This is a genomic window from Shimia litoralis (genome assembly GCF_005518135.1).
Taxonomy (GTDB): Bacteria; Pseudomonadota; Alphaproteobacteria; order Rhodobacterales; family Rhodobacteraceae; genus Shimia_E; species Shimia_E litoralis.
This window is the reverse complement of record NZ_SULI01000003.1, coordinates 56600-114270: the sequence shown is the minus strand read 5'-3', so window position 1 is coordinate 114270 and position 57671 is coordinate 56600. Positions and strand designations below refer to the sequence as shown.

The 57671-nt window shown below is 54.9% G+C and carries 53 protein-coding genes (2 of these 53 running past the window's edge); 32 read left to right on the top strand and 21 right to left on the bottom strand.

Features of this window, described 5'->3' with window-relative positions:
• Positions 1-1645, bottom strand: partial view of a cobaltochelatase subunit CobT gene (gene cobT, locus FAP39_RS04020; RefSeq protein ID WP_138015099.1) — the 5' portion only. 230 nt of this gene lie to the left of the window's left edge; 1645 of the gene's 1875 nt are visible here — the first part of the coding sequence; the start codon lies at positions 1643-1645; its stop codon lies beyond the left edge, outside the window.
• A 152-nt stretch (positions 1646-1797) separates the two neighbouring features.
• On the bottom strand, positions 1798-2784 hold the full coding sequence (gene cobS / locus FAP39_RS04015) for a cobaltochelatase subunit CobS (RefSeq protein WP_138015098.1): 987 nt from the start codon (positions 2782-2784) through the stop codon (positions 1798-1800).
• A gap of 198 nt (positions 2785-2982) precedes the next feature.
• On the opposite strand from cobS, the gene msrB reads away from it, so the two are divergent.
• Both msrB and FAP39_RS04005 read left to right on the top strand, forming a co-directional pair.
• Positions 2983-3459 (top strand): peptide-methionine (R)-S-oxide reductase MsrB, encoded by a 477-nt coding sequence (gene msrB, locus FAP39_RS04010; protein WP_138015097.1) that lies wholly within the window; start codon positions 2983-2985, stop codon positions 3457-3459.
• Between the two features lie 79 nt (positions 3460-3538).
• Entirely contained in the window at positions 3539-5221 is a 1683-nt protein-coding gene (locus tag FAP39_RS04005) for a COG3904 family protein (protein WP_138015096.1), read from the top strand.
• A gap of 56 nt (positions 5222-5277) precedes the next feature.
• Here FAP39_RS04005 and FAP39_RS04000 read toward each other — a convergent pair whose 3' ends face one another.
• Positions 5278-5901: a DnaJ domain-containing protein gene (locus FAP39_RS04000; protein WP_138015095.1), complete on the bottom strand. Its 624-nt coding sequence runs from the start codon at positions 5899-5901 to the stop codon at positions 5278-5280.
• 73 nt (positions 5902-5974) lie between these two features.
• On the opposite strand from FAP39_RS04000, the gene FAP39_RS03995 reads away from it, so the two are divergent.
• Positions 5975-6232: a BolA family protein gene (locus FAP39_RS03995; RefSeq protein WP_138015094.1), complete on the top strand. Its 258-nt coding sequence runs from the start codon at positions 5975-5977 to the stop codon at positions 6230-6232.
• A 1-nt stretch (position 6233) separates the two neighbouring features.
• On the opposite strand, the gene FAP39_RS03990 is transcribed toward FAP39_RS03995, so the two are convergent.
• From FAP39_RS03990 to pepN, 5 genes are all read right to left on the bottom strand, one after another.
• Positions 6234-6752 carry a DUF4177 domain-containing protein gene (locus FAP39_RS03990; RefSeq protein ID WP_138015093.1) on the bottom strand — a complete coding sequence of 173 codons (519 nt, stop codon included), beginning with the start codon at positions 6750-6752 and terminating at the stop codon, positions 6234-6236.
• Between the two features lie 80 nt (positions 6753-6832).
• Positions 6833-7318, bottom strand: a complete 486-nt coding sequence (locus tag FAP39_RS03985; protein WP_138015092.1) for a thioesterase family protein — start codon at positions 7316-7318, stop codon at positions 6833-6835.
• 149 nt (positions 7319-7467) lie between these two features.
• A complete protein-coding gene (gene gatB, locus FAP39_RS03980; protein ID WP_138015091.1) occupies positions 7468-8979 on the bottom strand; it encodes an Asp-tRNA(Asn)/Glu-tRNA(Gln) amidotransferase subunit GatB in 1512 nt (503 codons plus the stop codon).
• A 74-nt stretch (positions 8980-9053) separates the two neighbouring features.
• The gene (locus tag FAP39_RS03975) at positions 9054-10361 is read right to left on the bottom strand and encodes a hypothetical protein (protein WP_138015090.1); all 1308 of its coding nucleotides are present in this window, start codon (positions 10359-10361) and stop codon (positions 9054-9056) included.
• 231 nt (positions 10362-10592) lie between these two features.
• On the bottom strand, positions 10593-13169 hold the full coding sequence (gene pepN, locus FAP39_RS03970) for an aminopeptidase N (RefSeq protein ID WP_138015089.1): 2577 nt from the start codon (positions 13167-13169) through the stop codon (positions 10593-10595).
• A gap of 224 nt (positions 13170-13393) precedes the next feature.
• Here pepN and FAP39_RS03965 point away from each other — a divergent pair, with 224 nt between their 5' ends.
• From FAP39_RS03965 to FAP39_RS03945, 5 genes are all read left to right on the top strand, one after another.
• The gene (locus FAP39_RS03965; protein ID WP_138015088.1) at positions 13394-15526 is read left to right on the top strand and encodes a malate synthase G; all 2133 of its coding nucleotides are present in this window, start codon (positions 13394-13396) and stop codon (positions 15524-15526) included.
• Positions 15527-15607: 81 nt separating this feature from the next.
• Positions 15608-16036 carry a GlcG/HbpS family heme-binding protein gene (locus FAP39_RS03960; protein ID WP_138015087.1) on the top strand — a complete coding sequence of 143 codons (429 nt, stop codon included), beginning with the start codon at positions 15608-15610 and terminating at the stop codon, positions 16034-16036.
• A 62-nt stretch (positions 16037-16098) separates the two neighbouring features.
• Positions 16099-16878 (top strand): gamma-glutamyl-gamma-aminobutyrate hydrolase family protein, encoded by a 780-nt coding sequence (locus FAP39_RS03955; RefSeq protein ID WP_138015086.1) that lies wholly within the window; start codon positions 16099-16101, stop codon positions 16876-16878.
• Between the two features lie 188 nt (positions 16879-17066).
• Positions 17067-17717 (top strand): acrylate utilization transcriptional regulator AcuR, encoded by a 651-nt coding sequence (acuR, locus tag FAP39_RS03950; protein ID WP_138015085.1) that lies wholly within the window; start codon positions 17067-17069, stop codon positions 17715-17717.
• 62 nt (positions 17718-17779) lie between these two features.
• Positions 17780-18352 (top strand): peroxidase-related enzyme, encoded by a 573-nt coding sequence (locus FAP39_RS03945; protein WP_138015084.1) that lies wholly within the window; start codon positions 17780-17782, stop codon positions 18350-18352.
• A gap of 69 nt (positions 18353-18421) precedes the next feature.
• Here the strand turns inward: FAP39_RS03945 and FAP39_RS03940 are convergent, their stop codons facing one another.
• Both FAP39_RS03940 and FAP39_RS03935 read right to left on the bottom strand, forming a co-directional pair.
• The gene (locus FAP39_RS03940; protein ID WP_138015083.1) at positions 18422-18799 is read right to left on the bottom strand and encodes an MmcQ/YjbR family DNA-binding protein; all 378 of its coding nucleotides are present in this window, start codon (positions 18797-18799) and stop codon (positions 18422-18424) included.
• A gap of 5 nt (positions 18800-18804) precedes the next feature.
• Entirely contained in the window at positions 18805-19557 is a 753-nt protein-coding gene (locus FAP39_RS03935; RefSeq protein WP_138015082.1) for an SDR family NAD(P)-dependent oxidoreductase, read from the bottom strand.
• Positions 19558-19694: 137 nt separating this feature from the next.
• Between FAP39_RS03935 and FAP39_RS03930 the strand changes: the two genes are divergently transcribed.
• The 6 genes from FAP39_RS03930 (at position 19695) to FAP39_RS03905 (ending at position 26391) form a co-directional block, all read left to right on the top strand.
• Positions 19695-20648, top strand: a complete 954-nt coding sequence (locus tag FAP39_RS03930) for an MBL fold metallo-hydrolase (protein ID WP_138015081.1) — start codon at positions 19695-19697, stop codon at positions 20646-20648.
• A 190-nt stretch (positions 20649-20838) separates the two neighbouring features.
• Entirely contained in the window at positions 20839-21258 is a 420-nt protein-coding gene (locus tag FAP39_RS03925) for a rhodanese-like domain-containing protein (protein WP_138015080.1), read from the top strand.
• Positions 21255-21707, top strand: a complete 453-nt coding sequence (locus FAP39_RS03920) for a methyltransferase family protein (protein WP_138015079.1) — start codon at positions 21255-21257, stop codon at positions 21705-21707. Before FAP39_RS03925 ends, FAP39_RS03920 begins: the two co-directional genes overlap by 4 nt.
• 131 nt (positions 21708-21838) lie before the next feature.
• Entirely contained in the window at positions 21839-23410 is a 1572-nt protein-coding gene (locus FAP39_RS03915) for a Re/Si-specific NAD(P)(+) transhydrogenase subunit alpha (protein ID WP_138015078.1), read from the top strand.
• A 13-nt stretch (positions 23411-23423) separates the two neighbouring features.
• Positions 23424-24857: an NAD(P)(+) transhydrogenase (Re/Si-specific) subunit beta gene (locus tag FAP39_RS03910; RefSeq protein ID WP_138015077.1), complete on the top strand. Its 1434-nt coding sequence runs from the start codon at positions 23424-23426 to the stop codon at positions 24855-24857.
• Positions 24858-25110: 253 nt separating this feature from the next.
• Entirely contained in the window at positions 25111-26391 is a 1281-nt protein-coding gene (locus FAP39_RS03905; protein ID WP_138015076.1) for a DUF3422 family protein, read from the top strand.
• Here the strand turns inward: FAP39_RS03905 and FAP39_RS03900 are convergent.
• The 4 genes from FAP39_RS03900 to FAP39_RS03885 form a co-directional block, all read right to left on the bottom strand.
• Entirely contained in the window at positions 26327-27388 is a 1062-nt protein-coding gene (locus tag FAP39_RS03900) for a YeeE/YedE family protein (protein ID WP_138015075.1), read from the bottom strand. The two genes, FAP39_RS03905 and FAP39_RS03900, sit on opposite strands and share 65 nt — an antisense overlap.
• A 197-nt stretch (positions 27389-27585) precedes the next feature.
• A complete protein-coding gene (locus FAP39_RS03895; protein ID WP_246058922.1) occupies positions 27586-28536 on the bottom strand; it encodes an ABC transporter permease in 951 nt (316 codons plus the stop codon).
• On the bottom strand, positions 28529-29536 hold the full coding sequence (locus FAP39_RS03890) for an ABC transporter permease (RefSeq protein WP_138015073.1): 1008 nt from the start codon (positions 29534-29536) through the stop codon (positions 28529-28531). The genes FAP39_RS03895 and FAP39_RS03890 overlap by 8 nt, the downstream gene beginning before the upstream one ends.
• Before the next feature lie 72 nt (positions 29537-29608).
• Positions 29609-31309 (bottom strand): peptide ABC transporter substrate-binding protein, encoded by a 1701-nt coding sequence (locus tag FAP39_RS03885; RefSeq protein WP_138015072.1) that lies wholly within the window; start codon positions 31307-31309, stop codon positions 29609-29611.
• Between the two features lie 271 nt (positions 31310-31580).
• Between FAP39_RS03885 and FAP39_RS03880 the strand changes: the two genes are divergently transcribed.
• Together FAP39_RS03880 and argE are read left to right on the top strand one after the other, a co-directional pair.
• Positions 31581-33416, top strand: coding sequence for an ABC transporter ATP-binding protein (locus FAP39_RS03880; RefSeq protein WP_138015071.1), 1836 nt, complete (start codon positions 31581-31583; stop codon positions 33414-33416).
• Positions 33417-33609: 193 nt separating this feature from the next.
• A complete protein-coding gene (gene argE, locus FAP39_RS03875; protein ID WP_138015070.1) occupies positions 33610-34791 on the top strand; it encodes an acetylornithine deacetylase in 1182 nt (393 codons plus the stop codon).
• On the opposite strand, the gene FAP39_RS03870 is transcribed toward argE, so the two are convergent.
• The gene (locus FAP39_RS03870; RefSeq protein WP_138015069.1) at positions 34788-36077 is read right to left on the bottom strand and encodes a 3-deoxy-D-manno-octulosonic acid transferase; all 1290 of its coding nucleotides are present in this window, start codon (positions 36075-36077) and stop codon (positions 34788-34790) included. The genes argE and FAP39_RS03870 overlap by 4 nt on opposite strands.
• Complete coding sequence (gene moaA, locus FAP39_RS03865; protein WP_138015279.1) at positions 36077-37081, bottom strand: GTP 3',8-cyclase MoaA; 1005 nt, start codon at positions 37079-37081, stop codon at positions 36077-36079. Before moaA ends, FAP39_RS03870 begins: the two co-directional genes overlap by 1 nt.
• 54 nt (positions 37082-37135) lie before the next feature.
• Here moaA and FAP39_RS03860 point away from each other — a divergent pair, with 54 nt between their 5' ends.
• Positions 37136-37570 carry a hypothetical protein gene (locus FAP39_RS03860; protein WP_138015068.1) on the top strand — a complete coding sequence of 145 codons (435 nt, stop codon included), beginning with the start codon at positions 37136-37138 and terminating at the stop codon, positions 37568-37570.
• Here FAP39_RS03860 and FAP39_RS03855 read toward each other — a convergent pair.
• The 3 genes from FAP39_RS03855 to glmU are packed head-to-tail and all read right to left on the bottom strand — an operon-like array spanning position 37567 to position 41428.
• On the bottom strand, positions 37567-38253 hold the full coding sequence (locus FAP39_RS03855; RefSeq protein ID WP_138015067.1) for a DNA alkylation repair protein: 687 nt from the start codon (positions 38251-38253) through the stop codon (positions 37567-37569). The two genes, FAP39_RS03860 and FAP39_RS03855, sit on opposite strands and share 4 nt — an antisense overlap.
• A complete protein-coding gene (glmS, locus tag FAP39_RS03850) occupies positions 38250-40073 on the bottom strand; it encodes a glutamine--fructose-6-phosphate transaminase (isomerizing) (protein ID WP_138015066.1) in 1824 nt (607 codons plus the stop codon). Before glmS ends, FAP39_RS03855 begins: the two co-directional genes overlap by 4 nt.
• Positions 40073-41428 (bottom strand): bifunctional UDP-N-acetylglucosamine diphosphorylase/glucosamine-1-phosphate N-acetyltransferase GlmU, encoded by a 1356-nt coding sequence (glmU, locus tag FAP39_RS03845; RefSeq protein ID WP_138015065.1) that lies wholly within the window; start codon positions 41426-41428, stop codon positions 40073-40075. The genes glmS and glmU overlap by 1 nt, the downstream gene beginning before the upstream one ends.
• 178 nt (positions 41429-41606) lie before the next feature.
• Here glmU and FAP39_RS03840 point away from each other — a divergent pair, with 178 nt between their 5' ends.
• Together FAP39_RS03840 and FAP39_RS03835 are read left to right on the top strand one after the other, a co-directional pair.
• Positions 41607-42278 (top strand): HAD-IA family hydrolase, encoded by a 672-nt coding sequence (locus FAP39_RS03840; RefSeq protein ID WP_138015064.1) that lies wholly within the window; start codon positions 41607-41609, stop codon positions 42276-42278.
• A gap of 61 nt (positions 42279-42339) precedes the next feature.
• Positions 42340-43533: a DegT/DnrJ/EryC1/StrS family aminotransferase gene (locus FAP39_RS03835; RefSeq protein ID WP_138015278.1), complete on the top strand. Its 1194-nt coding sequence runs from the start codon at positions 42340-42342 to the stop codon at positions 43531-43533.
• 17 nt (positions 43534-43550) lie between these two features.
• Here the strand turns inward: FAP39_RS03835 and FAP39_RS03830 are convergent, their stop codons facing one another.
• Positions 43551-44840, bottom strand: a complete 1290-nt coding sequence (locus FAP39_RS03830) for an APC family permease (protein WP_138015063.1) — start codon at positions 44838-44840, stop codon at positions 43551-43553.
• A gap of 103 nt (positions 44841-44943) precedes the next feature.
• Between FAP39_RS03830 and FAP39_RS03825 the strand changes: the two genes are divergently transcribed.
• Positions 44944-46107: an isovaleryl-CoA dehydrogenase gene (locus tag FAP39_RS03825; protein ID WP_138015062.1), complete on the top strand. Its 1164-nt coding sequence runs from the start codon at positions 44944-44946 to the stop codon at positions 46105-46107.
• Positions 46108-46193: 86 nt separating this feature from the next.
• Here the strand turns inward: FAP39_RS03825 and FAP39_RS03820 are convergent, their stop codons facing one another.
• A complete protein-coding gene (locus tag FAP39_RS03820) occupies positions 46194-46796 on the bottom strand; it encodes an OmpW/AlkL family protein (RefSeq protein ID WP_138015061.1) in 603 nt (200 codons plus the stop codon).
• Positions 46797-46930: 134 nt separating this feature from the next.
• On the opposite strand from FAP39_RS03820, the gene FAP39_RS03815 reads away from it, so the two are divergent.
• The 12 genes from FAP39_RS03815 to FAP39_RS03760 all read left to right on the top strand — a co-directional run.
• Entirely contained in the window at positions 46931-47440 is a 510-nt protein-coding gene (locus tag FAP39_RS03815; RefSeq protein ID WP_138015060.1) for a lysozyme inhibitor LprI family protein, read from the top strand.
• A gap of 20 nt (positions 47441-47460) precedes the next feature.
• On the top strand, positions 47461-49068 hold the full coding sequence (locus tag FAP39_RS03810; protein ID WP_138015059.1) for a carboxyl transferase domain-containing protein: 1608 nt from the start codon (positions 47461-47463) through the stop codon (positions 49066-49068).
• A gap of 32 nt (positions 49069-49100) precedes the next feature.
• The gene (locus FAP39_RS03805) at positions 49101-49706 is read left to right on the top strand and encodes a hypothetical protein (protein ID WP_138015058.1); all 606 of its coding nucleotides are present in this window, start codon (positions 49101-49103) and stop codon (positions 49704-49706) included.
• Entirely contained in the window at positions 49699-51654 is a 1956-nt protein-coding gene (locus FAP39_RS03800; protein WP_138015057.1) for an acetyl-CoA carboxylase biotin carboxylase subunit, read from the top strand. Before FAP39_RS03805 ends, FAP39_RS03800 begins: the two co-directional genes overlap by 8 nt.
• Complete coding sequence (locus tag FAP39_RS03795; RefSeq protein WP_138015056.1) at positions 51651-52310, top strand: glutathione S-transferase family protein; 660 nt, start codon at positions 51651-51653, stop codon at positions 52308-52310. The genes FAP39_RS03800 and FAP39_RS03795 overlap by 4 nt, the downstream gene beginning before the upstream one ends.
• Positions 52311-52319: 9 nt before the next feature.
• Entirely contained in the window at positions 52320-52985 is a 666-nt protein-coding gene (locus FAP39_RS03790; RefSeq protein WP_138015055.1) for a glutathione S-transferase family protein, read from the top strand.
• Positions 52978-53835 carry a hydroxymethylglutaryl-CoA lyase gene (locus FAP39_RS03785; protein ID WP_138015054.1) on the top strand — a complete coding sequence of 286 codons (858 nt, stop codon included), beginning with the start codon at positions 52978-52980 and terminating at the stop codon, positions 53833-53835. The genes FAP39_RS03790 and FAP39_RS03785 overlap by 8 nt, the downstream gene beginning before the upstream one ends.
• On the top strand, positions 53835-54614 hold the full coding sequence (locus tag FAP39_RS03780; RefSeq protein WP_138015053.1) for a crotonase/enoyl-CoA hydratase family protein: 780 nt from the start codon (positions 53835-53837) through the stop codon (positions 54612-54614). Before FAP39_RS03785 ends, FAP39_RS03780 begins: the two co-directional genes overlap by 1 nt.
• A 440-nt stretch (positions 54615-55054) precedes the next feature.
• Entirely contained in the window at positions 55055-55420 is a 366-nt protein-coding gene (locus FAP39_RS03775) for an NADH-quinone oxidoreductase subunit A (RefSeq protein ID WP_138015052.1), read from the top strand.
• On the top strand, positions 55420-55944 hold the full coding sequence (locus FAP39_RS03770; protein ID WP_138015051.1) for a NuoB/complex I 20 kDa subunit family protein: 525 nt from the start codon (positions 55420-55422) through the stop codon (positions 55942-55944). The genes FAP39_RS03775 and FAP39_RS03770 overlap by 1 nt, the downstream gene beginning before the upstream one ends.
• The gene (locus FAP39_RS03765; protein ID WP_138015050.1) at positions 55941-56546 is read left to right on the top strand and encodes an NADH-quinone oxidoreductase subunit C; all 606 of its coding nucleotides are present in this window, start codon (positions 55941-55943) and stop codon (positions 56544-56546) included. Before FAP39_RS03770 ends, FAP39_RS03765 begins: the two co-directional genes overlap by 4 nt.
• On the top strand, positions 56546-57671 hold the 5' portion of the coding sequence (locus FAP39_RS03760; protein WP_138015277.1) for an NADH-quinone oxidoreductase subunit D. 89 nt of this gene lie beyond the right edge of the window; only the first 1126 of its 1215 coding nucleotides appear in the window; its start codon is at positions 56546-56548; its stop codon lies beyond the right edge, outside the window. The genes FAP39_RS03765 and FAP39_RS03760 overlap by 1 nt, the downstream gene beginning before the upstream one ends.

The window sequence follows — 57671 nt, the reverse complement described above, 5'->3', positions numbered from 1 at the left end:
TGGCCGGATTGACCGACAGTGTCGAGTCATCCACAGGCGCGCCGTCTGAAATCACCATCAAAATTTTGCGGGCTTCGGGGCGGCCAGCCATACGGCGGTGTGCCCACTCAAGCGCCTCACCGTCGATGTTTTCCTTGAGCAGCCCTTCTTTCATCATCAATCCCAGATTTGGGCGCGCCCGCCGCCACGGGGCGTCTGCTGATTTGTAGATGATATGGCGCAGGTCATTCAAACGTCCCGGTGTTTGCGGCCGTCCGTCATTGAGCCATTTCTCACGACTTTGGCCACCTTTCCACGCGCGCGTGGTGAAACCGAGAATTTCGACTTTGACGTTACAGCGCTCAAGGGTGCGTGCCAAAACATCGGCACAAATCGCTGCAATCGAAATGGGACGTCCGCGCATGGACCCCGAATTGTCCAGCAACAATGTCACCACTGTGTCGCGGAACTCGGTGTCTTTTTCCATCTTGAACGACAGGGGGGTGGTCGGGTTGGCAACCACGCGCGCCAAGCGTCCGGCATCCAGAATGCCTTCTTCTAGGTCAAACTCCCAAGACCGGTTTTGCTGGGCCTGCAAGCGACGCTGCAATTTGTTGGCAAGACGGCTTACGGCGCCCTTAAGTGGCTCGAGCTGTTGATCCAGATAGGCGCGCAACCGCTCCAGTTCGACCGGCTCAGCAAGGTCTTCGGCACGAATTTCTTCGTCATGTTCAGCGTTAAACACGACATAGTTCGGGTCCGCATCCGAAATCGGCTGTGGGGCAGGGGGCTCGAGAGGCGCTTCGCCTTCGGGCATTTCCACATCTTCGCCCATCTCGTCGTCGGCCATTTCGTCCATCGAGACCTGAGCCTCGGACATGTCCTGTTGCTGGTCTTGGGCCTGTTCGGGATTGGCTTCGGCCTCGTCGTCCTGACTGTCATCCTGACCACTGCTATCTGGATCGGGCTGTTCTTCGGCGCTGTCGTCTACATCATCTTCTTGATCGTCGGTCTGATCAGGGTCGTCGCCCAGTTGATCGCCATAGCCAAGATCCTTGATGATCTGGCGGGCAAATTTGGCAAACCCCTGCTGGTCAGACAGCATGTCTTGCAAGTCATCCAGCGTGCCACCAGCGTTTTTTTCGATGTGGTCACGCCAGAGTTCCATGACGTTTTGCGCCCCCGCAGGCAAATCCCGTCCGGTGGCGAGGTGGCGGATCAGATATCCCGCCGCCACAGGCAGCGGCGCATCTGCAGGCGTGGTCAGCTTGTCATAGCCGCGCCCGGCGGCCTCGTGCCCGATTTTGGCATCAATATTGCCCGCAGTGCCGGGCATATCACGCGCGCCCATCGCCTCGCAGCGGGCGGTTTCCAAGGCTTCATAAAGGTCGCGAGCCATCCCGTCGCTGGGGGCATAGCGTGCGTGTGTCTCGCCGTTGTGGTACTTGCGATGCAACGCCAGCGCGTCCGCCGTACCGCGTGCCAAAAGCACCTCGTCGCGGGTCATGCGACGGCTGACTTGGGGCAGACGCATCTGTTCGCCCGAAACGCCGGATGGATCAACGGTATAGGTCACCGACAGATCAGGGTCGTTGGCCATCACTTTTGTGGCTTCGGCCAGCGCCTTTTTGAACGGATCGGCGGGGTTGTCAGATCGTTTGCTCATGAGATTATTCTAGTATCCAAAAGGCGACAAAATCCATAGAGAACTACACCGCAATTTTCCGTTGGCTTCCCCTTCTACGAGGTATTGGCCGAATCTCGACCCGTCCCCGATTTGTGCCCCATCCAACACGAATATTGGACAGGGTGGGAAACTTAACCCAAGCTTACGCTTGCCGCACTTTCGGGCAGTTCTTCGTCGAACAGGCGCTGATAGAATTCGGCCACGGTCTGGCGTTCGAGCTCGTCACATTTGTTCAGGAAGGTCAGGCGGAAGGCATAGCCCACGTCGCGGAAGATTTCCGCATTTTCTGCCCATGTGATGACGGTCCGTGGGGACATGACGGTCGACAGATCGCCGTTCATGAACGCAGTCCGTGTCAGATCGGCGACGGTGACCATCTGTTTGACGGTCTTGCGGCCTGCTTCGGTGTTGTAATGCGGGCTTTTGGACAGAACGATATTGGTTTCTGCATCAATCGAAAGATAGTTCAGCGTGGCCACCAAAGACCAACGGTCCATCTGGGCTTGGTTGATTTGCTGGGTGCCGTGATACAAGCCGGTAGTGTCGCCCAAGCCCACAGTGTTTGCAGTGGCAAACAGACGGAAATAGGGATGCGGTTTGATGATTTCGTTTTGATCCAACAGGGTCAGCTTGCCGTCTGTTTCCAGAACGCGCTGAATGACAAACATCACGTCTGCACGGCCCGCATCATATTCGTCGAACACAATGGCCACAGGGTTGCGCAAGGCCCACGGCAGAATGCCTTCGTGGAATTCGGTGACCTGTTTGCCATCCTTGAGCTTGATGGCGTCTTTGCCGATCAGATCGATCCGGCTGATGTGGCTATCAAGGTTCACACGCACAGCGGGCCAGTTCAGGCGGGCGGCAACCTGTTCGATGTGGGTTGATTTCCCTGTGCCGTGGTACCCTTGAATCATCACGCGGCGATTGCGCGAAAATCCTGCCAGAATGGCCATCGTGGTATCCGGATCAAACTTATAGGTCGGGTCCAATTCTGGCACGCGATCCGTATGATCCGCAAAGCCTTTGACCGTCATGTCTGTGTCGATACCGAACACTTCACGTACCGAAATATCCTCGGTTGGTTTCGCCGTGATATCAATCAAACTGTCAGCCATCTGTCCTGTTCCTCTCGTGCCGGGCGCGATCCCGGGGCAATATTCTCAAAATATGTGCTGCACCATATCGCCATCCGCCGCAAGGGAAAGGGTGAAAATCGACGTGGCGTTGTCACAATTCTCGCGACCTCGTGCGTAGGCGTTAATTGCATTGTGTCCAGTGGATTGTAACATTCTATTTCAAACAGGGAGAAGACAATGCAAAGACGAATGGTCTTGGGCGGTGCAGTAGCCGCGATAGGCGTGGCGATGTGGTCTGGCCGTGCGGTCCGCGCGGCTGAAGAAATGTTTGAAGTGACGCACACAGAGGCGCAATGGCGATCCATGTTGACGCCGCTCCAGTACAAGGTCATGCGCCAAGAAGGGACAGAGCGGGCTGGCAGCTCGCCTTTGGACAAGGTTTATGACAAAGGGACCTATCATTGTCGCGGGTGCGATTTACCGTTGTATTCAAGCAAGCATAAATACGACAGCGGCACAGGTTGGCCGAGTTTTTACAAATCCAAACGCAATGCCATTGGGACCAAAGAAGACAACAGGCTGTTTTCGGTCCGCACAGAATGTCATTGCCGCCGGTGCGGCAGTCATCTTGGACATATTTTTGATGATGGCCCTAAACCGACCGGAAAACGCCATTGCCTGAACGGGGTGTCGCTGGTGTTCCATCCGGCCTGAGGCACGTGTTGATTGGTTTCTGATCCTGCGCATAATGACCCTATTCATATTGAAAGGTCATTGTGCGATGCAGAGGGCTATGAACCGATACGTCATTGCAGCTATTGGGCTGGCCGTTGTTTTGATTCTGAATGCGCCTTTGGTTAAGGCTGCAGATATTACACTTCAGGCACGAAATGACGTACGCAACGAATGTATGTTTGAGCGTTACAAGCCCTGGAGCCTGAATGCTCTGGATTTCTACGGCAAGGACCGATGGGAGTATATCGGGGGACAGTGGACGGGGGATGCCTGCAAGGCAGGGACGGCCAAGGCCCATTCTGGCGACACCCAGCCGCTTAGGACAGAGAGGTTTTACGAGTCTCCTGAATACTATTTTTGGCGTGGGGACCGATCCGGCGGAGAACGCATTCTCTCGATTGATGTAGAGCGGTCTCTGCGCCTTAACCATGATGATGCGGCGTTTTATTCTGTTTCGTTTGGGCGCGTCATCGAAATTTCCGGCATGATCAAAAAGGGCGACGCAGATCGTTTGGCGCAGTTCGTGCAATCCCGTGGATTGTTGAATTGTCTTGAGGCAGGATATTGCCCGGTCAACAACGTGATTTCGCTCAACAGTCCCGGCGGCAACCTCAGTGAGGCACTTAAGATCGCCAAGTATATCCAGAAAAATCAGTTTATTACCCTTCTAGACAAGGATGCCACTTGCGAGTCGGCCTGTAGTTTTATCTTTTTCGCTGGGTTCTCTGAATACGAGGGATATTTTCATTCGCGACGCTTTGCGCATGACACGGCAAAACTGGGGGTGCATCGGCCTGCGGTCACACTTCCTAAAGATACATTTTCCAGCGATCGCGTAGAGCAGATCATCAAGCTGGTTGATGATGTGAAGGTCGAAGCGGTGCGCCAGTTTATTGCTGCAAAGGTCGATCTGACGATTCTGGAACAGATGTATGCCACGTTGTCGAGCGAGATGTACCATCTGTCGGTGCCCGAACTACAGTTGATTGCGACCGTGTTCGAAAGCCCGCCGTCTCGGGCCAAGTCCCTGAACCGCTCAGGGGTGCTTGCGTTATGTTCAGGTCTGTATCGGCAAGAATATGGCAACCCAAACGCCCAGATACTTCAGACGTTGGATGTCCGGTCGGACAGCTTTGTGGCCTATGACCCGCACGGAGAGTTCGTATGCTATGGTGCAAAAACCTCTTTTGGTGAATGGGTGTATGACTCTTGCGGAGAGACACGGAATATTGGCGATTGTGCGATGCATTTTCTTGGGTGTCGTCCGTCTGCAAGGGCCAAAGAATTTTGGAGTATATATGAACCCTCGGGTGCGAACTGCTCAAAAGAAGAAACTGACTATACAGATATTTTCGCCGAAGACGTCGCACGGGGAAACTTGGGCGAGGCGTTGGATTTTATGCGCGGGGCGGACCGTCAAAAGGCGGCCAGAAACGCACTCTCGGGTGACACCGGGTGGATGTTGCCAACTTGGGTAGATGCAGCCGTGCCACCTACGGCGTTTTGCGGCGCGATCGATTTTCGTGACCCAATGGTCGCGCGATCCTTACAATCGCTTTTGGACCGTGGCGGATTTGACCCCGGAGGCATTGACGGGATGCTTGGCGCGGGCAGCTTTGAGGCAATCGCACGCGCCAATCGTGCGTTGTTGAATTCGCAGTCGGACGCGCCAAGCAGAAACTTGTTGATTGCCTTGGGTATGACAGCTCAACAGGTGGATACATTGGTGTTGTGTCAATGAAATCGGGCAGAAGGGTGCCCCTTCTGCCCGTCAATCTCACGTGTTCGAAACCGCGCTTATCTAAAGCTTTTGCTGTCCTTAAGCTGATCCCAAGCCCAGACAACTTCTTGAAGCTGTTCTTCTTGGCTTCGGTCGCCACCATTCATGTCGGGGTGCAATACTTTGATAAGCTTTTTATAGGACTTGCGGATTTCCGCCTTGGCCCAGTGATCTTTGGCTTCCAAAATTTCGATTGCACGGCGTTCGGTTGGTGGCAAACGACGACCGCCGCCGCCGCCTTTGCCGGGGTTCTGAGTGGCATTAGCGCCCAGAACCTGATGCGGGTCTTCAATGCCCAAGCGCGCCCAAGCCCGTTTTTCGGGATCGCCCATAGGCTTGGTTTCGCGTTCCCAAACTTTGTCTTTGGATTGCTGTGCGTTCATCTCTGCTTCGGTGGTGCCATCAAAGAAGTTCCACTTGAGATTATATTCACGCACGTGTTCTTGGCAGAACCATTTGAATTCGTCCAAGACATCTGGGGCCTTGGGGGCGCGGAACTTGCCGGCCTCTTGGCAACCTTCGTGTTCGCACTGGCGCGTGGATGTCTGGGATTCCCCTGACATGCCGCGACGGCCACGTGGATTTTTCTTTTTTGCCGTTGAAACGGACATATCAAAACCGAAGGGATCTGGTTTGGGCATGGTCTTACCTTTCCGACTCGAGGCGGAGAGTTTAGTCTATATGTCAGCAGATAGAAGAGGCTGGAGCCAAAAAATGTCAGTGACACAAGAAATTCATGAACGGCTGACCACAGCCTTTGCCCCAACGGCCCTTGATGTGGTGGATGATAGCGAAAGTCATCGCGGTCATGCAGGGCATTCCGGCAGTGGCGAGAGTCATTTTAACGTGATGATCCGCGCAAAATCTTTTGAGGGCCTGACCCGTGTTGCGCGTCATCGTGCGGTTCACAAAGCACTTGGCGCAGATCTTGTCGGACGCATTCATGCGCTGGCGCTGGATATCGACACCTAACTTATTCGGCGGCAATATCTGGCCCGTCGGCGTCCAAAGCCTCTGCCCGTCGGCGCAGGGCAATGGGCAGGTGCTCGCCGATATTTTGACCCTCTGGGTCGACAAAGAAGTCATCCTCTGCCCGGCTTTCAGGTCCCAAGGTTAGCGGTGGCGCCTTGTCTGGCTCGGCGCGGGTGCTGGGCGGGCTGTGATCCGCCGCGGGTGTCTCTGGGGCTTGGCTAGAGGCCGCAATGCGCGCCAACGACGGTCGCTCAAGTTGACGTGGTTGAAAGGCGCTTAGGTCAGTCAGGCGTGGCTTGCGAAAGACCATCACATTGCGAAAGGCGGTGTGTTGAGCCGACAGACCGGACCGCTCTTGGCATGGCAATGTCTCGGTACGCTGGAACTCCCATCCGTCCTGGGCCATCTCGTTCATGATGGTTTCAATCGCATAGGCGAACTTTTGATCTGACCCACGAATGCCGCGCGCCTTGCGGCCTTTGGTTGGCGCGGGAACGACCTTGTAATCATATACTGTCATAATAATCACTGCACTTGCTCAATACACCAAGTATATCAAGGTTTGGCGCGTTCGTCTGCATATGATTTTGGCGTGCGGGCCTAGGTGGCCTTGCGTGGAATGCCCATCGTTCGACCTACACGGTCGGGTTTGGGCAGGTGCGCATGGGCTTTGCCCAACGCGATGACGTTTTGAAAGATGTCATCCGGCATGGCAGCAACACGGGGACCTTTGGTATCAATGTGCAGGCCGAGCCCTTCTCCGGTGGCGGCAACCCATCCGTCTTCGTGGCGCAATTCCTGGTAAAAGTGAAAGCGCTTTTCGTCAAAGTCCAACAGTTGAAACGAGGCGCGCACCTGACTGCCCAAATGCAGCTCGCGGATATAACAGACATGAAATTCCGCCGAGAAGGTCGTGAAACCGCGCTCGGCGATATAGTCTGGTCCAAATCCCATTTTCTTCCAGAGATGGTCAACGCCAGTGTCAAACAATACGTTGTAATATGCCATGTTCAGATGACCGTTATAGTCGATCCAATCTGGGTTAATTTCCATCGGGTCTGACAAAAAAGGGGCAGCAAACTGCATGGTGTATCCTCTGGAAAATGCGGCTGATTTGGGCATCTTATCGCAGCGGGTGCGCAAGGCGAGGGGGCGAGCGTGACAACGCCACGTCAATGTATCGGAAAAATTGGGGTTTCAAGAGCACCGCATGATGCTCTTGAAAGGAGCGGGATCTATTGTGCCAGCTTTTGCGCAACCAATTGGTTCACGGCCTTTGGATTGGCTTTGCCGCCAGTGGCTTTCATGACCTGACCAACAAACCACCCCGCAAGCTTGGGGTTTTGTTTGGCTTTTTCGACTTGAGCAGGGTTGGCCGCGATGATTTCGTCCAACGCCGCTTCGATCGGGCCCATGTCTGTGACTTGTTTCATACCGCGTGAGTCGACGATCTCTGCCGGGTCACCGCCCTCGGTGTACACAATTTCAAAAAGATCCTTGGCGATCTTGCCCGAAATGGCGTCCGACGAGATCAGATCAATGATGCCGCCCAATTGGGTTGGAGAAACCGGCGATTGTGAAATGTCGTGATCTTCTTTCTTGAGGCGCCCAAACAGTTCATTGATGACCCAGTTCGCAGCGAGTTTTCCATTCCGGCCGTCGGCAACGGCTTCAAAGTACTCTGCATTTTCTGCATCCGCCGTCAAAACGCTGGCATCATACTCAGACAGGCCAAAGTCTTTGATGAAGCGGGCCTTTTTCTCATCTGGAAGCTCGGGCAAAGACGCGGCGATGGCATCGACCCATGATTGTTCGATTTCAAGTGGCAGCAAATCCGGATCGGGGAAATACCGATAATCATGCGCTTCTTCTTTCGAGCGCATGCTGCGGGTTTCGTTTTTGTCCGGATCATACAGGCGCGTTTCCTGTGTGACCTCTCCACCGCCCTCGACAATTGCGATCTGGCGACGGGCTTCGACGTCGATGGCGGCCTGAATAAAGCGCATCGAGTTCATGTTCTTGATTTCGCAGCGCGTGCCCAGATGCGAAAAGTCCTGTGTTTCTTGGTATTTTTCGTATTGTCCGGGACGACAAATCGATACGTTTACGTCAGCACGCAGGTTTCCGTTTTGCATGTTGCCATCACAGGTCCCCAGATACCGAAGGATCTGGCGCAGCTTGGTGACATAGGCCGCGGCCTCTTCTGGTCCACGAATGTCAGGGCGGCTCACAATTTCCATCAGCGCCACGCCGGTCCGGTTCAAGTCGACGAAAGACATGTTGGGGTCCATGTCGTGGATGGATTTGCCTGCGTCTTGTTCCATGTGGATACGTTCGACACGCACCAGACGCGCCACGCCGGGGCCCATATCGACCAGAATTTCACCTTCGCCTACGATGGGGTGGTACAGTTGCGAAATCTGATAGCCTTGGGGAAGGTCTGGATAGAAATAGTTTTTGCGATCAAAGGCGGACCAGAGGTTGATCTCTGCCTTGAGGCCCAAACCCGTACGCACGGCTTGTTCTACGCAATATTCGTTGATCACAGGCAACATGCCGGGCATGGCGGCGTCGACAAAGGCTACGTTGCTGTTTGGCTCGGCCCCGAACTTGGTTGAGGCGCCTGAAAACAGTTTCGCATTGGAGCTGACCTGCGCGTGCACCTCGAGCCCGATGACCAATTCCCAGTCATGCTTGGCGCCCGCAATGATTTTGGGCTTTGGGGTTTCATATGTCAGGTCAAGCATCTGCAGGACTCCTTTGAACGCAACTGGATCGGGTTCTAAGACAGTGCCGTTGCAGGAGCAAGGGGGCAGGGGGACTATGGGTTGATTTGGGTGATGCCGTCGCGTTCAAAACGGACGGTTTGACCGGTTTGCAGGCTGTTGAGAAACGGGATTGCCACCGCATACAAGGCGGTTTCACGCCCCTTTTGCGCCAAACGATCCGGCGAGATAATGCGGGCGGTATTTTCAAATCCGATTTCCGCATGACCCCACACCAAGGGGTGCACCTCTCGCAGGTGGTCCCGCACTACCATCTCAAACCCGTGTTTCAGGGTTGCGGCAAGCTCTGGCTGGGTGCCGGATTCATGATATCGCTGCCGTGCTGTTTGCCAGCTTTGGAACAGATGCGCGGCAAGCAAGTTGGCCGTATGCTGGTCCTTGCGCAGCCGCAGGATGTCATAAACACCTTCCAGAAAATACTCGGCTTCGATCATGCCAAACCCATTGGGGTCAACCAACAACGCGTCGAACCAAACCCATGTATAGGCCCCAGCGCCCCAATTTTCATAGGTACGCGCAGCAATACGGCGGGCATGCAGGTCAAGTTGCGCATAATCGCCATACCAACGTGGCAAAAGATAGTTCCCCAACGATCGCATGTGGCGCGGGTTCATCGGGTCCAGATCAATCAGGCCCTCAAATTCTCGCACCAACTGGCTTGCTGGGTGGGAGTGCCCGGGGAGCAACGCACAGCGTGCCGCACACAACGCCGGAGATTGAAGGCCAGTCGCGCAAAAGTCGCGCAAGATGTCTGCTGCACGTGTGAAATGGGCGTCAAATGCTTCGCGATTTATGTCGCTGATATCGGTGTTGGCCCGTGCCCCACGCCACGCCCAACCGATGTCGATGTGCATATGAGCGACAATCAACGCCAAGGCGTAATTCTCTGGGTCTTCCATCAAGACGCCCTCAAAGGCCTCAACACCCGAGAAAAAGTCCGAATCTTTGGCGGGCCGCCCATGCAGCAGCGAGTGTTCTGCAGCGCGCACCACATCTGCACGCGCCCCGAACAACAGCAAATCTGCCATCGGCATGCCTGTCGCCGTCGCTGCGCGCGCCGTGTCATAAGACCGGATTGCTTCGCTCAGTTCGTCCCAGCGCTCTTGGCGGGCCAGAAAAAGGCCACGATCTTGGACTTCGTCGCATTTCTCTTGCTCGGGTGTATTGTCGGCGATCGGGATATGCAGCCGATCTAGGTGACTGTGAAATCGAAGAGGAGATTGATCCGCGTCGTCGTCAGCGGGATCTTTTTTTCGAGACAAAGGCATCTTTTGCGCAAAAGAGTGAAGCGACGGCGCAAAGCGTTCCGTGAACTTCGAGGTTTTGTCTGAAAAACGAGTCATTGGTTACATCGGCTCCTGTGAATGTCGCCAATATGCAGGCGTATTCGGGCCGAAACGTGGCACCTTATTGGAATAATCCAGACGGTTTTGGTGTTTATTTGCGATGAGCCGATACCCGCCATCGTGAGCAAAGGCGACAGAACAGGCTGGTTGTGATCCCAGATATTGCAGATTGCGAGCATGGCGAAGTGGTCGCCATGCTCGCGATGTTTTTGTTGGGTGGCTGTTTGGTTACCCCAAGATGCGCGTGATCATTTCGGACGTGTCACGGCTTAGATTAGGTGTTGCCACTAGGCGTTCAAGTTGCGCGCGCAACAGGGCCTGACGTCCGGCATCATATCTGGTCCAGGTTTGGAATGCGCTGCACATGCGGGCTGTGGTTTGCGGGTTGAGCGGGTCGAGCTTGATCAGCCAATCGGTCAACAACGTATAGGCCGCGCCCCCGTCATGGTGGAACCCGGCGTGATGCATCGACAAAGCCCCCATGACAGCACGGAACCGGTTGGGGTTTTTCATGTCAAAGTCTGCATGGAGTGTCAGGCGGCGGGTGGTGTCCGCGACGTCTTCGGGTTTGGCTTGCATGATCTGCAAGCTGAACCATTTGTCCATCACAAGGCGGTCGTGCGACCATTGCGCCTCGAATGCCGCAAGATGGTCATCGCCCGCCCCGACATCCAGCAATGCGGCAAGGGCGGCAAGCTGCTGTGTCATGTTGTCGGAGTTCTGATATTGCAGCGCCGCAGTGGCACCGCCATCCTGACGCGACAACAGGGCCAGCGCGGCATTGGCCAAGGCGCGTTTGCCGACGGCCTCGGCGTCTGGTGAAAACGGACCTGTTACCTGATTTTGCGCATAAAGATCCGGCAGCATATCGGCCAGAGTTTCGGCCTTGGCGGCGCGCAGGGTTTCGCTTGCGTCGTGAATGGCCTGCGGGTCAGGCGCGGTGCTGGATTCATGCAGAATCCCCGCGAGCTCTGACTGGGTGGGTTGGCCAAACATCAATGCGCGGTACGCGGGGTCCAATGTCGTGTCAGACAGGACCGCGACAAGCCCACTTAGATAGTCGGGATTAGGGGCGGAACCCGTGGTGATGCTGTCAACCAGAGAGGCCCGCGCAAGCATGCGGCCAGCTTCCCAACGATTGAACGGATCGGTGTCATGCGCCAACAAGAACGCTCGGCGTGAATTGCCGCCTTCTTGGGTCAGCATCACGGGCGCAGAGAAATTGCGCAAGATCGATGGCGTCGGGCGTGCAGACATCCCAGAAAAGGAAAAGCTCTTTTCGTCTTGGTCAAGTTCCAGAACTTGCGTGGGCAGTATTTCGTTGCCCGCGTCGTCAAGCAGCCCGACCGCGACCGGAATGACCTGTGGCAGTTTGTTGGGCTGTTCGGTCGATGGGGCAGTGGATTGTGACATATGCAAGGTGAAGGTGTCACCATCATAGTCTTCGCGCACGGTGACCTGTGGCGTGCCTGATTGTGAATACCAGCGCTTGAATTGGCTCAGGTCCCGGCCGGTGCTGTCTTGGAAGACCTTTAACCAGTCTTCGATTGTGGCCGCGTCGCCGTCGTGTCTGTCAAAATAGAGATCCAGCGCCTTGGCATAGGCGGCATCCCCGACAAGCGTTTTGAGCATGCCAATGACTTCGGCACCTTTTTCGTACACGGTGGCGGTGTAAAAGTTGTTGATCTCCTGAAAGCTTTCGGGGCGGACAGGATGCGACAGGGGCCCTTGATCTTCGGGGAACTGACGGGCGCGCAAGGCCAGAACATTGTCGATACGTGCGACAGGGGCGCTGCGCTCATCTGCTGTGAACTGATGATCGCGAAAAACGGTCAGACCTTCCTTAAGGCAAAGCTGGAACCAGTCACGGCAGGTAATGCGGTTGCCTGTCCAGTTATGGAAATACTCGTGTGCAATGATGGCTTCGATCCGCTCGAAATTGGCATCGGTGCTGGTTTCCGCGCTGGCCAGAACACAGGACGAATTGAAGATGTTGAGCCCTTTGTTTTCCATAGCGCCCATGTTGAAGTCATCGACCGCAACGATATTGAATTCGTCGAGATCATATTCGCGGCCATACACGTCTTCGTCCCAGCGCATGGACTTCTTAAGCGCATCCATCCCAAAGCTGCATTTGTTTTCATCCCCCGGGCGCACCCAGATCGCAAGCTGAACGGTTTTGCCAGACATGGTGACGATGCTGTCTTGATGCGCGACAAGATCTCCCGCAACCAAGGCAAACAAATAGGCCGGCTTCGGCCACGGGTCATGCCAGACCGCAAACTGTGCATCTGAATTCGAAAGCGCCCCTGTTTCGACCTTGTTGCCGTTCGACAAAAGCTGGGGGGTGGTGTCTGTGTTGCCTTCAATACGGACAGTGAATACCGACATGACATCGGGGCGGTCAGGATAATAGGTGATTTTGCGAAAACCTTGGGCCTCGCATTGGGTGCAATACATGCCATTCGACATATAGAGCCCTTCTAGCGCGGTATTGGCCTGCGGGTTTATTTCGACCTCGGTTTCCCACACGAACGGGGCGTTGGGAACATCTGCTTCAAGACCACCTTCGATCAGACGCGGTGCAATATCTTGGCCGTCGATTTTGGCAGAAATCAACTTGAGATCTTCGCCATGCAGGAAAAAGCATGGGTCGCTGGCCTCGGGGTTTGGGCGCAATGAGAGCCGGCTGATGACGCGCGTGGCTGTCGGGTCCAGCCGAAACGTGAGATCGACAGCATCGATAATATACCCAAAGGGCGTGTAATCCTTAAGATAGATCGTCTGGGGGCTGGCGTCGCGCATGGCGGTCTCCTGTATCATCATTGGGTCAAGATGTAGCGCATCACGAGCCATGCGCAAGGTGGCATGCCCGATCAAGCGCCTGTCAAAATCTGTTTTGCCAGTTTCAGGAAAATCTTGAAGAACCCTTAGGGATTCTGAGGATGTCAACTTTGTTGCCTATAGGAAACTTCTGATTTATCGAATACGGTATGCCGTTGTGTACGGGTGGGTTTGGAGCGAAGAAAATGACAACACGGATTGAAAAAAGCGGACTGCAAGTTGACCCCGTATTGGTGGATTTCATCGAGGCGCAAGCCCTTGCTGGAACCGGTGTGTCGGCAGATGCATTCTGGGCGGGCCTAAGTGACCTTGCGCATGACCTTGGTCCCAAAAATCGTGCGTTGTTGGCAGTTCGCGAAGACATGCAGCAAAAGGTTGATGCATGGCATATGTCCCGCAAAGTGCAGGCTCATGATGCGGATGCATATGAGGCGTTCTTGCGTGAAATCGGATATTTGTTACCCGAAGGTACAGATTTTGACATTCAGACCGCCAATGTGGACCCCGAAATTGCTTTGGTTCCCGGGCCACAGCTTGTTGTGCCGATCACCAATGCCCGCTTTGCGTTGAATGCGGCCAATGCGCGGTGGGGGTCATTATATGATGCCCTATATGGTACGGATGCCATGGGGGATCTTCCTGTTGGCAAGGGATACGATGCGGCACGCGGCGCACGTGTCATTGCGTGGGGACGCACGTTTTTGGATCAGGCCGCGCCGTTGGCGACCGGATCGTGGGCCGACGTGGGCCCGATGTCTGTGATTGATGGCGCGCTCTCAGTGCCGCTTGCGGACAAGGCTCAATTTGTCGGCTATGCAGGTGTTGCCAGCGCGCCCGACCGTATCTTGCTTAAGAATAACGGGTTGCACGTCGTGCTTGAGGTGAACAGTCAGGGGAATATCGGCAAAACTGATACCGCGGGTATCGATGATATTACGCTTGAGTCCGCTCTGTCGACGATCATGGATTGCGAAGATTCCGTGGCCTGTGTGGATGCCGAAGACAAGGTTCTGGCGTACGGAAACTGGCTTGGGTTGATGCGCGGGGATTTGGCTGAAACAGTTGAAAAGGCCGGACAGGTGTTTGATCGGACACTCAAGGCAGATGTCACCTATTGCACACCTGATGGTGCCAACGCGTCTCTTAAGGGACGGTCTTTGATGCTGGTGCGCAACGTGGGTCATTTGATGACCAATCCCGCGGTTTTGGATCGTGACGGTCTGGAAATTGGCGAAGGTCTGATGGATGCGCTGACCACCGTGATGATTGCGATGCATGACCTGCAGCGCGACAGCGGAAATTCGGTGCATGGCTCGGTGTATGTGGTCAAGCCCAAGATGCACGGGCCCCAAGAGGTCGCGTTTACCGATGAAATCTTTGACAAAGTCGAAGACATCCTTGGTTTGCCGCGCCATACGGTGAAAATCGGCATCATGGATGAAGAGCGTCGGACCTCGGTGAACCTCAAGGAATGTATTCGGGCCGCCCAGCATCGTGTGGCCTTTATCAACACCGGATTTTTGGATCGGACGGGCGATGAAATCCATACCTCGATCGAGGCGGGGGCCTTCTTGCGCAAAGGCGAGATGAAAACGACGCCTTGGATTTTGTCTTACGAAGACCGTAATGTCGACATCGGCTTGGCCTGCGGCTTGCAAGGCAAAGCGCAGATCGGCAAAGGGATGTGGGCCATGCCCGATTTGATGGGGGCCATGCTTGAAGCCAAGAGCGGGCACCCGATGTCTGGTGCAAATTGCGCGTGGGTGCCTTCCCCGACCGCAGCAACCCTGCACGCCACACATTATCACAAGATTGATGTTCTGGCCCGACAGGACACGCTTAAGGCCCACGGGGCACGCGGAACGCTGGCAGATTTGCTGACCATTCCGGTGATGGCAGGTGAAAACCTGTCTGACGCCGAAATTGCCGAAGAAATCGAAAACAATGCGCAAGGTATTCTTGGATATGTGGTGCGTTGGATCGACCAAGGCGTTGGATGTTCCAAAGTGCCCGATATCCATGATGTGGGATTGATGGAAGATCGTGCCACCTGCCGGATTTCAAGTCAGGCGCTTGCGAATTGGCTGCACCATGGGGTGGTCAGCGAGGCCCGCGTCATGACCGCAATGCAAAAAATGGCCGCTGTGGTTGATCGTCAAAACAGCGGTGATCCGCTGTATCGGCCTATGGCCCCTGACTTTGACGGCATTGCGTTCCAAGCGGCCTGTGATCTGGTGTTTCGCGGGCGTGTCCAGCCTTCTGGATATACAGAACCGGTTTTGCATGCGCGGCGTCTGGAACTAAAGGCGTCTTTGTGATCTGAAGGACAAGGCAGGGCGTATCACCTGATGGGGGTGGGCCTTGCCGTATGATCCTTTGGCAACATGAAAGACACTCCAATGGCTGATATTTCCCTTCGCAAGGCGCGTACAATCATTCGTAAGGCATTTGAAAAGGGCCGCGAGATGCAGCTTCGGCCGCTGTCAGTGGTTGTTCTGGATGCTGGCGGACATGTGCAAGCCTTTGAACGCGAAGATGGCGCAGCTCCGGGGCGTTTCCCAATCGCGCACGGCAAGGCCTATGGCGCGGTTATGTTGGGGATGTCGGGATCGGCACAAATGGCGCGTGCAGAACAGCAACCTTACTTTATGGCGGCGGTCAATGGCGTGTATGGCGGCCAAGTGATCCCTGTGCCCGGCGGTGTACTGGTGCGCGACAAAAAGGGCGTGGTGATTGGTGCCGTTGGATTGACTGGCGATACCTCTGACAATGACGCAATTGCTGCGATGGCGGGGATTGACGCTGCGGGATTGATTGGCGAGGCCTGATACCCGTTTGCGCATACCGAAAGCCGTGCCTATGTTGGTGCCAAAATCCAGATGAGGTATCTATGGCACGGCCAGTTGTTGGAATTATCGGCAATCAGTATTTGCTAAATGATCAATATCCTGCCCACGCAGGAGGTACCATGAACTCCGAGGCGGTGTCGGGTGTGTCTGGATGTATGCCATTGTTGATCCCTGCCGACCCACGGTTTGTGTCTGTTGAGGAACTGCTAGAGCGCTGCGATGGCTTTTTATTGACAGGGGGGCGCCCAAACGTTCACCCCGAGAACTATGGCGAAGCCGCCACCGAGGCGCATGGCGACTTTGATCGTGCACGCGATGCGATCGTGCTCCCGCTTGTGCGGGCCTGTGTCGAAAGCGGCCAGCCGTTTCTAGGCATTTGCCGCGGGTTCCAAGAAGTGAACGTTGCGATGGGCGGGTCACTGTATCCCGAAATTCGCGACTTGCCCGGACGTGACAATCACCGCATGCCACCTGACGGCACTTTGGAAGAAAAATTTGCGCTGCGCCATTGTGTCGAGTTCACCGAAGGTGGTGTGTTTCATGATCTGATGGGCGCACCAAAGGTCATGACCAATTCACTGCACGGGCAGGGCATAAAAACCGCAGGCACGCGTGTCGTTATTGAAGGGTATGCGCCAGATGGCACGCCCGAGGCGACCTATATCAAAGATGCGCCAGGGTTTACATTGGCCGTGCAATGGCATCCGGAATGGGATGCGGCGAATGATCCCGTATCGCGTCCATTGTTCCAAGCTTTTGGTGACGCGGTGCGCATCTGGGCAGCCACACGCGACGCACGTTTGGACCGCTGTCCAGCCTAGCGCCTGTTCCCAGATTCGGTTGGTGACATTGCCTTGTGCGCGCGGTGGAATTTTCAACAGTCGTTGACATAGGGCTAGGTGCGAAGTCTGAGCGCGCTTTATGTGTTGAATTCACAGAATTTATTCTACGATAATTTAAACATATTCAGATGGTTGATTTTTATAGACGACCGGTCTAAAAGATCATCATGCAGCACCACGTACAAGACACCCAAAAAGCAAATGCGCCGCGTCGGGGGCGCCCTAAAAAGGCAGGCACCGAGCGGCTTGAGACCCGAGAACGTCTGGTGCGTTGCGGGATCGAATTTCTAACCGAACAAGGCTATGCGCAAACCGGCATAAACGATGTGCTCAGGAAGGTCGGCGTGCCCAAAGGGTCGTTTTACCATTATTTTTCGAGCAAAGATGATTTCTGCCGCGCGGTCATTGATGGCTATGCGCTGTATTTTGCCAAAAAACTGGACCGCTGGTTGCTGGTCGAGACCCGCGCGCCGTTGGATCGATTGCGTGATTTTGTCGAGGACGGCAAGCGTGGGCTAGAGCGGTTTTCGTACCGCCGTGGGTGTTTGATTGGCAACCTTGGTCAGGAACTTGGCGCTACGCAAGATCAGTTCCGTACTCCGCTCGAAGCGGTGTTCCAAGATTGGCAACGTCGCGTTCAGACCTGTCTGCAGCTGGCTCAGGACGCGGGTGACATCTCACCTGATGCAGATTGTGCCAGATTGGCTGCATTTTTCTGGATTGGGTGGGAGGGGGCCATCTTGCGCGCAAAGCTGGTGCAAAGTTCCGAGCCTGTCGATCTGTTTGCAGAGACGTTTTTCAACACTCTGCCCCGATAATACGCGTTTTCCACTGCGGTGGTGGGCGCTTTGAAAATATTGCTTTTGAAAAGGATACTGCCATGACCGACGCTCCAATCAGCCGATTTCCAATTCCCGACATCAACGACATGCCCGAAGATATCAAAACGCTGTTGTTGACGGTTCAGGAAAAGCTTGGGTTCATCCCAAATGTATTTTTGACATTGGCGCACCGACCAGATGAATTCCGTGCATTTGTGGCGTATCATGATGCGCTCATGGAGCGTGACAGCGGCGTGACCAAAGCCGAACGCGAAATGATTGTGGTCGTCACATCCAGCGACAACAATTGTCAGTATTGCGTTGTGGCGCATGGGGCAATTTTGCGTATTCGCGCCAAAGATCCGCTGATTGCGGATCAGGTTGCCGCCAACTATCGCAAAGCGGATATCACGCCACGCCAGATGGCCATGCTGGATTTTGCAATGAAAGTGTCAAACGATGCACGCGCGATTTGTGACGAAGACTTTGATCTGCTTCGGGGGCACGGGTTCTCGGACGAAGATGTCTGGGACATCGCTGGCGTGACAGCCTTTTTCGGGTTGTCCAACCGCATGGCCAACTTTACGTCCATGCGCCCGAACGATGAATTTTACATGATGGGCCGCAAATAGCGGTAGCCCAAGAAAACCTGTCATGCCCACGGTTTATTGTGAGGGCATGACAGGGTGTTTAGCTGATCCCTAGAGCGCCTCGGGTGGGGTTAGCGGTATCCCCAGCTCAAGGCGTTTCTTTTTGGAAAGACCGGTCGACACAATCCAATAGGACAGAGCAATGTGACGACACAGCTCTTCATCGCCAAGCCCAGGGGCGCAGTAGTGCTGTAACCATTTCATTCCTCGCGATGCGAGGTAAGGCGCTGGGCGAATTCCAGGCGTGCTTTGCAAGACTTCAAAGGCAATATCCGAGACCTTGAACGTAAAGGCGTCTTGGCCATCGCTCCAGCCACAGATTGCAAAGACCTTGTCCGCGACCTTCCACACGTCCGCATTCCCCCATTGGACAACATGCGATGTTGCCGGAAAGGTGGCGCAAAAGGTGTTGAACTCGTCGCGGGTCATCAGGGTTACATTTCACCGCCGGAAATTTGAATGGTTTGTCCGTTGACGCTACCAGAGTTGGGCGCACACAGGAACAGTGCGGCCTCGGCAACTTCTTCGGGGGTGATTAACCGCCCATGCGGATTGACGCCAACCATAAGTTTGCGGGCCTCTGCTTCGGACATGCCTGTACGTTCCATGATTTTCTGGGTGTTGTCCGTGACGATGTCAGTATCCACATAGGCCGGACATAACGCATTAAATGTATAGGGCTTGGTCGCGAAGTCTGCAGACAGAGCCTTGATCATGCCAATGACCGCGTGCTTTGACGTCGAATAACACGGAGCGCCCTTGAGACCGCGCAAACCGGCAATTGATGAGACTGCAATGACCCGCCCCCAATCTGTCGTCACCATAGATTTCAGGCATTCGCGAATGGTCAGATAACATCCATCGACGTTGATCCCCATCATGTGCCGCCAAAACGCCATATCCGTATTATGAAGTGCGCGACCTTCGGCGATGCCAGCGTTGGGTACACAAATCTGGATGGGGCCGCGCGCGGCGACGGCAGCGGCCACGCCTTCGACAACTGACGCCTCGTCGGCAACATCCATTTGGATGGCGTGCAAACCGTTGTTTGCGTGCTCTTCAAGCACATTGAGGCGTCGGCCCGTGATGGTGACTTGGGCGCCTTGATCTGCCAAGGCCCGCGCGATGGCCAGTCCAATTCCTGTTCCGCCGCCGGTCACCAGTGCGTGTTTTCCTGTTAGGGTCATGTTGTCCTCCTTGTTTGGTTCACCTTACGAGGGCAGGGGGCTGTGACAAGACGCGCCGTTCCGTCACTTTATTATTCATTCACATTTGTGAATTTGTGCATTATTGCTAAATTCAGCTATCAACAGGAGACACGCTGATGACCCGATTGACAGGAATTGCCACGGCTCTGTCCGTTTTTGCGACCATGGTTTTTGCAAGCGAAGACATCCCGGATCAGTATCCTCAGTCGGAGTTGTACTCAAAACCTGTTGAGGTCATTCCACATGTGTTTTCCGCCATCGGAGCCACAGCGCCACCGACTTATGAAAACTCTGGCCACAATAACAACTTGTCCTTTGTTGTCACAAGCGAAGGTGTGGTTGTCGTGAATGGCGGTGCCTCTGTGCGTCTTGCCAAGGCGCTGCATGATGAAATTAAACAAATCACCGATCAACCCGTCGTGCTTGTCGTGAATGAAAACGGTCAGGGGCATGCCATGTTGGGCAATGCATACTGGATGGATCAAGGGGTCGACATTTTGGCCCATGTGGACGCCATCGAAGCCTTTACTTCAGAGGCCGATTTCATTTTGCAGGGTATGGAGCGGTATAACCGCGACAAGGCCGAAGGGACACGCACGGTTGTTCCCAACCTGAGCTTTACAGACACCTATGATCTCGAACTGGGGGGCGTGAAGTTCGAAATCATGCACCTTGGTTCAGCGCATGACCCGGGCGATACCCAAGTCTGGATTCCACAATGGGGCATGATGATTGCCGGCGATATCGCGTTTCACGAGCGGATGTTGCCAATTTTCGAAGGTATCTGCACGAGCTGCTGGATCGAGACATGGGAAAATGGGCTTGAACCCTTGGCACCGACATATCTGATTCCTGGTCACGGGCACCCAACGAACCTTGCTCAGGTCCGCCGCTTTACACGTGATTATCTGGTCGATCTGCGCACAAAAATCGGCGCCCACATCGAAGATGGTGGGGATTTGTCCACGGCCTATTATGTGGACCAAGAGCGTTGGAAAACTCTGGACACCTTCGAAGAACTTGCCACAAAAAATGCCGGACGTGTTTTTGAAGAAATGGAATGGGAATAGGCAGAGCTGTCGCTTGACCCATTCGCCATCTGGATTGGTCAAGCAAGCGCACCTTTGGCGGGGCCTTGGTTGATGTAAGGCGCCTAAAAGATTTCCATAATTGTATGCACACACAGTAAGTTGTTCTTTTATCCTGTTGCTTGGTGGGTTTCCCTTTGAAAGATGTGTGCAAGAGACTAGGAATACCCATATGAAACTGTTGCATTTTCTTATCGGATTTATCATGTGCGTGACGCCGGTCTGGGCCAGTGATGCCGACGTCTTCGAGGCCGTGGTTGATTACATGGACTTTGCGACATACGAATCCGGGATCATTCTACCGGCCCAATTGGATCAAGACGTGTTTGACGCAGCTGTCTTTGTTGATACCCGCGACGCCGAGCAGTTTGCTGCGGGTCATATCGCCGGAGCGGTCAATATTGAATGGCGCGACATTCCCTCACGGTTAAGCGAACTGCCGGAAACTGGTCTGGTGGTTCTGTATTGCAATACTGGCACACTGTCTTCGCAGGCTACGTTTGCCGCCCGTCTGTTAGGGCGCGAAAATGTGGTTGTCTTGCAGACAGGCATGCGTGGCTGGTCAGAAACGGCGGTCTATAAACCCGAATGAAAAACTGGATCGATATTCCTCCGGTATGGCTTGTGGCCATGCTGGTCTTGGCTTGGGTTCAATCGACCCAATACACTTTGGGCCTTAGCTTTGGCGGCGCGTGGGCCGACTTTGCAGGGGGCATCCTTGTCGGTGGCGGATTTGTCCTGATGCTTTTGGCGTTTACAGAAATGCGCAAGCAAAAGACGACTCTTGTGCCGCACCGCGATGCCGATCGCTTGGTCACATCGGGTATTTTTAAACGTAGCCGCAACCCCATCTATATCGGGGACGCACTGATTCTGGCGGGTTTTATCTTGCGATGGGATGCGGTTTTGGCGCTGCCATTGGTGCCTGTATTTGTTTGGATTATTGAAAAACGGTTTGTCATTCCAGAAGAAAACCGGTTGCGCCGAAAGTTCAGAATGGATTTCGCGCGCTACTGCGAAAAAACCCGGCGGTGGGTCTAGTGACGCAACGGCCAAGCAAGTGGGGGGTTCACGCGCTTGTGCCACAAACCATAACACGTTAAAACATTTCGCAAGTGCAGCATGGTCTGCTTGAAATAATCTTGCTCAACGATCTAAGGGGGATAGGAAAAGTGAAAATAGGTACACCAAAAGAGGTGTTTGAAGGGGAAGCCCGCGTGGCAATGACCCCGGACTCCGCTTTGCAGTTGCAGAAACTGGGTTACGAATGCGCCATTGAAAGCGGCGCTGGCGCATCTGCGGGGTTCTCGGACGCCTTGTACGAAGCCGCCGGAGTTGAAGTGCTTAAGACGGCCGCCGCATTGTGGAAAGCCGTGGACATTGTCGCCAAGGTACGTCAACCCGATGCCACAGAACTTAAACGTCTGACCAAAGACAAAACTTTGATTTCATTCTTTAATCCGGCAGGAAACGAAGATGGAATGGAAGCCGCCAAATCCAAGGGCGCAAATGTGATCGCCATGGAAATGGTGCCGCGTATTTCGCGTGCCCAGAAAATGGACGCATTGTCGTCGATGGCCAACATCGCGGGTTATCGGGCTGTCATCGAGGCAGGCAATAATTTCGGTCGTTTCTTTACGGGTCAAATTACCGCTGCGGGTAAAGTGCCGCCAGCCAAGATTTTGGTTGTGGGTGCAGGCGTTGCGGGTCTGGCCGCGATTGGAACCGCGACCAGCCTTGGCGCGATCACTTACGCATTTGATGTGCGCCCCGAAGTGGCCGAGCAAGTCGAATCGATGGGTGCCGAGTTCGTCTATCTGGACTTTGAAGAAGAGCAACAGGATGGCGCGGCCACTGGCGGGTACGCTTCGGTCTCGAGCCCCGAATTCCGCGAAGCCCAGTTGGCCAAGTTCCGCGAACTTGCCCCTGAAGTGGACATCGTGATCACCACGGCGTTGATCCCGAACCGCGAAGCCCCCGAGCTTTGGACCGAAGACATGGTTGCAGCCATGAAACCCGGTTCGGTTATTGTGGACCTTGCTGCGGAAAAAGGCGGCAACTGTAAGCTGACCGTGATGGACGAGAAAATCGTGACCGAGAACGGCGTGACGATTGTTGGGTATACCGACTTCCCGTCTCGTATGGCCTCGCAGGCATCAACCCTTTATGCGACCAACATTCGCCACATGATGACGGATTTGACCCCTGAAAAAGACGGTCAGATCAATCACGACATGGAAGACGATGTGATCCGTGGTGCGACGGTGACCTTTCAAGGCGACATTACGTTCCCGCCGCCCCCTCCCAAGGTGCAGGCCATTGCGGCCAAACCAAAAGAAGTGGTGCCAGAGCTGACGCCAGAAGAAAAGCGCGCCGCCGAAGTGGCTGCGTTTAAGGCGCAAACCAAACAGCAAGTGACCTTGCTGGCTGTGGGCGGTGCTTTGCTCTTGGGCGTAGGTCTTGTCGCTCCGGCAAGCTTTATGCAGCACTTTATCGTGTTCGTGTTGTCGGTCTTTATCGGGTTCCAGGTGATCTGGAATGTGGCGCATTCGCTGCACACGCCTCTTATGGCGGTGACCAATGCGATCTCGTCGATCATCATTCTGGGCGCTTTGATGCAAATCGGATCAAGCAGCTTCTTGGTGATCCTCCTTGCCGCGCTTTCGGTCTTTATGGCTGGGATCAACATCTTTGGTGGCTTCCTCGTAACACGGCGCATGCTTGCCATGTTCCAGAAATCGTAAGGAGTAGGGACACATGGAATTCGGATTTACAACAGCGGCCTATGTGGTCGCAGCGGTTCTCTTTATCCTGTCTCTGGGCGGTTTGAGCGGACAAGAAAGCGCAAAGCGCGCGGTATGGTATGGCATCGTTGGCATGGCGCTGGCGGTTGCGGCGACGCTGATTGGCCCCGGTGCCGGTCTTTGGTTGCTGTCGATTGTTCTGATCGCCTGTGGTGGCGCCATTGGGTATGTCGTGGCGACACGTGTTCAGATGACCGAGATGCCCCAGTTGGTTGCAGCGATGCACTCTCTGGTGGGTTTGGCAGCGGTATTTGTGGGCTTTATCGCACATATCGAACTGGGCAACGTGCTGGCAATGAGCCCTGAAGCACGCGAAGGTCTGGATGGGTTTGCGGGCCTTCTGGCGCATAAATCACATGTCGAGATCAATATCCTGCGCGTTGAAGTGTTCCTTGGCATCTTTATCGGGGCGGTGACCTTTACCGGCTCTGTGGTGGCCTATGGCAAGCTGGCTGGCAAATTGACGTCTTCGGCGACAAAACTGCCGGGCGGTCACATGCTGAATGCAACTGCAGCAGGTATCTCGCTGATTTCGCTGATCTGGTACTTTAACACGGGTGGCTTTCTGCCGCTGGCGTTGATGACACTGATGGCGCTGTTTATCGGCTATCACCTGATTATGGGTATCGGCGGTGCGGACATGCCGGTGGTTGTGTCGATGCTGAACTCGTATTCGGGTTGGGCTGCGGCGGCGATCGGCTTTAGCCTTGGCAACGATCTGTTGATTGTTGTGGGCGCGCTTGTCGGTTCGTCTGGTGCGATCCTGTCTTACATCATGTGTAAGGCGATGAACCGGTCGTTCATCAGCGTGATCCTTGGCGGCTTTGGCGGTACAACAGGTCCTGCAATGGAAGTCGAAGGCGAACAGATCGCGATTGATGCGGATGGTGTGGCGACTGCTTTGGAAGAAGCGGACAGTGTCATTATCATTCCGGGCTATGGCATGGCTGTGGCGCAAGCCCAGCAAAACGTCGCAGAGCTGACACGTCGTTTGCGCGCGAAAGGCAAAGAGGTGCGTTTTGCTATTCACCCCGTTGCTGGTCGTTTGCCGGGTCACATGAACGTGCTCTTGGCGGAAGCCAAAGTGCCATATGACATCGTGATGGAGATGGACGAGATCAATGACGACTTCCCCACAACGGACGTTGCGATTGTGATCGGGTCCAACGACATCGTGAACCCAGCCGCCCAAGAAGACCCAAACAGCCCCATCGCTGGCATGCCGGTTTTGGAATGCTGGAAGGCGAAACAAGTGTTCGTCAGCAAACGTGGTCAGGGGACTGGATATTCCGGTATCGAAAACCCGCTGTTCTTCAAGGACAACACCCGCATGTTCTATGGGGATGCTAAAGCATCGTTGGATCAGCTTTTGAATATGATCCAGTAAGTGGTCGAAAGCTTATTCCGAAAAGGCGCCCTTTGGGGCGCCTTTTTGCATTCTATGGCTTGCGTGGCCGTTGATGTCGCAGACTGTGGCGAGTTTTACGAGCAAACCCGTGGCGCAAAGATGCAAGTTTTGCGTGGAATAATGGGGGGTTGGCTGTTTCGTATACCATGGTATTCACGTAACATATTGAAATAAAACATTTTCTTTACAAATTTTGTGATCTTGCTAGGGTGCCGGAAACTTGGAGTTGAAGATGTCTGGCTTTGCTGACCACCCCCTGCGCTATAAGTTGACCAACGAGCTTCACGCGCGCCCGTTTCCATCGCTTAAGGCGCCGTGTACTGCGGTGTTCTTGGCTGTGAAACAGCCCAGTGATGCCGTTGGCCGCGATAGAAGCCAAGATCTGGCGCATCTGTGCGCGCTGTTGGATCGGCACGGCGCACCACATCCTCAGCCCAACGCCACACATTATTCTGGCGACATCGGACGCCACAAGCTCAAGTGGGAACAGCACACCGAGTTTGTGACCTATACGGTCTTTACCGAGGGCTTGTCGGTACGCCCGTTTGATCCCGCAGAGTTCGAGGTGTTTCCCGAAGATTGGCTTGCAGCCATGCCCGGTGTGCGCATGACGTCGGCCTTGGTTCGCGTCGAAAAACGCAGCAAATCGGAAAGCTTGCGTCAGAATCTGAGTGACTGGTTTGTGCCAGAAAGTTTGGCTGTCTCTGATGTTTTGGATGGGGCCGCCGTTGTGGCCTCCGACTTTCGGATCAATCCGGCAGGGCATATGCGGATGGCCGTGTTTGTATCGCCGGAAACTGGTAAGCGGCGCGTCGGACGTATTGTTCAACGGTTGTGCGAAATCGAAACCTACAAGAGCATGTCGATGCTTGGGTTTTCCAGAGTGCGAGCGATGTCACCGCGTCTTGGCGCGCTTGAGGGGCGTCTGACCGAGTTGATGGCGCATATCAGCGGCACAGACGAAGGGGCCGAGGTGACCTTGGACAGCTTGCTGCAGGTGTCAGCCGAGTTGGAGAGTCTGATCGCGGAAACGTCGTTTCGGTTTGGCGCAACCGAAGCCTATGAGACAATTGTGAACCAAAGGATCAAGGTGTTGCGCGAGGAACGCCATGACGGGCGCCAAAGCTTTGGTGAATTCATGATGCGACGGTATGATCCGGCGATGCGCACCGTCAGTTCGACCAAAGGGAGGCTGCAGGCGCTGGCGGATCGGGCTATTCGGGCAGGGGATTTGCTGCGCACCAAGGTCGATGTGTCCAGATCGGCGCAAAATCAGGCGCTGTTGGAAAGCATGGACCGCCGGGCGGATCTTGCCCTGCGTCTGCAAGAGACGGTCGAGGGGCTGTCGGTGGTTGCGATCAGCTATTACGCTGTGTCGTTGGCGTCATACGCCGCCTATCCCTTGGCAAGCCTGATGGGCCTAACCAAGGGAGAGTTGACTGCGATCCTCACTCTGCCGGTAGTGGCCGTGGTGTGGTGGATGGTGAAGCGGATTCGATCTCGAGTGCACTAAGGATACGTTGGGTTATCAGGGCACCGCCCGCAATCGCCGCAATCGCGATAATCGCAGAGACCGAAAGGGTTGGGATGCCCGAAAGACCAGCCCCCACGGTGCAGCCGCCTGCCAATACGCCGCCAAACCCCATGAGCGTCCCACCCAACAGATATCGTCCGGTTTGTGCGGGGCTTTCAAAGCTCTGCCAGCGAAAGCTGCCAAAGACCAATGCTGCAAGCAGGCTGCCCAAGACAACACCACCGATGAGGCCCGTGCCGAAATTCGCACTGACGGCGGATGACGCGATGCCATAGAACAGGCTGTCAGATGCGGTGGATGTGAACGCAAGGCTTTCCATCGCAACCGGATCAAAATCATCATACAGCACGTATCCGGTGCCCACCCAGCCCAGTGGCACAAGCGCGCCGATCAAGGCGGCAAGCCCCAGAGTTGTAACGCGATTTCCAGAGCGGAACGCGACGATCAGCGCCCCAAGCACAATCAACCCGCTCCAGATAAGGGCCGATCCTGGAAGGGCGGCGGATTCGATGGACCAAGTAAAGCCGCCGAGCGTTGTACGCAGGGGCGATAGGATACCTTTGAGTGTCGCATGCGCCACAAACGCAAAGACCAACATCACGATCAGGGCACGTAAGTTTCCGGATCCCGCCAGCACAGTCAGTCGCGATGCACATCCTCGGGTCAGAACCATTCCGGCGCCAAACAATACCCCGCCCAAGACAAGCGCGGGAACGGCAATATCTGTCGTCATAAAGCGGTGATCGTCAAAGCTGATCAATTCGGCGTATACTGCGGCCTGCGTGCCTGCGACAGCGACGGCCAGAGCCATCAGCCAGACACCCATCGCGGCGCGACGGTCGTCACCGACCAATCCACGGCGGAAACAGAATTTGCTGCGCTCAGCCAACAGGCCAAATGCGACGCCCAATCCCAATGCAAAGAACACTGTGACTTCTGGAGCGGTGAAATTTTCGAAACCAAGGGACTCAAACATGGCAATGACTCACTTTTTGGAATTTTTTCCCACATGGAGACAAATTCAAATGCGATCAAGTGTTCTCGATGTGCTGGAGTACGGCGATGATGGGAAATTGTTCTGGATGTGTTGGTGTCCGGATGACCCTGTTCCACCTTCTGGCGATGGGCGGTGCGTTAAATCTGACAGCGCGGCGCGCGATGATGGAATTGTTCTTAATTTCTCGATCGCCTGTGACTTCGCGGATCAAAGGCATCCCGCAGACCATCCCCCAAATAGTTGACGCTTAGCACAGTTAGAGAAATCGCGGCTCCGGGTAAGATCACCCGCTCGGGGTACTGATCCATGCGTTGCACGGAATCCGCGAGCATTTTGCCCCACGTCGGAAAATCGGGTGGGAACCCGAACCCAAGAAAGGACAGCGCACTCTCGGTGATGATTGCGGTTGCAAGGCCAAGCGTGGCCGAGACCAGAATAGGCGACAGGGTGTTGGGCAGCAGGTGCCGCCAAATCAAGGCAAACGGCCGTGTGCCAATAGAGCGGGCCGCCAGTATGAAATCCTGTTCTTTGAGGTGGAGAATTTCAGATCGCACAATGCGTGCGGTTTGCATCCACGAGGTCAGGCCAATCACGGTTACAATCAACACAAACATCCCTGCTTCAGGGCCGAATTGCGCTCTGAGTGGGGCCCGAAACAATGTCGCCACCAGCAACAACAGCGGCAAAATTGGCAACGCCAGCACCAGATCGGTGAGCCGCATCAGCGGTCCATCCAGCCATCTGAACAATCCTGCCAGAATACCAACCGTGGTACCCACCAACAGCGCAATACACATCGCGACGGCGCCAACTGCCAAAGATGTGCGCCCGCCGACGATCAGATTGGCCAATGCATCCCGCCCCAGAGAATCCGTCCCAAGCGGGTGGGCCCATCCGACTTTGGCATCCGTATCCCATAGCAGCGTGTAAAGCGGGCGCATATTCTTGTTGCGAATATCAAGCGCTTGCGGGTCTGTCGCCCAAAGCAGATCCCCAAGCAAGACCCCAAGGATGATGAACATAAGAATCCCGCCGCCGATCATCGCCCCTTTGTGTTTGCGAAACGCACGCCATATGCGGGGCCATTTCCCATGTCTGTTGTGTGATGCAGCGACGGGATCAGTCATACCTAATCCTCGGATCAAGCACGCCATAGAGAAGATCCGCGATCAGATTGAACATGACAATCAGAACCGCGATGAGGAAGGTCAGAGTTTGCACACTGGGCAAGTCATTCGCCAGCAAGGCATTCAAGAGCTGGTCACCGATCCCGTTCACCTTAAAGACCACCTCGGTGATGATGGCCCCACCGAAGATTGAGGGTAACCCCAGCGCAATGGCTGTGACCACCGGAATAAGCGAATTGCGCAACGCGTGCACATACACGACTTTGCGCTCCGGCAGGCCTTTGGCGCGTGCGGTACGGATGAAATCTTGGTGCAATACGCTGAGCATCGAGGCGCGCATGTATCTGCTAATTTGCGCCATTGCTTGCAGGCTAAGCACAAGAACTGGCAGAATCATTTGGCGCAGTTGCACCAGAAAGCTCTGCCAATCGTGCACCGTATGTGTGGTGTCATACACGGATGGAACCCAGCCGAGCTGAACAGCGAACACCATGATCAACAGGGGACCCACGAAGAAGGGGGGGATCGAGAACCCCAACATAGACACAAATGTACCGGCCTGATCAAACAACGAATACTGGCGATACGCCGAATAAATGCCAATGGGCACGGCGACAAGCACCCCGATGACATAGGCCATGCCCACCACCCAGAGGGTCTGTGGTAAACGTTGCGCCACAGTATCCATTACCGGCGACCGTGTTTGCCAGCTGATCACGCGTTGCTTGCCTTCGGCAAACGTACTGCCAAAGATGTGGTCGCACAGAACTTGCGGCTCGACCCAGAACATCTGAACCAGCCATTTCCAGTATCGCACATGGGCAGACTCGCCCAATCCCAAGGCTTCGCGCATGTTGGCCCTAACCTCGGGCGGCACGCTTAGGGGGACCTGCGCCAGAGGGTCTCCGGGGGCCAACTCTAGAAGCATGAAAATCACCGCGCTTATGAATACGAGCGCGGGGATGGCCATGCCAAGGCGTCTAAGCGTAAAGGTGAACATGTCGCGGCCTCTAGGACGTTGTGCTTGGGGATGCAAGCAAGGGTGCCGTCATAGATACGCGCCTGCCACCGGTCACTCGATACGGTGCCAATCTGCGATGTTCCACAGCTCGGAGTCCCACGAGTTCATCAAAACACCACCGAGGCTGTTGGCGTGGGCCGAGACCCGACCCCGATCAATCAGGGGCACAACCACATAGCTGTCCTTGGTCAACATATCATTCATGCGTTTTGCAAGGTCATAGCGTGTCTCAAGGTCGGAGGTTTGGCTTAAGGTGTCGATCAACGTATCATAGGCGGGATCACAGAAACGATTGATGTTCTCCCCCTGCCATTGGCGGGATGGCTTGGGTTCATTGCCACAGCGATACATGGCAAGATAGGTTTGCGGATCGGTGCCGTCATAATTGTTGGCGTGCATTGCCACATCTGCATAGAACTTTTGAAACGTGTCAGGGGAATTTGCGTCTGCCCCGAAATAGATCGATGCGTTGATGTTTCTTAGTTCGGTTTCGACGCCCAATTCATTCCACCAGTGTTTGATCAGAGCCTGAAACTCCTGCCGGACGTTATTCGTTGATGTCTGGAACAGAATTGACAGCCGTTGCCCATCTTTTGTGCGTACGCCATCCGTGCCGCGCACCCATCCGGCCGCATCAAGCAGACGATTGGCACCTGCAATGTCCTGTGTCAGGCACGCGGTGTTGTCTGATGCGTAATAGGCAGGGCCAGGAACCAGATTGCAGGTGGGACGCCCGGTGGGGCCATATCCGATCTCGACCAAAAGACTGCGATCAATTGCCATGGACAGCGCTTTGCGCACATTCATGTCGGTCAGGAACGGATGTGGGGCTTCGCGTGTGGCGCGAATGTTTTTGTCCAGATCGGGGTTGGGGTCGGTAAGGTTCATCTCAAGGCGTTCGACCGTGGTGCCAAAGGCTGCGATCGGCTTGCCAATGCCGACATCCGCCATCTTTGCCAAGACATCCGGTGCCAATTGCAAATTCCACGCATAGTCGAATTCACCGGTTTCCAAGACCGCACGTCCTGCGGCCGTGGCATCGCCGCCGCCCTTGAGGGTGAGCGTTTCAAACGCGGGTTTGGTCGCGTCGCGATAATTCGGATTGGCCTCGAACGAGATCACATCGTTAGGCCGGAATTCCTTTACGGTAAACGGGCCGGTGCCAATGGGAGCAAAGTTCTGTGCCACACATTCGATGGCACGTGCGCCTAGGCAGTCCTGAAATTGTGCCTTTTGCAGGATTGGAGACTGTCCGCCCATGAATGGGCCGTATGGATTGGGGCGCGGGGCGGCGAAATTAACTTTTACAGTATAGGCGTCAATGATTTCGACAGTTTCAACACCGTCGAACTTGGCCAATTGTGAACACCCTGCGTCTGGATGCATACAGTAATCAGCGCTGAACTTCACATCTTCTGATGTGACAGGTGTTCCATCTGACCACATCAAGTCGGGTTTGAGGGTCCATGTGATGGATGTCAGATCATTGGCGACACCACCGTTGGCCACCGTCGGGATGTGCTGCGCCAGATAGGGCACCAATGCGCCGTTTGGATCATACCGGCCCAATGGTTCCAGAACCAAAGAGGCGGCTTCGTTGTCTTTTGCGCCACCGGACTGGAACGGGTTCAACGTTGAAGGGGCTTGCCAAAACAGAATTTTGACATGCCCATCACTTCCGCGCTCGGCCGTGGCTGTAGAGGCAAAAAAACAAACGGTTCCAAGACTTAACAAAGTTGACGAAAGCTTCATGCGGTGCTCCTTGTGGGGCGCGATTATCAGTACGTGATAGCGGTTGCCATCATGGGGTGGGGACAGATCAAATAATCCAGCGCGTAAGCACAAGATCAAAACCCGATTTCCCCAGTTGTGCCTATCACAGACTATGGGTGCTCTAAATGCAACCCTTGGGTGAGGTGAATGGCATGTGAACGGGGGCATTGCAAACACCTGTTTGACAGTGCGATTGACCTGACGATAGCGTCTTGAGATGCGCTTCATTGCTTGAGTAAGGTTTTGACTGATGTCTGATACTGATCTTTTGACGATCAAGAACCTGTCCGTCACATTCCGAACCGACGATGGCGGGGCGGACGCCATTCGAGATTTCTCGGGCCGGGTGCATCCGGGTGAAACGGTGTGCATCGTCGGAGAATCCGGATCGGGTAAATCGGTGACATGTCTTTCGGTGATGGGGTTGGTCGCTTTTGAAAATGGGTATGTGCATGCCGGACAGATCAATTTTACCAAACGCGACGGCACTCAGATCGACCTCGCGCAGGCCACGCAACGCGAGATGCAAAATATACGCGGCAATGACATCGGAATGATTTTTCAAGAACCGATGACCACGCTTAATCCTGTGTTTACAATTGAACGACAACTGACCGAAGGCATCAAGCTTCATCAAAACCTCACCCACAAGCAAGCAAGAGACCATGCGTGCACTTTGTTAGAGCGCGTGCGTATTCCGTCGCCGGAGCGGTGTTTGACGCAATATCCCCATGAACTATCTGGTGGGATGCGCCAAAGGGTCGTGATCGCGATGGCTTTGGCATGTAAGCCGCGACTTTTGATTGCAGACGAACCAACAACTGCATTGGATGTGACCAATCAGGCCGAAATCATCGCGCTTATTGACGAACTGAAACAAGAAACCGGTGCGGGAATTATTTTTGTGACGCATGATATGGCCGTGGTGGCCCAAGTCGCCGACAGGGTCATTGTGATGCGTGACGGACTTGTGGTGGAAGAGGGGACTGTGTCTCAGGTTTTTGAGGCTCCGCAGCATCCATATACACAGTTTCTACTGACCTCGGTGCCACGGCTTGGGGATATGACAGGCACGGATGAGCCAAGGCCGCTTGGAGCAGATGGGCCCTACGCGTCGACTGAGGGCATCAAGGCTCCAAATTCGACGCCGCTGTTACGCGTGCGCAATTTGTCGGTTCGCTTTCCCGTCAAAGGCGGCTTGTTGCGGCGCGCTGTTTCAAACTTGCACGCCGTGGAAGATGTGTCGTTTTCTTTGGACGCTGGGCAGACACTGGCATTGGTCGGAGAATCCGGGAGCGGTAAATCCACTGTGGCGCGGGCGATTTTGCGGCTGACCGACGCTGATGAGGGCGATATCGAATTCGAAAATCAGAATCTGCGCAGCTTGCCAGCACGACACATGCGCCAGATGCGGCGACATATGCAGATGATCTTTCAGGATCCGTTTGCATCGTTGGACCCTCAGATGACCTTGCAAGATCAAGTCGCCGAACCGATGCGCAACTATGCTTCGCTTAGCGGGCGCGCCTTGCAGGACCGCGTTGCCAGATTGTTTGACCTTGTGGAACTTCCACAGAGCTTTCTCGGGCGGTATCCTCACGAACTGTCTGGTGGTCAACGCCAGCGTATCGCCATCGCGCGGGCTTTGGCGCTGGACCCCAAGTTGATTGTGGCCGACGAGGCCGTCTCGGCGCTTGATGTATCGGTGCAGGCGCAGGTGCTGAACCTGATGCTGCGGCTTCAGGCGGACCTTGGGCTCTCTTATGTATTCATCAGTCACGATATGGCGGTTGTGGAACGCATCAGCCACCAGGTTGGCGTGATGTACCGCGGGCGTCTTGTGGAAATCGGGACCCGTCGTGCCGTCCTTGAAACGCCTCAACATCCGTACACCAAGGCATTGCTGAACGCGGTGCCGGTTGCCGACCCCCGCAAGCGTCACAATATGGCCGGAAGTGCACACCCTCAGGCTCCGGCCTTGGTGCATCCGCAGGGGTTTGAGGTCACGCGGTCGCGCTACAAACGTGTTGGTGAAACGCATTTGGTTTTGGAAACTGACATCGGGTATGCGACAGGCATGGCCTGACAGATTGTGGTCATGGGGCGGGTTTATCTGATCTGGGCGCATCGGCGGTTTCTGGGCCCTAGATATTGGCGCGGGTGGACTTTGCATCGACAAACTGGTTTCAACGTGTTCGGTGAAGGTGCCGCGCGCAATTCGCGCGCATGAATTTCGCGCTTGCCCGACATGATCCGTGACCAGATGAATGGGATATACTATGACGAACCGCCTTGGACCGCGCGAAATTCTGGATGTGCTGGTTGGGTTTCCGACCGTGAGCAGCGACAGCAACCTTCCACTGATTGATTGGGTGGACACCTATTTGGCCAGCCATGGGATTCAAGCGCACCGACATTATGACGCGACGCAAGAAAAGGCATCTTTGTTTGCGCATGTCGGGCCGATGAAAGAAGGGGCCGTTCTGTTGTCTGGGCACACGGATGTTGTTCCGGTTCAGGGCCAGCCTTGGGGGACCGACCCGTTCACGGTGGTCGAGCGCGACGGCAAGCTCTTTGGGCGGGGCACCTGCGACATGAAGGGGTTCGATGCACTTGCGATCTGGGCCATGGTCGAAGCCAAATATGCTCAAGTGACGCGACCACTCCAACTGGCGCTTAGCTATGACGAAGAAGTCGGATGTCTGGGCGCGCCAGAAATGATTGACGCGATGCAGCCTGTTTTACCCAAGGCCAGCGCGGTGATCGTTGGCGAACCCTCGATGATGCAGGTCGTCACAGGTCACAAAGGCAGCTTTGGCTATCATGTGCACATTCAAGGGTTCGAGGTCCATTCGTCTTTGGTGCACACGGGCGTGAATGCCATCATGTATGGGGCCAAGCTGATTGAATGGGTCAACGATGTGAACGCCGCCAACATGGCACGCCAGCCCAGCGATGCCGCATCGATATTTACCCCCCCATTTACCACGGCGCATGTGGGGACAATCCATGGGGGAACAGCCCACAACATCACCGCCAAGGATTGTCACTTTGATCTGGATTTCCGTCTGGTACCAGATGAGAACATGACCCAATGGCGCGATGCCTTGTTCGCCAAGGTGGACGAGATCCAAGCACAAATGCAGGCGGTTGTTCCGTCCACAAAGATAGTGCTCCAGCAAAAATTCCACATTCCGGCCCTCGCGCCAGAAGACCAAGGCACAGCTGAGATGCTCTTGCGCCAGTTGACGGGGGACAACGCCGCACAAGTTGTGTCGTATGGCACTGAGGGCGGACAGTTCCAAGAGGCGGGATATTCAGCCGCAATCTGTGGGCCGGGTCACATCGAACAGGCGCATCAACCCAACGAATATTTGACGGTTGCGCAATTTCAAGCGGGCCAAACCTTTATGGTGCGTCTCCTAGATCACTTGCAGTCCGATGTGGGACAGCGCCTCTAGCTCGGTTTGGTCTCGAGCAAATGGACAAGCGCTTGCATGACATCCGTACGTGTGTTGGCTGTCGATCGAACAAATTTGTGCGCAGACGTCTGAAGCTGCTGTAAGCGCGGGCTTGTCAAAAGATCTGCCACAGTGCGGCCGAGGTCGGACGCATCCTGCACTTCTATGCAGGCATCCTCAGCCAGCATATTTCCATAGGCCAATTCGAAATTGGCATACAATGGTCCTGTCAGGATGGCACATCCAAAATGAGCGGGTTCGTAGGGGTTATGCCCGCCGACTGGCGTGAATGATCCGGCCACAAACACGATCGGCGCCAAATGGTACCACAGACCGGTTTCACCCAGAGTATCGGCCAGATAAACCTGAGTGTCTTTGGTGATGAGGTCGCCGGTGCTGCGTTGTGCCACGTGCCAGCCGTCTCCACGCAACTGATCCATAAGGGTCTCTGCGCGATCAGGGTGACGTGGCACCAGTACCAACAGGCTATTGGCGTTTTGTTCACTGACAATCTTGTGTGCCTGCAACACTTTCTCTTCTTCGCCGGGATGGGTCGAACTGGCCACCCAAACGGGGCGTTCTGCAAACTGTTCACGCATCTTTTTGGCTTGTGCTGCATCAAATGGCAGCGGGTTTGAGGCGGCCTTCATATCGCCGCTTGTGCGCGACCGTGTGCTTGGTGCACCGAGCGCCTCAAGGGCGTGACGTGTGATATCTGCTTGGGCGAGGATCACATCAAAACGGCTCAGCAGGGCCCGTGCTGTTTTCGGAAGCTTGGCCCATTTTTCCAGCGACCGTGCGGACAGGCGCGCATTGATCAATGCCAATGTGATATGTCGGTGGTGTGCTTGAACGATCTGGTTTGGCCAAATCTCGCTTTCGACAAAGATCGCAAGGTCCGGTTGCCAGTGTGACAGAAATTTGCGTGTGGCTTGCGGTGTGTCCAACGGCGCGTATTGATGTATACATTCGGGCGCAAGGCGCTGGGCGGCAAGGGCTGCCGCGGTCGCCGTGGTTGTGGTCACCAAAACCGTGCCCTGTGTGGTCAGGTCCGTGATCAATTCCAGCACGGACAGGAACTCTCCGACGCTGACTGTGTGTATCCAGATCAGTTTGCCCTGAGGGCGCGGCGCTGTCGCCGCGCCAAAACGTTCGTTGATGCGCGCCGGGGCAATCTGTGCGGCCAGCATCTTTTTGCGGATTTTGCGTTTCACAAACGGGGCCGCCAAAGCGGTCGCGCACGCATAGACGTGATAGGTCAGTGTCAAACGCTCAGGATTTGGCATCAACCGCCCGTGTGGCTCATGTGACGCGACATCTGACCGTCGGCTTTTTGACGGGAATAGTCAAAATCATGGCCCTTGGGCTTGAGCGCGATAGCAGCACGAATGGCATTTTCCAGCGTGTCTTTATCTTGTGGGGCGCGCAGCGGGTCGCGTAAATCGACCATACCTTCTTGACCAAGGCACATATAAAGCTGTCCTGTGCAGGTCAGGCGAACGCGATTGCAGCTTTCGCAAAAATTATGTGTCAAAGGGGTGATGAACCCGATTTTTTGACCTGTTTCCTCAAGACGGACATATCGGGCGGGTCCGCCTGTGCGTTCGGTCAAATCCGTGACCGTATAGTGATCACCAAGACGCGCCCGCAGGTCCTTGAGCGGCCAATACTGGTCGATGCGGTTTTCTTCCCCCATGTCCCCCATTGGCATGACTTCAATCCATGTCAGATCCATGTCCCGGCTGGCACACCATTCGGTGATTGCGATCAATTCGTCTTCGTTGAACCCCTTCAGGGCCACCGCGTTAATCTTGACGCGCAGTCCCGCATTTTGTGCGGCGTCAATTCCGCGCAAGACTTGGGGCAGGCGGCCCCAGCGTGTGATATCGGCAAACTTGGCTTCGTTTATCGTATCAAGCGAAATGTTGATCCGACGGACACCAGCCGCGTAAAGGGGTTGTGAAAAGCGTTCGAGTTGCGACCCGTTGGTGGTGACCGTCAGTTCGTCCAACGCACCGCTTTCCAAATGACGGCCCATATTTTCAAAAAAACTTAAAATACCGCGGCGCATCAAGGGTTCGCCGCCCGTGACTCGCAACTTTCGCACGCCCAAGTTCACAAACTCGGAACAAAGCTGATCCAGCTCTTCCAATGTCAGAAGCTCTTTCTTTGGAAGGAACGTCATGTTTTCGGACATGCAGTACTGACAGCGGAAATCGCATCGGTCTGTGACCGAGACACGCAAATAATTGACAGTACGATTGAAGGGGTCGATCAACGGTGTATTCATAGTGCTATAGGTAGTGACAGAATGAAATTGGGGCAAGGGCATATGCAAACTCGCATGTTTTCAAAGACGGCGCTGGGGCTGGTCTTTTGTGTGTGCCTGAGTGCATGTGCCAAAATCCAGCCACAGGCAATGGACGTGGCAGGGGACGCAGCGATTGCGCCACTGCCAGCAGGAACTGTGCGCCCGGTGGCGCGACCAGAGACAGCAACGTCCGCCCACACCACAGGCTCCTTGACTGCGGCTCGAGGTGATCTTGGGGCAACGATTGTGTCGTTGGGGTCCCCAACCGAATCTGGAATGTGGCTCAAGACCCCGCTGGTGCGCACACAGACCACGGGGCACGTGACATTTGGCGCGGCCTCTCAAAAGGTGAAGCTGATCCCCATCGAGGGTGCGGCCTCAGCCGGATCGCGTATGTCACTTGCCGCCATGCAGGCGCTGGGTGTGCCGTTGACCGAGTTGGTCGAAATCCGCGTGTTTGCGGATTAATCGGCCGATGGCAGGTATTTGCCCGCTTCTTTGCGCGCAAATGGCTTTAGCTTGTCACCGTGTGCGTCCAGAAATGCCCGACTGCGGTCTGGATCGTGCTTTGACAAATCCCGCACCCACCATGCAACAGATTTTTGAATAAACCAGTCATGATCGTCGGCATAGCCAGCAGCCCAGCCCAAGACGCGATCCCGCACGGCAAGCTCTGCGGGTTTCGGGTGGTTTTGCTTGGTCCAAGGCAGGGTGATGACCAAGGCCGCGCGTCGGGTCCACATATGATCCGATGTCGTCCAATCTTCGATCACGTCCACGCGGGCGGGGTCTGCAGTTAGGCGTTTCATGCCTGCCATGCACACATGATCTGCAATGGCCCAGCTGTCAAAATCCGGGACCCAGCTTTGGATAAGATCCCACACGCCGTCATCTGGGCGGATACGTGCCTGGGTCAGTACTTTGGCGGCGGCAAGGCGGGCTTCAAATATATCGCTTGCCCATAGAGCACGCGCCAGATCAACGCGCTCGGCGACCGAAAGAGATTGTCGCCATTCTTTGGTCACATCGTTGATCGCAGGGTTCGGCACGCCCAATACTGGGCGCGCCTGCTTATGATACGCGGACATTTTTTCCGCCCGACCCGGTTCGATCAAGGCTTCGAGAGATGCGAGCGCGTCGTCAAAGGTCATTCCACTGTGACCGATTTTGCCAGATTTCGCGGCTGGTCGACATCCGTACCTTTGGCAATGGCCGTGTGATACGCAAGCAACTGAGCTGGAATGGCGTACAAGATCGGAGACAGGACCGGATCGACTTCTGGCATGACGATGGTATTCCAAGCGCCGTCGCCGCCTTCTTCCTGTCCGTTGGCATCGGTGATCAATATCACCTTACCTTTACGCGCCATGACCTCTTGCATGTTGGAAACTGTCTTGTCGAACAGATCATCACGTGGTGCCATCACGACGATTGGCACGTGTTTGTCAATCAGGGCAATTGGCCCGTGCTTTAACTCACCTGCTGCATAAGCTTCGGCGTGTATATAGCTGATTTCTTTTAGCTTTAGAGCGCCCTCAAGTGCGAGAGGATACATCAATCCACGTCCAAGAAACAGGATGTCGCGTGCTTCGGATAGTTTGCGTGCAACCTTGACCAACGAGCCCTCTGCCTCGAGCGCGGTGTTGATCTGTGCCGGCAGTCCGCGAAGGCCTGACAGGATGTCTTGAATGCGCTCGTCGCTGAGTGTGCCACGATCTGATGCGGCCTTAACGGCGAGCATCAGCAGCACGGTGAGCTGACAGGTGAACGCCTTTGTTGACGCAACGCCAATCTCTGTGCCCGCAAGGATGGGCAGCGCTAGATCGCTTTCTCTTGCGATCGAGCTTTCGGGAACGTTCACCACAGACAGAATTTTATCTGCCTTACCTTCGCAGTATCTTAGGGCGGCAAGCGTATCTGCGGTTTCTCCGGATTGGCTGACGAACAGCGCGACGGTGCCTTTGGTGATGGGGGGTTCCCGATAGCGGAACTCCGAAGCCACATCGACCTCGACAGGAATGCCTGCCAGTTGTTCAAACCAGTATTTTGCCGTCAGGCACGCATAAAAGGCTGTTCCGCACGCCACCATTGTAAGGCGCTCGACTTTGGTAAAGTCCAATCCCGGATCGGGCAGGGTGACTTGTGTGGCGTCGTTCGACAAATAATGCCGTACAGCCTCGCCCAGAACAGTGGGCTGTTCCGAGATCTCTTTAGACATAAAATGCTTGTGGCCAGCCTTGTCGACGCGCCCTTGATCGATATGGATGGTTTTGATCTTGCGGTTTGCGATCTCGCCACTTTCGTTGCGGATAACCAGAGACGTGCGGGTAATGACAGCGCTATCGCCCTCTTCAAGATAGGTGATGCGATCCGTCATCGGAGCCAGCGCAATCGCGTCAGAGCCGACATACATTTCGCCATCACCATGACCAATCGCAAGAGGTGATCCCTTACGTGCGGCAATCATCAGATCGTCTTCGCCCTCAAACAAAAAGGCCAATGCAAAGGCGCCCTCGAGGCGAGAGAGGGTTTTCATGGCGGCGTCAACGGGCGCCAGGCCGTCTTCAAGATAGCGTTGGGTGATCAGCGCAACCGTTTCCGTGTCGGTTTCGGTGACAAACTGAATACCCGCTTCGGCCAGTTCCGCCCGCAGATCGCGGAAATTCTCGATAATTCCATTGTGGACAACCGCAACTGGTCCCGCTTTGTGGGGGTGGGCATTATCGACGGAGGGCGCGCCATGTGTTGCCCAGCGTGTATGCCCAATACCTGACTTGCCCCGAAGTGGGTTCTTTACCAAGTAGTCCGACAAATTCACCAGCTTGCCAACGGCACGGCGGCGATCCAGATCCCCTTTGTGAACGGTCGCAATACCGGCACTGTCATACCCGCGATATTCAAGACGCTTGAGGGCCTCAACCAGGATTGGGGCGACTTCATGGGTTCCAAGAACCCCTACAATTCCGCACATTATTTAGACTCCAAATCACGTTTTGCTTTGGTTAGCTTTAACATTTCGAACAATTTCACAGCGAGGCCAGATTTATTGACCTGTTTGGCGCGCCCTAATGCGAGCGCTTCGGCAGGGACGTCTTTGGTAATCACCGAGCCACTTGCGGTCATCGCGTCATCACCTATTTGGACTGGCGCTACAAGCATCGTGCTTGATCCGATAAAGGCGCGCGCGCCGATCGTTGTGTGATGCTTCATCACCCCATCGTAATTACAGGTGATTGTGCCTGCGCCAACATTTGTGTCGGCGCCGATTGTGGCGTCGCCAATATATGACAAGTGATTGATCTTGGCGCCTGCTTCGAGTTGGGCGTTCTTTACTTCGACAAAGTTGCCAATTTTCACGCCTTCTGCAAGCTCCGCACCTGGACGCAAGCGGGCATAGGGCCCGACCACACTGTCGCGTGCGACATGGCAGCCTTCGAGGTGCGAAAACGCTCTGATGTGTGCGCCACTTTCAACGGTCACGCCGGGTCCAAAATAGACATTGGGTTCGACAATTGTATCCCGCCCGATAACCGTATCATGTGAAAGCATGACGCTGTCAGGTTGCTGCAGGGTGATGCCGTTTTCCATCAATTCCAAACGCGCCCGGTTTTGAAAGATAGCCTCTGCTTGAGAGAGGTGGACGCGCGAATTGACGCCAAGCGTTTCTTCCTCGTCACAGGCGACGGCGGTGACAGCAAGCCCATTCTTGTGGGCGATACCAACGATGTCGGTGAGGTAATATTCATCTTGCGCGTTGTTGGCTTCGACGGCAGATATCATCGCGAATAAGGCTTCTCTGTCAGCCAACATAACGCCGCTATTACAGAAGGTTATGGCGCGCTGCTCATCTGATGCATCCGCAAACTCTACGATAGCTTCAAGGCTGGATCCGTTCATTACAAGGCGGCCATACTTCCCGGGGTCTGCAGCTTCGAATCCCAAGACAACAACTGCGCTCTCACCGCGTGCGGCGGCCATTTTTTCCAGCGTCTCCGGGCGCACAAACGGTGTATCCCCAAAGAGCACGATGACATCGCCGTCGAAATCTGAGAGCGCGTCCCGTGCCATGTCCACGGCATGTGCGGTGCCTTTTTGTTCGGCCTGCATGACGATTGTTGCATCGGGATCAAAGTCGTTCACGGCCGCTTTGACATGGTCATACCCGTGACCGGCAACCACGACTGTACGGGCTGGTTCCAAAACGGCACCGGCTTTCATGGCATGGACGAGCATAGGCGCGCCCGCGATTTGATGAAGTACTTTTGGCAAATCTGATTTCATGCGAGTGCCTTTGCCGGCACCCAAAATTACAAGCGCAATGCTCATTGTGTCTGATTTCTCTTGTTAAATACGTTGCGCCCGTTTTATCCGTTCACAGCATCTACGCAAGGTCGCTGGTTCACAAAGCCCATCAAAAGGGGTTACCGCATGTTACAGACGTGGCGAAAAGATGCCGAAGTCCGTTGTGACTGGCGGGTTTACTTAGGAAAATAGGGTTGGTCTCATGCGAACAGTAGTCTTTGATCTTGATGGAACATTGGCAGATACAAGTCAGGATTTGCTGGCTGCCGCAAATGCGTGTTTTCGGGATTTAGGTGAGGGCGATGTGCTGATTCCTGAACAAGATGCTGGAACTGCCCTGAGAGGAGGCAAGGCCATGTTGACCTTGGGGTTGGAGCGCTTGGGGCGCTATGATGCTGCCTTGGTCGATGCGTATTATCCGCGCTTACTCGAGGCATATGATGCCGCAATCGACACGCACACTTTTCTGTACCCCGGCGCAATGGATGCCGTTCATGTCTTGCTAGACCGTGGGTATGGCGTGGGGATTTGCACGAACAAGCCAGAGCGCTTGGCCGAGAAGTTGATGCAGTCGCTAGGTGTGCGGGATGTGTTTGGGGCGCTCGTAGGGGCTGATACCTTACCCGTCCGCAAGCCATCGCCAGAACCGTTGTTTGAAACGGCACGTCGTTTGGGCGGTGATCCTGCGAAAACCGTGTTAATCGGGGATAGTGTGACGGATCGCGAAACAGCGCGTGCGGCGTCGGTGCCCTCGGTGCTTGTTACATTTGGCCCCAGCGGCGAAGACATGGCCGCGCTAGAGCCTGAGGCGCTGTTACACAGTTATGACGCGCTTCCGGATGTCGTTTTGCGCTTGATCGGGCAAAACCCATAGGGAAATCAATTCTTAATATCCCCCGTTGACGTCTCGGGGAATGATCGCCAAAGCTTGGCGCATGCAAGAGATATTTACCGGTAATTTCACCCAGCAAGATCCGATTCCCGAAGAAGGCATTCAGGCCGCGCTGAACATCATGCGCAGCGGCCGTTTGCATCGCTACAATGTGGCCGAAGGTGAAGCCGGTGAAGTTGCGCTTTTGGAACAAGAGTTTGCGGCACAAGTCGGGGCAAAATACTGTCTGGCTGTGGCGTCCGGCGGCTATGCAATGGCCACAGCCCTGCGCGCGCTCGAAGTGAAACCCGGACAAAAGGTTTTGACCAACGCATTTACACTCGCCCCTGTGCCGGGTGCGATTGCATCGGTGGGGGCGGTGCCGGTTTTTGTGGGTGTGACCGAAGAACTGGTGATTGATCTAGACGATCTTGTGTCCAAGGCAGATGCGGCTGATATCCTGATGCTGTCGCATATGCGTGGCCATATGTGCGATATGGATGCCTTGATGGACATATGTGACGCACACAATATTCGTGTCATCGAAGATTGCGCCCACACGATGGGTGCCAAGTGGCGCGAGACATTCTCTGGGCGGCACGGTGTCATGGGGTGTTATTCGACGCAGACATACAAGCACATCAATTCCGGCGAGGGCGGTCTCCTTGTCTCGGATGATGAGGTTCTCATGGCGCGTGCGACGATCCTGTCTGGGTCATATATGTTGTACGAGCGGCATTTGGCGGCTCCGGCGGCTGAGGTGTTTGAGCGCGTTAAATATGATACGCCCAATGTCTCAGGACGGATGGACCATTTGCGCGCGGCGATCTTGCGACCGCAATTGCGGGATTTGGACACACAGTGTCAGCGCTGGAATGAACGGTATCAGGTGGTCGAAGCAGGGCTTGAAGGTACGCCGGGCTTAATGATTGCGCTGCGATCATCCGACGAAACCTATGTTGGCTCGTCAATTCAGTTTCTGCTGTTGGATTGGGAAGAGGACAGAATTCAATCTGTGATATCGCGCTGCCAGCGCCGCGGCGTAGAACTCAAGTGGTTCGGCGGGGCTGAACCGGTCGCGTTTACATCGCGTTATGACAGTTGGCGGTATGCGCCTTCTGCACAAATGCCCAAGACGGATCGTGTTCTCAAAGGTATTGTTGATATGCGCATTCCCTTGACCTTTAGCCTTGAAGATTGCGCGCTGATTGCGCGCATTATCCGGGCCGAAGTTGGCGCGGTTTATCAAGGGTCCTAGGTTTGGCGGCGGCGATATTATTTGCCAAAGCGGGTGAAGGTCCATGCCCCTAAGGACAGCGCAAGATAGAGACCCAGCACAAATACCAATTGCATCGGCGCGTGGTGGGCCTCGAATATCAAAATAAGCACAGCTCCTGATCCCAAGCCACACATCGCAAGCACTGTCATCAAGGGGTTGGCTTTGGTTTTTGCGCGGTGCACGTGGTTGGCCCATGCCATCAGGATTGAGACAATCAAAAAGGTGATAGATCCAAATTCAAGAATCAAGCGCAGATCCGCGAGTAGGATCAGGCCGCTTGCAAGGGTTGCCATTGCCAGCACCGATTTCCGCGGGATGCTGTTTGTGCGCTCACCGAGGCTCTTGGGGAAAAATCCATCGCGCGCAATGACAGCCATAAGGCGCGATGCGCCAAAAAGCGTGCCTGAAATGGCGCTCATGGTCGCCAACAACGCGCCGACAATCACAAGCTGGGTGCCGATAGGCCCAAGCACATCGCCGGCGCCAGCGGCAAGCGCATGCTCTTGATGTTGAATGATGTTTTCGAACGGGATTGTCAGGATCGCACCAATCGCGATGACAACATAGACTGTGGTTGCAAGCGCAACGGCGGAATAGATCGCCCGTGGAATGTTGTGCTCTGGGTCGCGCATTTCGTCCATGGCATGGATCACCAACTGAAACCCCTCATAGGCGACAAAGGTCACGGCCGCGATGGTGAGGATGCCAAACACTGGCAAGCTGGGGTCAGGTCCCAAAAGATCCGGCAGGGTGCTATGTGCATTGCCCCACAGGACGCCGGCAACAACCAGAAGAATCGCTATTTTTGTATAGACGAGAAAATCTTCGAGCTTCCCCATTCCGCGCGTGGACCAGACATTGATGCCGGCAAATACGGCAATAATGGCAATTGCGACGGCCTTGCGCACCCATGGATCATTGGTCCAAGCGCTTGTCGCATAAGACGCAAATGTAAACGCATAGAGCGCGATTGTGGCGATATAGCCAAAGACAACCCACCATCCGATTAGTGCGGCAGACAGATCGTGGCCAGGAAAGCTGCGCTTGTAAAACGCATAGGTGGCGCCTTCATCACGATAATAAAGCGCAAGTTTCACATAGGAGTAGGCAGCCAGTGCCGCCACGCCGCCGCCCAAGCCAATCGCCAAGGGGGTCCATACGCCAACGGTTGCGACGCTGAGGCCTAAAATGGTGAAAATTCCGCCGCCGATCATGCCGCCAAGGGCGATTGCGATCAACTCAGCAAGCCCGAGTGGGGGCGTTGAAATGGGGCGTTTGTCAGGCATTGTGATATCCGTAGTACTACGCAGAGCAGGAAATTTCTTGATTGGATGCATGACATGCCCTAGTTATATGAACAAGCGTTCAATAACGGGAGAAATCTGAGCGATGTTTATGCACACCATGAATTTCGATCTGGGCGAAGACGTCAATGCGATGCGTGAAATGGTGCATCGTTTTGCCCAAGAGCGGATCAAGCCAATGGCAGCCGAGATTGACCAGAAAAATGAATTTCCAAACGAGCTTTGGAAAGAATTTGGTGAATTGGGTCTTTTGGGAATTACCACACCCGAAGAATACGGTGGGGCAGAAATGTCTTATCTGGCGCACGTTATCGCCTGTGAAGAGTTGGCACGCGCATCTGCGTCTGTGGCCTTGTCTTATGGCGCGCACTCGAACCTGTGTGTAAACCAGATCAAGCTGAACGGGACGCATGAGCAGAAGGTCAAATATCTGCCCGGTCTGATTTCCGGTGAACACGTTGGTGCATTGGCCATGAGTGAGCCAAATGCAGGATCTGACGTTGTCTCGATGAAATTGCATGCTGAAAAGCGCAACGACCGCTTTGTATTGAACGGAAACAAGTACTGGATCACCAATGGTCCAGATGCGGATACGTTGGTTGTGTATGCCAAGACCGACCCTGATGCGGGGTCCAAAGGTATGACGGCATTCATCGTTGAAAAGACGATGAAAGGGTTCTCAACCTCCAACCACTTTGACAAGCTGGGCATGCGTGGATCGAACACCGCAGAGTTGGTGTTTGAAGACGTGGAAGTGCCATTCGAGAACATCCTTGGCGAAGAAGGCAAAGGCGTGCGTGTGTTGATGTCCGGTCTGGACTATGAGCGCGTGGTTTTGTCCGGCTTGGGGACAGGGATCATGGCGGCCTGTATGGACGAAGTGATGCCGTATATGGTCGAGCGTAAACAATTTGGGCAATCCATCGGTGATTTCCAGATCATGCAAGCCAAAATTGCCGACATGTACACAGCGATGAATACAGCACGTGCATACGTCTACGAGGTTGCCAAAGCGTGTGATCGCGGTGCTGTCACACGTCAGGATGCGGCTGCATGTGTGCTGTATGCATCCGAAGAAGCGATGAAGGTGGCGCATCAGGCTGTTCAGGCATTTGGTGGCGCAGGCTACTTGTCTGACAACCCTGTGGGCCGTATTTTCCGCGACGCAAAGTTGATGGAAATTGGGGCAGGCACCAGTGAAATTCGCCGTATGCTCATTGGCCGCGAATTGATGAACGCTCAGCGATAAAAGAAACCCCGCTTGCCCATAAGTAGGGCAGGCGGGGTGCATGAATTGGGATGGGCCAATCCGGCCCACCCGTCTTTTTGCTAGGATCAGAAGCGGTGCACGTAGGATACGCCAACAACCACAGGATCAATCTCAGCGGTGCCAATGTAAGCGCCGTTCAGGTAGGTGTCTGTGTCGATGTCCATCCAACGCACGTTAAAGCGCAAAGAACCAGCGTCAGAGATCGCGTAGTCCACACCGATGTTCGCAGCAACGCCCCAGCTGTCGCGCATTTCAACGTTCCCCAAAGCAGAAGATTCTTCGAAGAAGGTTGTGTAGTTGAGACCCAGACCCACAAACGGTTTCCATTTGCTGTTGGTCGGGATGTGATAGTTCAACGACAATGTGGGCGGCAGATGTTTGGTCGTCGCTTGGCCAACGCCAGCGATCGTCGCAGTGTGCTCAAACGGGGTGGCTGCAAGCAGTTCGATGCCCCAGTTGTCGCGCACAAAGTACTCTGCGGTGAAGGTTGGACGCGCATCGCTGTCGATGGTTGTCGCGCCACCGGCCAGCGTGCCGTTGTCAGATTTCGGGTCAACGTATCCAACACCGATACCTACCGTCCAATCCCCTTGAGACTGGGCGGCCAGCGGACCGGCAAGAGATACGATAGCGGTGGCAAGAACCATTGCTGTGGTCGTACGTTTCATAATGATACCTATCGTCAAGTTAACGAAATTTTTCTGATCCGAGTCGCAGGGCAAGACACTGATCTAGATCAACTTTTGAACGCCCAAGGCGATCAAATTTCATTTTCGGCATATTATTCAGAGGAGCTACGCGCATGAAGAATATCTGCTATTCCCTTGCTGCAATTGTTGTTGTGTTCACGATGCCAGTCGCTGCACAAGAAACGGTGTTCAGCCCGAGCACGACAGAGACCTGTTTGCAGGAAATGTCAGTCCTAACGGACCCGCAAAACTGTATTGGGGCATCCGCAAATATCTGCATGGAACAATCAGAAGGCGGTTCTTCGACTGTTGGAATGGGGAACTGTTTTAATAGTGAACTGCAGTACTGGGATGCGCGATTGAATGTTGCCTACCAACAGGTGCGCAGTAACGCCGAAGCAATCGATGCCGAGATGGCAGAGGTTGGATCATCGGCACCATCCCAAGCGCAAGCGCTTCTTGAAATGCAGCGCGCGTGGATCGCCTATCGCGACGCGACGTGCATCTATCAACGTACGCTATGGGGGGGCGGCACGGGCGGCGGCCCGGCCTCGGTGGCGTGTCACATGTTTCGCACCGCTGAACAGGCGTTGTTTCTTGAATCCCAATTGGGCGACCAATAACTCTCGGAAAGTGTAAGACCATGTCAAAAATTCAATCCAAGGCCCTGACCGGCTCTGACGATTTCCAAGCCAACCGCGCGGGCCATCTTGAGGCGCTCGAGGTTGTCGCAAGCGCTGCACGTGCAGCCGCACAGGGCGGTGGCGAGCGTGCGCGAGATCGCCACCTGAGCCGTGGCAAGATGTTGCCGCGCGAACGTGTGGCCAACCTATTGGACCCAGGGTCGCCATTTCTAGAGGTCGGCGCAACAGCCGCACATGATCTCTATGACAACGCGGCACCTGCTGCAGGTGTGATTGCCGGTATTGGTCGAGTACACGGCCAAGAGGTCATGGTGGTGTGTAATGACGCCACTGTTAAAGGCGGTACCTATTATCCGATGACCGTTAAAAAGCACCTTCGCGCGCAAGAGATTGCCGAAGAATGCCACCTGCCGTGTATCTATCTGGTCGACAGCGGCGGGGCTAACCTGCCCAATCAGGACGAAGTGTTCCCGGACCGTGATCACTTTGGGCGTATTTTTTACAATCAGGCCAACATGTCTGCCAAAGGCATTCCGCAAATTGCGGTGGTCATGGGGTCCTGTACGGCGGGTGGTGCATATGTACCTGCGATGTCGGACGTGACAATCATCGTCAAAGAACAAGGCACCATCTTTTTGGCGGGCCCCCCCTTGGTCAAAGCAGCCACCGGCGAAGTTGTCAGCGCAGAAGATCTGGGCGGCGGGGACGTGCATACACGTCTGTCTGGTGTTGCGGACTATCTGGCCGAAGATGACAGCCACGCACTGTCTCTGGCTCGCCGTGCCGTCGAAAGCCTGAACCGCCACAAACCGCAAACCGTCAACTGGCAGTCCCCCGAAGAACCGGCCTATGATCCCGAAGAAATTCTGGGCGTTGTGCCTGCAGGCCTGCGCACACCTTATGACATTCGCGAAGTTATCGCGCGTGTGGTAGACGGGAGCCGGTTTGACGAATTTAAGCCGCGCTTTGGCGAAACTCTGGTCACTGGATTTGCCCACCTTAAAGGGTGCCCAATCGGGATCGTGGCGAACAATGGCGTTCTGTATTCAGAAAGCGCTCAAAAGGGTGCGCATTTCGTAGAGCTGTGTTCCCAGCGCAATATCCCGCTTGTGTTTTTGCAAAATATCACCGGCTTTATGGTTGGGCAAAAATACGAAGCAGAAGGGATCGCGCGTCACGGGGCCAAAATGGTGACGGCTGTAGCCACAACCAAGGTGCCCAAAGTGACAATGGTTGTCGGGGGCAGCTTTGGGGCTGGCAACTATGGCATGTCAGGCCGAGCCTATCAGCCCCGCTTTATGTGGAGCTGGCCCAACAGCCGGATTTCGGTCATGGGCGGCGAGCAAGCTGCGGGCGTTCTGGCGACGGTCAAGCGCGACTCGATCGAGCGCAACGGCGGTGAATGGTCTGCACAGGAAGAAGCCGACTTTAAACAGCCCACGCTGGACATGTTCGAACACCAAAGCCACCCGCTCTATGCTTCTGCGCGGATGTGGGATGACGGTATCATCGATCCACGCAAGACACGTGATGTGCTGTATCTTTCGTTGTCGGCGGCCCTATGCGCCCCAATCGAAGAGACAAAGTTCGGCGTTTTCCGGATGTAATTCGCCGCGATTTTCTGTCGAAAGGGGCCGAAATGAGTGATCCAGACATATATCAAGAGTGGGCGCATTTGCGCTCACAGATTGAACACGAAGACGGGTTGGTGAACCAACGTCTGCTTTGGATGTTGGCATTCAGCGGATTTCTGTTCGCGTCTTATGGGTATACTCTGACTGCTGAGGCATCATTGGTCGCTAAAATGACTGATTGTGCCGAGTGCATTGAGGCAAGCGCAGAAGCTGCCGAGAGCATTAGAACGCTTCGGATTTCCATAAGTATCGCAGGGGCCTGCATCGGATTTGCTGCGCTTCTGGGGGCCACTGCCGCAAATTGTGCGATCGTCACAGCAGTCAGTGCATTTCCGACCCATCGTGTACATGGCTTTTACGCCAACCCGATCGGTGCGGGGGCTGCACACAAGTTTGGATTTTTGAGCGGCCTCGCATTCCCAAGTGTGACTGTTGGCGTTTGGATGTTTCTCGCTCTGGTGCAACTCGATGTGGACAAATTCCTGTCTGTGCTCATCAGCACAGGAACTTGTGCTGTTCTGATCCTCGTCTCCTATTTCGCAATCGCCAATATTCCGTCGATAAACTCGGCGACGACAAATTCCCAATCAAATGAGGGTAAAGATGTTTAACAAGATTCTAATCGCAAACCGTGGTGAAATTGCCTGCCGCGTTATGGAAACAGCCCGCACGATGGGCGTGAAAACCGTGGCCGTGTATTCGGATGCTGACAGCACGTCCAAGCACGTCGCGATGGCAGATGAAGCGGTTCATATCGGTGGGTCTGCACCTGCTGAAAGCTATCTCAAGGGGGATCTCATCATTGAGGTTGCCTTGAAAACCGGCGCTCAGGCGATCCATCCCGGCTATGGCTTTTTGTCGGAGAACCCTGACTTTGTGGAAAAGGTCGAGGCGGCTGGTTTGGTCTTTATTGGCCCATCCGCCAAAGCCATTCGTGCCATGGGTTTGAAAGATGCGGCAAAGGTTCTGATGCACGAGGCTGGTGTGCCCATCGTGCCCGGATATCACGGCACCAATCAAGACCCAGAGCATCTGGCCGGTGCGGCGGATGCCACGGGGTATCCCGTGTTGATCAAGGCTGTCGCCGGGGGCGGCGGCAAAGGCATGCGTCTGGTTGAAGATCCTGCTGACTTTATGGATGCTCTTGCCAGTGCCCAAGGCGAAGCCACCACGGCCTTTGGCAATGCAGATGTGTTGATCGAAAAATTTGTACAGCATCCGCGCCATATCGAAGTGCAAGTTTTTGGCGATGGCACACATGCGGTACATCTGTTCGAGCGCGATTGTTCGTTGCAGCGCCGTCACCAGAAGGTGATCGAAGAAGCCCCGGCACCGGGTATGACCGAAGACGTGCGTGCCGCGATGGGCAATGCAGCGGTACGGGCCGCCGAAGCGATCGGGTATAAAGGCGCTGGGACCGTTGAATTTATCGTGGATGGATCAGACGGGCTTCGCACAGATGGATTTTGGTTCATGGAAATGAACACCCGCTTGCAGGTAGAGCACCCTGTGACGGAGGCGATCACGGGTGTGGATCTGGTAGAATGGCAGTTGCGTGTTGCTGCTGGCGAGAGCCTGCCTTCGCAACAGGATGACCTCACGATTCAGGGACACAGCTTTGAGGTACGTCTGTATGCCGAGGATGTGCCCAAAGGGTTCTTGCCTGCCACTGGGACGCTATCGCATTTGCAATTCCCAGACGGCGCGCGCTCGGACTCGGGGGTCCGCGCGGGGGATACCATCAGCCCGTTCTATGATCCCATGATCGCCAAGGTGATCACACATGGCCCAACGCGCGCCGTGGCGTTGTCGCGGATGCGCACAGCATTGGACACGTGTCAGGTCGGGGGTACGGTCACCAATCTTGCCTTCCTTGGGGCGCTTTGTGACCATGCAGGGTTCTCTGTCGGCGAGGTCGATACAGGATTGATCGCACGCGATATTGATACTCTTGTGACGGATCCGACCCCGACTCAGGCTCAAGTTGCTTGGGCCGCTATGGTGGCGCTGGACTTGGATGGGGATGCGCAAGGCCAGACCACAGGGTTTACGCTTTGGGCGCCTTTGGAGCGGTCTGTGTCGCTGATGCGGGATGAGGTTCAATATGACGCCAAGGTTTTGATGCAGGGGTCAAACAAGGCACTGGTTTCTTTGGATGGTGCTGAGGTTCAAGCCGAAAAAATCGGTGGTGGCTGGCATCTGGATGGCGATCGTGCGGCACCTGTTTCCAAAACTCCGTCGGCAGTGACTTTGTACACCCAATATGGGCTAGAGTTCGCAATCATTGACCCGCTGGCGCGTGAAGCCGCCGGGGCCGAAGCTGGAAACGTGATTTCCGCGCCGATGCCCGGACTGGTCAAGGCCGTCTTTGCGACAGCAGGACAAGAGGTCAAAGAAGGTGATCGATTGGCGATCTTGGAAGCCATGAAGATGGAGCATTCGTTGTTGGCCGCGCGTGACGGCGTTGTCGCCGAAGTGTTCGCATCTGCGGGTGATCAAGTCCAAGATGGTGCTGCCTTGATCCAACTGGTCGAAGAAGACCAAGAGGACGCTGCATGATCACGCTGCACCATATCCCGTTTTCTCGGTCATTTCGCATTTTGTGGCTGCTCGAGGAAATGGGGCTGACGTGCGAGCTTAAGCAGTATTCGATCACTGATGGGTCTTTGCGCGCGGCCAATTTCAAGGCGATTTCGCCAGTAGGGCGCGTGCCTGCACTCGAGATTGATGGCACCACGATTTATGAAAGTGGCGCCATTGTCGAATATCTGACGGAAACACGGCCCGACTTGGGGTTGGGGCGTTTGCCGGGCGACCCAGAGCGAGTGGCCTATCTGGAATGGCTTGGGTTTGCAGAAACCCAAGCGTCCATTCTGGCATCGCTCAATATGCAGCATTTGTTTATGGGCGATCCAACTCCGGCCGCCCCTGTCGTGCTGAAGCTGGAAGCGGCGCGCCTTGCGGCCACGCTCAAGGCCATGGACCGAACCCTAGCAGATCGCGATTGGTTGCTGCCATCGGGGTTTAGTGCGGCGGATACCATGATGGGTTTCAACCTGTTTTCGGCGCCGTATTATGTCAAAATGGACGGTTTCCCGAATGTTTTGGCCTATATCGAGCGCATCAAAGCGCGCAAGGCCTATCAGGATGCGCGGGAACTGGACGGCCCTCAGGAGTTTTACAAGAAAGACTTTTACGATGTGCCACAAGCTTAGGGGGTGGCTATGAAAATCACTTTGCATCACGCTCACGAGGCCCGCTCGATGCGGGTGCTGTGGTTGCTGGAAGAGCTTGGTATCGCGTATGATCTGAAGGTCCATAATTTCTTCGATAAGTCCCTGCGATCGCCTGAGTATCTTGCGCTCAATCCTGCGGCGCGTGTGCCTGCGTTGGAAATTGACGGAGAGGTCATGTGCGAAAGCGGCGCCATGATCGAATACCTGTGCGAGCTTTTCCCGGACAAGGCGCTTGGGCGTCCTGCGGGCGATCCCGAGCGCATGGCCTGGCTTGACTGGCTGCATTATGCGGAAACTATCGGGCAGCATTGTGCGAACCTGACACAGGCCCATATCGTGTTGTACGAGGCGCATATGCGCTCGCCGACACAGATGTCTCTTGAGGCACGGCGCTTGCACAAAGTGCTTGGCCGACTCGAGCTGCAGCTCGCAGACGGGCGCGACTATGTGATGGCGTCGGGCTTTAGCGGGGTGGATTGTGCTGTGGGATACGGCGTGGACATTGCCCGCAGGTTTGTCCGCTTTGACGAAATGCCCATGGCCGCAGCCTATGCCGCACGACTTGCCGCGCGCGCTGCCTATCGCGCCGCGCAACCGCCGGAAAATGCGACGCTTATCTATAGAAAAGACTTCTACGAGGTTCCAAATGTCTGAAACTGTTGAAATATTTGAAATGGGGCCGCGGGATGGTCTGCAAAATGAAAAGCGGCAAATCCCAACTGCAGACAAAATTGCGCTTGTCGATTGTCTGAGTCGTGCAGGGTTTCGCCGCATTGAAGTCGCCAGTTTTGTCAGCCCGAAATGGGTGCCGCAAATGGCCGACAGCGCGGATGTCTTGGCTGGCATCACCCGCGCAAAGGGGGTGTCTTACGCAGCCCTGACCCCGAATATGAAGGGCTTTGAGGGGGCGCAAGCCGCCAAAGCTGACGAGATCGCGATTTTCGGGTCTGCATCCGAGGGATTTTCCAAGGCAAATATCAATGCCACCATTGCTGAAAGTCTGGAGAGATTTGCCCCCGTCGTCGAGGCTGCCAAATTGGCGTCGATCCCTGTGCGGGGCTATGTGTCGTGCGTTGCGGATTGTCCCTATGATGGCCCCACAGCCCCGGCGCAGGTCGCCAAAGTTGCCAAGGCATTGCTGGATATGGGATGTTATGAAATCTCATTGGGCGACACCATCGGGCAGGGCACCCCAGAAGCGATTAGCGCCATGCTTGAAGCGGTATTACAGGTTGTCCCTGCCGCACAGGTCGCCGGTCATTATCATGACACAGCTGGGCGTGCTTTGGTGAATATTGAGGCGTCCTTGGCGCAGGGAGTTCGTGTGTTTGACGCGGCTGTTGGGGGATTGGGGGGCTGTCCTTATGCCCCGGGTGCAGCCGGGAATGTCGCCACAGAGTCTGTGCACGCACGCCTGACCAAGCTGGGCTATGACACTGGTTTGAATAATGACGTTCTAGAAGAAGCGGCGGCCATGGCGCGCCGGATGCGAGAGGGCAACTGATGTTTGAGACGATTACCATTGAAACGGATGCACGTGGTGTTGCCACGCTGACGTTGAACCGACCAGAAAAGCACAATGCAATGTCTGGGAAAATGCTTGAAGAACTTACGTCCGCTGCCCTGCAGTTGGGGCAAGACGATAGCGTGCGGGTCGTCATTTTGACGGGCGAAGGCAAGAGTTTTTGTGCCGGAGGTGATCTGGGGTGGATGCGTGCACAACGTGACATGGACCCAGAGACGCGCGGTAAAGAAGCTCGCAAGCTCGCCGAGATGCTTCAGGCGCTGAACACGCTGCCCAAACCGTTGATCGGGCGCGTGCAAGGCAATGCATTTGGCGGCGGTGTCGGCATGGCCAGCGTGTGTGACGTGGCTGTCGGCGCCGACCATTTGACCATGGGGCTTACTGAAACACGTTTGGGGCTTATTCCTGCAACCATCGGCCCATATGTCTTGTCACGCATGGGCGAGGCCATGGCGCGGCGTGTCTTTATGTCGGCGCGTCTGTTCAAGGCCCCCGAGGCTGTGACCTTGGGACTGTTGGCAAGAATCGTACCGAGCAATGATCTGGACGCAGCGGTAGAGGCCGAAGTGTTGCCGTATCTGTCGGTTGCTCCCGGGGCGGTGGCCTCTGCCAAAGCCTTGACGCGGGCTTTGGGCCCAAAAATTGATGACGAGATCATCGACATGACCATTCAAGCCTTGGTGAGCCGCTGGGAAAGCGACGAAGCTGAGGAAGGGATCGGTGCCTTTTTTGACAAGCGCAAGCCAAGCTGGGCCTGATTGCGCGCGTACCATCATGTCACATGATCGTCGTGCGACTCTGTTAGTCGAACGACGATAAGATTTCACCGCAACCGCCCCTGTGGGCTGTTGCGGTGTTTTTTATTAGGACAAACTGTCCCAAGTTCTTGAAATTACGCGCGCCTTAAACGGTACCTTTCAAAGATATATTCAAAATACGATGTTTTCTGAAGCCTACCGATGTTGGCACAATACCTGTGGAAACCTATAAAACACAGGTGAAACAGAGGGCTGACGAATTGACGTATCCTCGCCGTATTGTTCTGCATACATGTGTATACCAAGGAAATTTCAAACAACTTCAAAAAAGAGAATGTGTAATGGCTCGGTTGACCCTGACAAGGGGCGGGGGTAAACCGCATCTAATTAATACAGCCATCTGACTGCACAATTTCGATGTGCATGAAAGGAGCCACCCCGTGGAAGAGATGCTGAGGGAATACCTTCCCATTCTGGTCTTTCTGGCCGTTGCCGTAGCGCTTGGCCTTGTTCTTATCCTTGCTGCCGTCGTTCTTGCCGTTAGCAATCCTGATCCTGAGAAGGTGAGTGCTTACGAGTGCGGTTTCAATGCCTTTGACGACGCGCGGATGAAATTTGACGTCCGGTTTTATCTGGTCGCGATTCTTTTCATCATCTTTGACTTGGAAATTGCCTTCCTGTTCCCTTGGGCTGTTGCGCTCAAGGACATGAGCTTGGTCGGGTTCTGGTCGATGATCGTATTTCTGGGCGTTTTGACCATTGGCTTTGCCTATGAGTGGAAGAAGGGGGCTCTGGAATGGGAGTGATGACTGGAGCCAACACCGCTGGCATTGATAAAGAGGTCTCTACTCAGGTTCTGAACCGAGAGTTGCAGGACAAGGGCTTTCTGCTGACGTCCACCGAAGATTTGGTGAACTGGGCGCGGACTGGGTCTTTGCACTGGATGACTTTTGGTCTGGCTTGCTGTGCCGTTGAAATGATGCACGCTTCGATGCCGCGGTATGACCTTGAGCGTTTTGGTGTTGCACCCCGCGCATCCCCACGTCAATCGGATGTGATGATCGTTGCGGGCACGCTGACCAATAAAATGGCGCCTGCACTTCGCAAGGTGTACGATCAGATGCCGGAACCCCGGTATGTGATCTCCATGGGAAGCTGTGCCAACGGTGGCGGGTATTATCACTATTCGTACAGCGTTGTACGTGGCTGTGACCGCATTGTGCCAGTTGATATCTATGTGCCGGGATGCCCACCCACTGCCGAGGCATTGGTGTATGGCATCATGCAATTGCAACGCAAAATTCGCCGCACAGGGACGATCGAACGATGAGTGATGCACTGAATGAATTGGGCGTTCATATCGAAATGAAGCGCCCGGACTGCGTGCTTGGATGGGACGTAAGTTTTGGAGAGTTGAACGTTGACGTAGCACCCTCTGGGATTGCCGCGTTCATCGAGTTTCTCAAAACTGATCCGACCTGCAAGTTCTCTTCGCTGGTGGATATCACGGCTGTTGATTATCCAGATCGTGCGCGTCGCTTTGACGTCGTGTACCACTTGTTGTCGATGTATCAGAACCACCGCATTCGTTTGCGCGTGGCGATCCGTGAAACCGAAGCGGTTCAGTCGATTGTGGCTGTGCACCCTTCGGCCAACTGGTTCGAACGCGAAGCTTTCGACATGTTCGGTATTCTCTTTAGCGATCACCCTGATTTGCGTCGACTTCTGACAGATTACGGGTTCCGCGGGCATCCGCTTCGCAAGGATTTCCCGACAACGGGCTATACCGAAGTGCGCTATGACGAAGCTGAAAAGCGCGTGGTGTACGAACCTGTGTCGCTGGTGCAAGAGTACCGCCAATTTGACTTTATGTCTCCGTGGGAAGGGGCTGAATATATCCTTCCTGGTGACGAAAAAGAGGGGGCAAAATGATGGACGGCTCCAAAGGGTTCGAAGACGCCCAAACCGGCGAACAAAAAATTCGCAATTTCAACATCAACTTTGGCCCGCAGCACCCTGCTGCGCACGGCGTTCTGCGTCTGGTGCTAGAGTTGGATGGCGAGATTGTTGAACGTTGCGATCCACACATCGGGCTGCTGCATCGCGGTACTGAAAAACTTATGGAAAGCCGCACCTATCTGCAGAGCTTGCCGTATTTTGACCGCCTAGATTATGTCGCACCGATGAACCAAGAGCACGCTTGGTGCTTGGCCATTGAAAAGCTGACCGGCGTAGAAGTTCCGCGTCGCGGACAGTTGATCCGCGTGTTGTTCTCGGAAATTGGCCGCGTTCTGAACCACTTGCTGAACGTGACCACACAGGCGATGGACGTTGGTGCGTTGACGCCACCGCTCTGGGGATTTGAAGAGCGTGAAAAGCTCATGATCTTTTACGAGCGCGCCTGCGGTGCCCGTTTGCACGCGAACTATTTCCGCCCGGGTGGCGTACATCAGGATTTGCCTGACGCGTTGCTGGACGATATCGAAGAATGGGCGCTGCATTTCCCAGCAATCATGGCCGACATTGATGGACTTCTGACGGAAAACCGGATTTTCAAACAGCGCAATGCTGATATTGGCATCGTGACCGAAGATGACATCCTGAAATATGGGTTCTCGGGTGTGATGGTGCGCGGCTCTGGTCTGGCTTGGGATTTGCGCCGTTCGCAACCCTATGAGTGCTATGACGAATTTGAGTTCCAAATTCCTGTCGGCAAAAATGGCGATTGTTATGACCGCTATTTGGTGCGCATGGAAGAGATGCGTCAATCAACAAGCATCATTCGGCAAGCCATCGTGAAATTGCGCGAGGCAACAGGTGACGTTATGGCGCGTGGGAAGCTTTCGCCTCCTAAACGCAGCGATATGAAAACGTCGATGGAATCTTTGATCCATCACTTCAAATTGTACACTGAAGGGTTCCACGTGCCTGCTGGCGAAGTTTATGCCGCGGTCGAGGCCCCCAAGGGTGAGTTTGGCGTGTATCTGGTCGCTGACGGATCGAACAAACCATATCGCAGTAAAATTCGCGCTCCTGGCTTCTTGCACCTGCAAGCTA

Coding starts and splice junctions, on each gene's coding strand:
- cobS (WP_138015098.1), bottom strand. CDS start 2,784: ATGGCTGACAGTTTGATTGATATCACGGCGAAACCAACCGAGGATATT.
- msrB (WP_138015097.1), top strand. CDS start 2,983: ATGCAAAGACGAATGGTCTTGGGCGGTGCAGTAGCCGCGATAGGCGTG.
- FAP39_RS04005 (WP_138015096.1), top strand. CDS start 3,539: ATGAACCGATACGTCATTGCAGCTATTGGGCTGGCCGTTGTTTTGATT.
- FAP39_RS04000 (WP_138015095.1), bottom strand. CDS start 5,901: ATGCCCAAACCAGATCCCTTCGGTTTTGATATGTCCGTTTCAACGGCA.
- FAP39_RS03995 (WP_138015094.1), top strand. CDS start 5,975: ATGTCAGTGACACAAGAAATTCATGAACGGCTGACCACAGCCTTTGCC.
- FAP39_RS03990 (WP_138015093.1), bottom strand. CDS start 6,752: ATGACAGTATATGATTACAAGGTCGTTCCCGCGCCAACCAAAGGCCGC.
- FAP39_RS03985 (WP_138015092.1), bottom strand. CDS start 7,318: ATGCAGTTTGCTGCCCCTTTTTTGTCAGACCCGATGGAAATTAACCCA.
- gatB (WP_138015091.1), bottom strand. CDS start 8,979: ATGCTTGACCTGACATATGAAACCCCAAAGCCCAAAATCATTGCGGGC.
- FAP39_RS03975 (WP_138015090.1), bottom strand. CDS start 10,361: ATGACTCGTTTTTCAGACAAAACCTCGAAGTTCACGGAACGCTTTGCG.
- pepN (WP_138015089.1), bottom strand. CDS start 13,169: ATGCGCGACGCCAGCCCCCAGACGATCTATCTTAAGGATTACACGCCC.
- FAP39_RS03965 (WP_138015088.1), top strand. CDS start 13,394: ATGACAACACGGATTGAAAAAAGCGGACTGCAAGTTGACCCCGTATTG.
- FAP39_RS03960 (WP_138015087.1), top strand. CDS start 15,608: ATGGCTGATATTTCCCTTCGCAAGGCGCGTACAATCATTCGTAAGGCA.
- FAP39_RS03955 (WP_138015086.1), top strand. CDS start 16,099: ATGGCACGGCCAGTTGTTGGAATTATCGGCAATCAGTATTTGCTAAAT.
- acuR (WP_138015085.1), top strand. CDS start 17,067: ATGCAGCACCACGTACAAGACACCCAAAAAGCAAATGCGCCGCGTCGG.
- FAP39_RS03945 (WP_138015084.1), top strand. CDS start 17,780: ATGACCGACGCTCCAATCAGCCGATTTCCAATTCCCGACATCAACGAC.
- FAP39_RS03940 (WP_138015083.1), bottom strand. CDS start 18,799: ATGACCCGCGACGAGTTCAACACCTTTTGCGCCACCTTTCCGGCAACA.
- FAP39_RS03935 (WP_138015082.1), bottom strand. CDS start 19,557: ATGACCCTAACAGGAAAACACGCACTGGTGACCGGCGGCGGAACAGGA.
- FAP39_RS03930 (WP_138015081.1), top strand. CDS start 19,695: ATGACCCGATTGACAGGAATTGCCACGGCTCTGTCCGTTTTTGCGACC.
- FAP39_RS03925 (WP_138015080.1), top strand. CDS start 20,839: ATGAAACTGTTGCATTTTCTTATCGGATTTATCATGTGCGTGACGCCG.
- FAP39_RS03920 (WP_138015079.1), top strand. CDS start 21,255: ATGAAAAACTGGATCGATATTCCTCCGGTATGGCTTGTGGCCATGCTG.
- FAP39_RS03910 (WP_138015077.1), top strand. CDS start 23,424: ATGGAATTCGGATTTACAACAGCGGCCTATGTGGTCGCAGCGGTTCTC.
- FAP39_RS03905 (WP_138015076.1), top strand. CDS start 25,111: ATGTCTGGCTTTGCTGACCACCCCCTGCGCTATAAGTTGACCAACGAG.
- FAP39_RS03900 (WP_138015075.1), bottom strand. CDS start 27,388: ATGTTTGAGTCCCTTGGTTTCGAAAATTTCACCGCTCCAGAAGTCACA.
- FAP39_RS03895 (WP_246058922.1), bottom strand. CDS start 28,536: ATGACTGATCCCGTCGCTGCATCACACAACAGACATGGGAAATGGCCC.
- FAP39_RS03890 (WP_138015073.1), bottom strand. CDS start 29,536: ATGTTCACCTTTACGCTTAGACGCCTTGGCATGGCCATCCCCGCGCTC.
- FAP39_RS03885 (WP_138015072.1), bottom strand. CDS start 31,309: ATGAAGCTTTCGTCAACTTTGTTAAGTCTTGGAACCGTTTGTTTTTTT.
- FAP39_RS03880 (WP_138015071.1), top strand. CDS start 31,581: ATGTCTGATACTGATCTTTTGACGATCAAGAACCTGTCCGTCACATTC.
- argE (WP_138015070.1), top strand. CDS start 33,610: ATGACGAACCGCCTTGGACCGCGCGAAATTCTGGATGTGCTGGTTGGG.
- FAP39_RS03870 (WP_138015069.1), bottom strand. CDS start 36,077: ATGCCAAATCCTGAGCGTTTGACACTGACCTATCACGTCTATGCGTGC.
- moaA (WP_138015279.1), bottom strand. CDS start 37,081: ATGAATACACCGTTGATCGACCCCTTCAATCGTACTGTCAATTATTTG.
- FAP39_RS03860 (WP_138015068.1), top strand. CDS start 37,136: ATGTTTTCAAAGACGGCGCTGGGGCTGGTCTTTTGTGTGTGCCTGAGT.
- FAP39_RS03855 (WP_138015067.1), bottom strand. CDS start 38,253: ATGACCTTTGACGACGCGCTCGCATCTCTCGAAGCCTTGATCGAACCG.
- glmS (WP_138015066.1), bottom strand. CDS start 40,073: ATGTGCGGAATTGTAGGGGTTCTTGGAACCCATGAAGTCGCCCCAATC.
- glmU (WP_138015065.1), bottom strand. CDS start 41,428: ATGAGCATTGCGCTTGTAATTTTGGGTGCCGGCAAAGGCACTCGCATG.
- FAP39_RS03840 (WP_138015064.1), top strand. CDS start 41,607: ATGCGAACAGTAGTCTTTGATCTTGATGGAACATTGGCAGATACAAGT.
- FAP39_RS03835 (WP_138015278.1), top strand. CDS start 42,340: ATGCAAGAGATATTTACCGGTAATTTCACCCAGCAAGATCCGATTCCC.
- FAP39_RS03830 (WP_138015063.1), bottom strand. CDS start 44,840: ATGCCTGACAAACGCCCCATTTCAACGCCCCCACTCGGGCTTGCTGAG.
- FAP39_RS03825 (WP_138015062.1), top strand. CDS start 44,944: ATGTTTATGCACACCATGAATTTCGATCTGGGCGAAGACGTCAATGCG.
- FAP39_RS03820 (WP_138015061.1), bottom strand. CDS start 46,796: ATGAAACGTACGACCACAGCAATGGTTCTTGCCACCGCTATCGTATCT.
- FAP39_RS03815 (WP_138015060.1), top strand. CDS start 46,931: ATGAAGAATATCTGCTATTCCCTTGCTGCAATTGTTGTTGTGTTCACG.
- FAP39_RS03810 (WP_138015059.1), top strand. CDS start 47,461: ATGTCAAAAATTCAATCCAAGGCCCTGACCGGCTCTGACGATTTCCAA.
- FAP39_RS03805 (WP_138015058.1), top strand. CDS start 49,101: ATGAGTGATCCAGACATATATCAAGAGTGGGCGCATTTGCGCTCACAG.
- FAP39_RS03800 (WP_138015057.1), top strand. CDS start 49,699: ATGTTTAACAAGATTCTAATCGCAAACCGTGGTGAAATTGCCTGCCGC.
- FAP39_RS03795 (WP_138015056.1), top strand. CDS start 51,651: ATGATCACGCTGCACCATATCCCGTTTTCTCGGTCATTTCGCATTTTG.
- FAP39_RS03790 (WP_138015055.1), top strand. CDS start 52,320: ATGAAAATCACTTTGCATCACGCTCACGAGGCCCGCTCGATGCGGGTG.
- FAP39_RS03785 (WP_138015054.1), top strand. CDS start 52,978: ATGTCTGAAACTGTTGAAATATTTGAAATGGGGCCGCGGGATGGTCTG.
- FAP39_RS03780 (WP_138015053.1), top strand. CDS start 53,835: ATGTTTGAGACGATTACCATTGAAACGGATGCACGTGGTGTTGCCACG.
- FAP39_RS03770 (WP_138015051.1), top strand. CDS start 55,420: ATGACTGGAGCCAACACCGCTGGCATTGATAAAGAGGTCTCTACTCAG.
- FAP39_RS03765 (WP_138015050.1), top strand. CDS start 55,941: ATGAGTGATGCACTGAATGAATTGGGCGTTCATATCGAAATGAAGCGC.